The organism is Pseudoalteromonas sp. SG45-5, from assembly GCF_014164085.1.
Taxonomy (GTDB): Bacteria; Pseudomonadota; Gammaproteobacteria; order Enterobacterales; family Alteromonadaceae; genus Pseudoalteromonas; species Pseudoalteromonas aliena.
This window is the reverse complement of sequence record NZ_JACJEM010000023.1, coordinates 1-57,671: the sequence shown is the minus strand read 5'-3', so window position 1 is coordinate 57,671 and position 57,671 is coordinate 1. Positions and strand designations below refer to the sequence as shown.

The 57,671-nt window shown below is 38.5% G+C and carries 58 protein-coding genes (1 of these 58 running past the window's edge); 39 read left to right on the top strand and 19 right to left on the bottom strand.

Annotated elements, in window-relative coordinates; genetic code table 11:
- From H5119_RS09515 to erpA, 3 genes are all read left to right on the top strand, one after another.
- On the top strand, positions 1–977 hold the 3' portion of the coding sequence (locus tag H5119_RS09515; RefSeq protein WP_182702052.1) for a porin. It extends 211 nt beyond the left edge of the window; the window shows 977 of its 1,188 coding nt (coding positions 212–1,188); its start codon lies beyond the left edge, outside the window; the stop codon is at positions 975–977.
- Positions 978–987: 10 nt separating this feature from the next.
- Positions 988–1,764 carry an ABC transporter substrate-binding protein gene (locus H5119_RS09510; RefSeq protein WP_182702051.1) on the top strand — a complete coding sequence of 259 codons (777 nt, stop codon included), beginning with the start codon at positions 988–990 and terminating at the stop codon, positions 1,762–1,764.
- Positions 1,765–2,178: 414 nt separating this feature from the next.
- Complete coding sequence (erpA, locus tag H5119_RS09505) at positions 2,179–2,517, top strand: iron-sulfur cluster insertion protein ErpA (protein ID WP_077535723.1); 339 nt, start codon at positions 2,179–2,181, stop codon at positions 2,515–2,517.
- Positions 2,518–2,566: 49 nt separating this feature from the next.
- Here erpA and H5119_RS09500 read toward each other — a convergent pair whose 3' ends face one another.
- A complete protein-coding gene (locus tag H5119_RS09500) occupies positions 2,567–2,755 on the bottom strand; it encodes a hypothetical protein (RefSeq protein ID WP_077535722.1) in 189 nt (62 codons plus the stop codon).
- A 450-nt stretch (positions 2,756–3,205) separates the two neighbouring features.
- On the opposite strand from H5119_RS09500, the gene H5119_RS09495 reads away from it, so the two are divergent.
- Positions 3,206–3,445, top strand: coding sequence for a helix-turn-helix transcriptional regulator (locus H5119_RS09495; protein WP_077535721.1), 240 nt, complete (start codon positions 3,206–3,208; stop codon positions 3,443–3,445).
- Positions 3,446–3,524: 79 nt separating this feature from the next.
- Here the strand turns inward: H5119_RS09495 and H5119_RS09490 are convergent, their stop codons facing one another.
- The 4 genes from H5119_RS09490 to H5119_RS09475 are packed head-to-tail and all read right to left on the bottom strand — an operon-like array spanning position 3,525 to position 7,273.
- Entirely contained in the window at positions 3,525–4,904 is a 1,380-nt protein-coding gene (locus tag H5119_RS09490; RefSeq protein ID WP_182702050.1) for an AmpG family muropeptide MFS transporter, read from the bottom strand.
- A gap of 50 nt (positions 4,905–4,954) precedes the next feature.
- On the bottom strand, positions 4,955–5,575 hold the full coding sequence (locus H5119_RS09485) for a peptidylprolyl isomerase (RefSeq protein WP_077535719.1): 621 nt from the start codon (positions 5,573–5,575) through the stop codon (positions 4,955–4,957).
- A gap of 2 nt (positions 5,576–5,577) precedes the next feature.
- The gene (locus H5119_RS09480; protein ID WP_077535718.1) at positions 5,578–6,132 is read right to left on the bottom strand and encodes a YajG family lipoprotein; all 555 of its coding nucleotides are present in this window, start codon (positions 6,130–6,132) and stop codon (positions 5,578–5,580) included.
- 7 nt (positions 6,133–6,139) lie between these two features.
- Positions 6,140–7,273, bottom strand: a complete 1,134-nt coding sequence (locus H5119_RS09475) for a methyltransferase (RefSeq protein WP_182702049.1) — start codon at positions 7,271–7,273, stop codon at positions 6,140–6,142.
- Positions 7,274–7,314: 41 nt separating this feature from the next.
- On the opposite strand from H5119_RS09475, the gene H5119_RS09470 reads away from it, so the two are divergent.
- The 11 genes from H5119_RS09470 (at position 7,315) to nqrM (ending at position 17,225) form a co-directional block, all read left to right on the top strand.
- Positions 7,315–7,923, top strand: a complete 609-nt coding sequence (locus H5119_RS09470) for an alpha-ketoglutarate-dependent dioxygenase AlkB (RefSeq protein ID WP_182702048.1) — start codon at positions 7,315–7,317, stop codon at positions 7,921–7,923.
- A 63-nt stretch (positions 7,924–7,986) separates the two neighbouring features.
- Positions 7,987–8,298, top strand: a complete 312-nt coding sequence (locus tag H5119_RS09465) for a BolA family transcriptional regulator (RefSeq protein WP_182702047.1) — start codon at positions 7,987–7,989, stop codon at positions 8,296–8,298.
- Positions 8,299–8,408: 110 nt separating this feature from the next.
- Positions 8,409–9,602 (top strand): enoyl-ACP reductase FabV, encoded by a 1,194-nt coding sequence (gene fabV / locus H5119_RS09460; RefSeq protein ID WP_182702046.1) that lies wholly within the window; start codon positions 8,409–8,411, stop codon positions 9,600–9,602.
- A gap of 374 nt (positions 9,603–9,976) precedes the next feature.
- Positions 9,977–11,320 (top strand): Na(+)-translocating NADH-quinone reductase subunit A, encoded by a 1,344-nt coding sequence (locus H5119_RS09455; RefSeq protein WP_182702045.1) that lies wholly within the window; start codon positions 9,977–9,979, stop codon positions 11,318–11,320.
- A gap of 4 nt (positions 11,321–11,324) precedes the next feature.
- Positions 11,325–12,527, top strand: coding sequence for an NADH:ubiquinone reductase (Na(+)-transporting) subunit B (locus H5119_RS09450; RefSeq protein WP_007376131.1), 1,203 nt, complete (start codon positions 11,325–11,327; stop codon positions 12,525–12,527).
- Positions 12,520–13,272 carry a Na(+)-translocating NADH-quinone reductase subunit C gene (locus tag H5119_RS09445; RefSeq protein WP_077535712.1) on the top strand — a complete coding sequence of 251 codons (753 nt, stop codon included), beginning with the start codon at positions 12,520–12,522 and terminating at the stop codon, positions 13,270–13,272. Before H5119_RS09450 ends, H5119_RS09445 begins: the two co-directional genes overlap by 8 nt.
- Positions 13,272–13,904, top strand: a complete 633-nt coding sequence (locus tag H5119_RS09440) for an NADH:ubiquinone reductase (Na(+)-transporting) subunit D (protein WP_077535711.1) — start codon at positions 13,272–13,274, stop codon at positions 13,902–13,904. Before H5119_RS09445 ends, H5119_RS09440 begins: the two co-directional genes overlap by 1 nt.
- 10 nt (positions 13,905–13,914) lie before the next feature.
- Positions 13,915–14,523 (top strand): NADH:ubiquinone reductase (Na(+)-transporting) subunit E, encoded by a 609-nt coding sequence (gene nqrE, locus H5119_RS09435; RefSeq protein WP_007376134.1) that lies wholly within the window; start codon positions 13,915–13,917, stop codon positions 14,521–14,523.
- 18 nt (positions 14,524–14,541) lie between these two features.
- Positions 14,542–15,771: an NADH:ubiquinone reductase (Na(+)-transporting) subunit F gene (gene nqrF, locus H5119_RS09430; protein WP_096793557.1), complete on the top strand. Its 1,230-nt coding sequence runs from the start codon at positions 14,542–14,544 to the stop codon at positions 15,769–15,771.
- A 107-nt stretch (positions 15,772–15,878) separates the two neighbouring features.
- A complete protein-coding gene (locus H5119_RS09425) occupies positions 15,879–16,910 on the top strand; it encodes an FAD:protein FMN transferase (RefSeq protein ID WP_182702044.1) in 1,032 nt (343 codons plus the stop codon).
- Between the two features lie 102 nt (positions 16,911–17,012).
- Positions 17,013–17,225 (top strand): (Na+)-NQR maturation NqrM, encoded by a 213-nt coding sequence (gene nqrM / locus H5119_RS09420; RefSeq protein ID WP_007376137.1) that lies wholly within the window; start codon positions 17,013–17,015, stop codon positions 17,223–17,225.
- A gap of 406 nt (positions 17,226–17,631) precedes the next feature.
- Here nqrM and H5119_RS09415 read toward each other — a convergent pair whose 3' ends face one another.
- The 4 genes from H5119_RS09415 to H5119_RS09400 form a co-directional block, all read right to left on the bottom strand.
- Entirely contained in the window at positions 17,632–18,294 is a 663-nt protein-coding gene (locus H5119_RS09415) for a hypothetical protein (protein ID WP_182702043.1), read from the bottom strand.
- A 131-nt stretch (positions 18,295–18,425) separates the two neighbouring features.
- Entirely contained in the window at positions 18,426–20,405 is a 1,980-nt protein-coding gene (locus H5119_RS09410; protein WP_182702042.1) for a phytase, read from the bottom strand.
- Between the two features lie 11 nt (positions 20,406–20,416).
- On the bottom strand, positions 20,417–21,391 hold the full coding sequence (locus H5119_RS09405) for a tartrate-resistant acid phosphatase type 5 family protein (protein ID WP_182702041.1): 975 nt from the start codon (positions 21,389–21,391) through the stop codon (positions 20,417–20,419).
- Positions 21,392–21,447: 56 nt separating this feature from the next.
- Complete coding sequence (locus H5119_RS09400) at positions 21,448–23,751, bottom strand: TonB-dependent siderophore receptor (protein ID WP_182702040.1); 2,304 nt, start codon at positions 23,749–23,751, stop codon at positions 21,448–21,450.
- 299 nt (positions 23,752–24,050) lie between these two features.
- Here H5119_RS09400 and H5119_RS09395 point away from each other — a divergent pair, with 299 nt between their 5' ends.
- Both H5119_RS09395 and H5119_RS09390 read left to right on the top strand, forming a co-directional pair.
- Complete coding sequence (locus H5119_RS09395; protein WP_182702039.1) at positions 24,051–24,971, top strand: GGDEF domain-containing protein; 921 nt, start codon at positions 24,051–24,053, stop codon at positions 24,969–24,971.
- Positions 24,955–25,956, top strand: a complete 1,002-nt coding sequence (locus H5119_RS09390) for an AraC family transcriptional regulator ligand-binding domain-containing protein (protein WP_138584257.1) — start codon at positions 24,955–24,957, stop codon at positions 25,954–25,956. Before H5119_RS09395 ends, H5119_RS09390 begins: the two co-directional genes overlap by 17 nt.
- 1 nt (position 25,957) lies before the next feature.
- Here H5119_RS09390 and H5119_RS09385 read toward each other — a convergent pair whose 3' ends face one another.
- From H5119_RS09385 to ettA, 4 genes are all read right to left on the bottom strand, one after another.
- Positions 25,958–26,461: a TlpA disulfide reductase family protein gene (locus tag H5119_RS09385; protein ID WP_182702038.1), complete on the bottom strand. Its 504-nt coding sequence runs from the start codon at positions 26,459–26,461 to the stop codon at positions 25,958–25,960.
- Positions 26,462–26,523: 62 nt separating this feature from the next.
- A complete protein-coding gene (locus H5119_RS09380) occupies positions 26,524–27,432 on the bottom strand; it encodes a histone deacetylase (protein WP_138584255.1) in 909 nt (302 codons plus the stop codon).
- Positions 27,433–27,485: 53 nt separating this feature from the next.
- On the bottom strand, positions 27,486–27,854 hold the full coding sequence (locus H5119_RS09375) for a PilZ domain-containing protein (RefSeq protein WP_182702037.1): 369 nt from the start codon (positions 27,852–27,854) through the stop codon (positions 27,486–27,488).
- A gap of 155 nt (positions 27,855–28,009) precedes the next feature.
- Positions 28,010–29,683 (bottom strand): energy-dependent translational throttle protein EttA, encoded by a 1,674-nt coding sequence (gene ettA, locus H5119_RS09370; protein WP_182702036.1) that lies wholly within the window; start codon positions 29,681–29,683, stop codon positions 28,010–28,012.
- Positions 29,684–29,904: 221 nt separating this feature from the next.
- Here ettA and metA point away from each other — a divergent pair, with 221 nt between their 5' ends.
- Genes metA through metH form a run of 3 tightly spaced genes read left to right on the top strand, consistent with a single transcriptional unit; the run spans position 29,905 to position 34,555 of the window.
- The gene (gene metA / locus H5119_RS09365) at positions 29,905–30,852 is read left to right on the top strand and encodes a homoserine O-succinyltransferase (RefSeq protein ID WP_182702035.1); all 948 of its coding nucleotides are present in this window, start codon (positions 29,905–29,907) and stop codon (positions 30,850–30,852) included.
- Complete coding sequence (locus H5119_RS09360) at positions 30,842–31,915, top strand: homocysteine S-methyltransferase family protein (RefSeq protein ID WP_182702034.1); 1,074 nt, start codon at positions 30,842–30,844, stop codon at positions 31,913–31,915. The genes metA and H5119_RS09360 overlap by 11 nt, the downstream gene beginning before the upstream one ends.
- Before the next feature lie 9 nt (positions 31,916–31,924).
- Positions 31,925–34,555 carry a methionine synthase gene (gene metH / locus H5119_RS09355; protein WP_182702033.1) on the top strand — a complete coding sequence of 877 codons (2,631 nt, stop codon included), beginning with the start codon at positions 31,925–31,927 and terminating at the stop codon, positions 34,553–34,555.
- A 91-nt stretch (positions 34,556–34,646) separates the two neighbouring features.
- Here metH and H5119_RS09350 read toward each other — a convergent pair whose 3' ends face one another.
- Together H5119_RS09350 and H5119_RS09345 are read right to left on the bottom strand one after the other, a co-directional pair.
- Positions 34,647–35,195, bottom strand: a complete 549-nt coding sequence (locus H5119_RS09350; protein ID WP_182702032.1) for a hypothetical protein — start codon at positions 35,193–35,195, stop codon at positions 34,647–34,649.
- Between the two features lie 10 nt (positions 35,196–35,205).
- A complete protein-coding gene (locus H5119_RS09345; protein WP_182702031.1) occupies positions 35,206–35,571 on the bottom strand; it encodes a hypothetical protein in 366 nt (121 codons plus the stop codon).
- A gap of 416 nt (positions 35,572–35,987) precedes the next feature.
- On the opposite strand from H5119_RS09345, the gene H5119_RS09340 reads away from it, so the two are divergent.
- The 3 genes from H5119_RS09340 to H5119_RS09330 all read left to right on the top strand — a co-directional run bounded on the left by H5119_RS09340 (position 35,988) and on the right by H5119_RS09330 (position 39,661).
- Positions 35,988–38,147, top strand: a complete 2,160-nt coding sequence (locus tag H5119_RS09340) for a DKNYY domain-containing protein (protein ID WP_182702030.1) — start codon at positions 35,988–35,990, stop codon at positions 38,145–38,147.
- Positions 38,148–38,332: 185 nt separating this feature from the next.
- Complete coding sequence (locus tag H5119_RS09335) at positions 38,333–38,692, top strand: hypothetical protein (protein WP_182702029.1); 360 nt, start codon at positions 38,333–38,335, stop codon at positions 38,690–38,692.
- Positions 38,693–39,217: 525 nt separating this feature from the next.
- Entirely contained in the window at positions 39,218–39,661 is a 444-nt protein-coding gene (locus H5119_RS09330) for a hypothetical protein (RefSeq protein ID WP_138584246.1), read from the top strand.
- Positions 39,662–39,934: 273 nt separating this feature from the next.
- Here the strand turns inward: H5119_RS09330 and H5119_RS09325 are convergent, their stop codons facing one another.
- The 4 genes from H5119_RS09325 to flgA form a co-directional block, all read right to left on the bottom strand.
- Entirely contained in the window at positions 39,935–41,158 is a 1,224-nt protein-coding gene (locus tag H5119_RS09325) for a hypothetical protein (RefSeq protein ID WP_138584245.1), read from the bottom strand.
- A gap of 259 nt (positions 41,159–41,417) precedes the next feature.
- On the bottom strand, positions 41,418–41,846 hold the full coding sequence (gene flgN / locus H5119_RS09320; protein ID WP_220492819.1) for a flagellar export chaperone FlgN: 429 nt from the start codon (positions 41,844–41,846) through the stop codon (positions 41,418–41,420).
- Positions 41,846–42,133: a flagellar biosynthesis anti-sigma factor FlgM gene (flgM, locus tag H5119_RS09315; RefSeq protein WP_138584244.1), complete on the bottom strand. Its 288-nt coding sequence runs from the start codon at positions 42,131–42,133 to the stop codon at positions 41,846–41,848. Before flgM ends, flgN begins: the two co-directional genes overlap by 1 nt.
- 95 nt (positions 42,134–42,228) lie before the next feature.
- The gene (gene flgA / locus H5119_RS09310) at positions 42,229–42,993 is read right to left on the bottom strand and encodes a flagellar basal body P-ring formation chaperone FlgA (RefSeq protein ID WP_182702028.1); all 765 of its coding nucleotides are present in this window, start codon (positions 42,991–42,993) and stop codon (positions 42,229–42,231) included.
- Positions 42,994–43,099: 106 nt separating this feature from the next.
- On the opposite strand from flgA, the gene flgB reads away from it, so the two are divergent.
- The 16 genes from flgB to fliS all read left to right on the top strand — a co-directional run bounded on the left by flgB (position 43,100) and on the right by fliS (position 57,463).
- A complete protein-coding gene (gene flgB / locus H5119_RS09305) occupies positions 43,100–43,474 on the top strand; it encodes a flagellar basal body rod protein FlgB (RefSeq protein ID WP_077535689.1) in 375 nt (124 codons plus the stop codon).
- Positions 43,474–43,890 (top strand): flagellar basal body rod protein FlgC, encoded by a 417-nt coding sequence (flgC, locus tag H5119_RS09300; protein ID WP_077535688.1) that lies wholly within the window; start codon positions 43,474–43,476, stop codon positions 43,888–43,890. The genes flgB and flgC overlap by 1 nt, the downstream gene beginning before the upstream one ends.
- 4 nt (positions 43,891–43,894) lie before the next feature.
- Positions 43,895–44,548: a flagellar hook assembly protein FlgD gene (locus tag H5119_RS09295; protein ID WP_182702027.1), complete on the top strand. Its 654-nt coding sequence runs from the start codon at positions 43,895–43,897 to the stop codon at positions 44,546–44,548.
- A 26-nt stretch (positions 44,549–44,574) separates the two neighbouring features.
- Positions 44,575–45,921, top strand: a complete 1,347-nt coding sequence (locus H5119_RS09290) for a flagellar hook protein FlgE (protein ID WP_182702026.1) — start codon at positions 44,575–44,577, stop codon at positions 45,919–45,921.
- Positions 45,922–45,932: 11 nt separating this feature from the next.
- Positions 45,933–46,664 (top strand): flagellar basal body rod protein FlgF, encoded by a 732-nt coding sequence (locus H5119_RS09285; RefSeq protein ID WP_182702025.1) that lies wholly within the window; start codon positions 45,933–45,935, stop codon positions 46,662–46,664.
- Between the two features lie 20 nt (positions 46,665–46,684).
- Positions 46,685–47,470 carry a flagellar basal-body rod protein FlgG gene (flgG, locus tag H5119_RS09280; RefSeq protein ID WP_077535684.1) on the top strand — a complete coding sequence of 262 codons (786 nt, stop codon included), beginning with the start codon at positions 46,685–46,687 and terminating at the stop codon, positions 47,468–47,470.
- Positions 47,471–47,472: 2 nt separating this feature from the next.
- Positions 47,473–48,192 (top strand): flagellar basal body L-ring protein FlgH, encoded by a 720-nt coding sequence (locus H5119_RS09275; RefSeq protein WP_182702024.1) that lies wholly within the window; start codon positions 47,473–47,475, stop codon positions 48,190–48,192.
- 17 nt (positions 48,193–48,209) lie between these two features.
- Complete coding sequence (locus tag H5119_RS09270; protein ID WP_182702023.1) at positions 48,210–49,319, top strand: flagellar basal body P-ring protein FlgI; 1,110 nt, start codon at positions 48,210–48,212, stop codon at positions 49,317–49,319.
- Positions 49,320–49,331: 12 nt separating this feature from the next.
- Positions 49,332–49,799: a rod-binding protein gene (locus H5119_RS09265; protein ID WP_077535681.1), complete on the top strand. Its 468-nt coding sequence runs from the start codon at positions 49,332–49,334 to the stop codon at positions 49,797–49,799.
- Positions 49,800–49,806: 7 nt separating this feature from the next.
- On the top strand, positions 49,807–51,114 hold the full coding sequence (flgK, locus tag H5119_RS09260) for a flagellar hook-associated protein FlgK (RefSeq protein WP_182702022.1): 1,308 nt from the start codon (positions 49,807–49,809) through the stop codon (positions 51,112–51,114).
- Between the two features lie 11 nt (positions 51,115–51,125).
- Positions 51,126–52,022 (top strand): flagellar hook-associated protein FlgL, encoded by an 897-nt coding sequence (flgL, locus tag H5119_RS09255; RefSeq protein WP_182702021.1) that lies wholly within the window; start codon positions 51,126–51,128, stop codon positions 52,020–52,022.
- A 21-nt stretch (positions 52,023–52,043) separates the two neighbouring features.
- Positions 52,044–53,069 carry a flagellin gene (locus tag H5119_RS09250; protein ID WP_182702020.1) on the top strand — a complete coding sequence of 342 codons (1,026 nt, stop codon included), beginning with the start codon at positions 52,044–52,046 and terminating at the stop codon, positions 53,067–53,069.
- A 396-nt stretch (positions 53,070–53,465) separates the two neighbouring features.
- Positions 53,466–54,431, top strand: a complete 966-nt coding sequence (locus H5119_RS09245) for a flagellin (protein WP_182702019.1) — start codon at positions 53,466–53,468, stop codon at positions 54,429–54,431.
- A 254-nt stretch (positions 54,432–54,685) separates the two neighbouring features.
- Complete coding sequence (locus H5119_RS09240) at positions 54,686–55,633, top strand: flagellin (RefSeq protein ID WP_182702018.1); 948 nt, start codon at positions 54,686–54,688, stop codon at positions 55,631–55,633.
- A gap of 126 nt (positions 55,634–55,759) precedes the next feature.
- Positions 55,760–57,061, top strand: a complete 1,302-nt coding sequence (gene fliD, locus H5119_RS09235; RefSeq protein ID WP_182702017.1) for a flagellar filament capping protein FliD — start codon at positions 55,760–55,762, stop codon at positions 57,059–57,061.
- Positions 57,062–57,070: 9 nt separating this feature from the next.
- Positions 57,071–57,463, top strand: a complete 393-nt coding sequence (gene fliS, locus H5119_RS09230; protein WP_182702016.1) for a flagellar export chaperone FliS — start codon at positions 57,071–57,073, stop codon at positions 57,461–57,463.
- The last annotated feature ends 208 nt before the right edge of the window (positions 57,464–57,671 follow it).

Genomic DNA, 57,671 nt, shown 5'->3' with positions numbered 1-57,671 from the left:
ATAAATGGCCTCAAAAGCAGATATCTATTTCTACAGATCAAAACATTAAAAATATTCCTTCCAAAAAAGATATAAAAGTATACGCGACAGTTAGGCCAACGTTTGGCTACATCGATGAGGGAAATGATGCGTCATGGGACGTAAAAGATGCACTTTCTCATGCTGGAATTAAGTCGACTGTGGAATTTAATCAGCAATGGCAAGGCATCTTACACGGTGAATGGGGCATTGATTTATCAAATAACGGCAATTTTGGTAATGCACGACAGGTATATGCTGCAATAGACAGCCCATACGGCAAAGTTGGACTAGGAAAGCAGCGACCAGCTCAATATTTGTTTATTGCTGAATATGTCGATATTTTTAATCACGGCAACAGTCCTTTTGCATATGATCCGGAAAGTATTTTTTTTGTTGATAACCTTCTTACTTATCAGATTAAACAAGGCGATTTTACATGGATGTTAGTTAGTCAGTTTAATGGCACACAAGGCGATAATAAAAGTGACCTTATTAATGGCGGGGTAAGTTACGACAAAGATAACTTGCATGTTGCTTTAACGTATACCAACAAAGGTATATATGAGAATGAACAAGAATTGGGTGACAATAATATTGTTGGCGGATCTTTAGCTTATTCTTTTGATAGCGGTTTTTACTTTGCCCTAGGCTACCAGGCTAAAAAATATAATAGAGATTTAAGTATAGATAGAAATGGACATACGCTTGATGTGTCAATGGCTTACCCGCTTAGCAAAAATTATAAAGTAAAAATGGGTTATTTTGACTTTGATGATGGCCACCAAGCAGCTCAAACGCAAAATTATAATGGCGCAAACCTTACTCTTGAATGGCTGCCAGCAGAAAATTTACGTTTACATGTTGAATACCTTTACCGAGACTTTGATTATTTAGCTGATTTTAGTTCATTCTCTGTAGGGGTTCGCTACGACTACTCACAAGCGTGGAACTATTAATAATAAAAACATGCATATACTAAAAGAACCTTTAACACTGACAATGAGTTTACTGCTGTTTGTATGTACATTTACAAGCAACAGCAAAGTCGATGTTACTATATTAGCTGACGATGATTATCCACCATATAGCTATTTAGAAAGAGGTGAATTAAAAGGGGTTTATATTAATTTATTGAGACGTGCTGGCGATCAACTAAAGCTAGATTACGACGTTAAAATAATACCGATGCCTTGGAAAAGAGCACTGCTTACCGTAAAAAATGGTGATGTTATAGCGGTAGTTCCCCCGTATTTACATTACGATTCAAGGCCTTTTATTTCATCATATTCGGTCGCATTAGGCACTGAGTTTGTGGTGACTTATTGTCGTAAAAATATTGATTTAAAAGCTACGTTAAATTTAAATTCGGCTACTAATAAACGTGTTCATTTAGGAATGAATGCAGGTTATTTGCTGCTGGATGAACGTTATAAAAAGGCAATAGCACAAGGGCGTATTCAATTATGGGAAAATAAAAGCACAGAAGCTAATGTCATAAAATTACTTACTAATAAAATAGACTGCTATGTTAACGATAGAAAAGCCACACAGTATGAACTAGAAAGCGTAAAAAAAACCTACCCACAATATGCAGCGATTACGGTTATAGAGAAAGATGAAATTAATCACAGAACTGCACACATAGGCTTTAGCCGTGAATTTACCTCTCCATATAAAGACGATTTTATAAAAAGAATGAATAGGGCTTTGCTTGATCTGATAGATGAATCAGTAACTGAGTAAATCAAATAGTTTATCGTTTGTTATTTCAACATTTTATGTTCTTATCAATTTCAGCTAGGCAATTTTCTTACATAATTTCACACTCTATTATTGACTGAGCTTTACTCTAAGCGACTTTTAGTTATTAATTATGTTTCACTACCAATAGTTATACCGGAGTGCTTACGTTGCTGAATAATCCCCATATTTATTGTATCTATAGGCTTCTCTGGTGCTTTTAAGTAAAGTCTTAGTACGTTAATATAAATTTCTTCAGTTGTATTTATAACACCGGATGTATTTGTGGCAATGAGGGGGATATTTTTTACAGTTACCTACTTTAAGGATAAGAAGTGCTTAGCAAGTAAAGGCTATACTTGATTAAAATACTCGGGTATTGGATAATCATGCCATTGCGATATTGAGGGGTTTAAAATGTCTGACGAATTACCAATTAAGTTCAGCGATGCGGCTGCAGTTCGTGTTAAGCAGTTAATCGATGAAGAAGAAAACCCTGAACTTAAACTACGTGTTTATGTAACCGGTGGAGGTTGCTCAGGTTTTCAATATGGTTTTACTTTTGATGAAAAAGCAAATCCAGGCGATTTAGAAATAGTAAAAAATGGTGTCACCTTAGTGGTTGATCCTATGAGCATTCAATATTTAGTTGATGGCGAGGTTGATTATACTGAGGGCCTTGAAGGTGCTCGTTTTTTCGTATCTAATCCAAATGCAACAACAACCTGTGGTTGTGGTGCAAGCTTTAGCGTTTAATCATGAGCTAAGGTCGAAATAAAAGCCGCTTTTGCGGCTTTTTTAATGCCTAAAAATCGCTTGGGGCGTACTCAGTTATTTGCATTATTAATATAAAAAAACCAAGTACAAATACAGAAAAAGCTAAAATATACATAAAGCCTTTTTTACCTTGCTTAATAGGCACACCGTTATGGCGCAAAAAAAAGTACCAACCTAAACATAATATGATAGGTAATAAAAAAAGTAATCTGAACATTATTTAACCTTTGTCGCGCTGATTATGTCTTAATAATAAACCTGTACCAGTAAAATGAAATAAATTTATCATAAATATTTATAAAAAATGTTTAGCCGAAAAATATAATTTTTTAATGTTTTCTGATAACTTAGGATGAATATTCAGCTTTTATAAATATTAGAGCATGCTCAAACTTGTACCGAGTATGTAATTAATTATTCAACGAAAGTATTAATAGTATATAATGTATCCAAGAGTGAGACGGGCAAAATTTCATTCTTTTAAAAACAAACCTATACCACATTATTAGCGTAGTTTTAGCTGTGTGGGTAAAAGTAAGTAGCAACACGTGCTTAATTAGCTCTATTGCTATTGAAGTAACATTGAGTATCGCTGCTTGCTTACCTACAGCTATTGATAGACTACCGCTTTTATGGGTATGTCAAATCATCGAGTAGGAGATGTAAAATGATGGGCAAGACCGTTTCTTCAGAAGAAAACGCAAAGCTAACAAAATGGCTTAAAAGCAAACGCCAAGAAAAAGGCCATACAATGCGTAGCCTAGCACAAGTGCTTGGTACACCTCATTCATTTATCGGTAAAATTGAAAATCAAGAACGCCGTTTAGATGTAATTGAATTTGTTCGTTATTGTACTGCACTAGAAGCAGATCCGCATGAAGCATTAAGTCTACTTAAAGCTGATTAACGATAAAGTTGCTTAGTTTGTTTTAAGGGGCGTTTAAATGTTCTAAGCAATAAATTAATGCAGGGATGCATTAAATACCTCAATTATTCTCATGGTAATTCTTTTCAAGCTCATATAGCTTATGCCTAATTAAATACAAAAATATCAGCGATGGTAAAACCATTAACGCTGTAAGAATAAAGAACAGTGACCAATTACCCGCTAACCAATCATCAATTACCACACCGCTGTAGCTAGAAAGTAATGTCCTTCCTAAGTTTCCTAATGATGCTAATAACGCATAATGTGTTGCACTAAATGCTCTATCACATAGCATTGAAATAAACGCTACCATAGCCACTAGCGACCATGCTTGTGTAAAACCATCAATAACTATAGCAAAGGCATACAATCTTAAATCGGGACCAACTAACGCAATCCACGAAAATGCTAAATTTGATGCCGCCATCGCAATACCACTTATAAATAAACCTTTAACAATGCCATATTTTTGATTAAATAAGCTGCCAACAAAGGTAAATATAATAGTCAGTACGGCTGTGCCTACTTTTGAAAATGTAGCAATATCGCTATTACTAAAGCCAATTTCTTTATAAAACACAATAGACATGCGGCCCAAAAATGCCTCACCTATTTTAAATAAGAAAATAAAGGCCAATAGTGCGAGTGCTGTTTTAACGCCATTTTTAGTAAAAAACGCTCTAAACGGATCTATAACTGTGACAGCAAGCCAAGCGATGGTTCTTGTAAAAGGAGTTTGTTTTGTTGATGATAGTTTTTCAAGGTATACGCGCTCAAGCTCAGCGTGTACTGCTTCTCTGTTTGATTTTGGCTCTTTTGCGAACAGTACACCACTCATTAACAGTAACATTACAGCGGCTAGAAAATAGTAAATTTGTGGCCAATCAAGAGAAGGAATATCCGCCATATAAAACGGAATTGCACCTAAAAGCGCATAGCCAGTCCACCAACCTGATGTGGCCATTGCGGCTGCTGCGGTGGCTTTATGAGATTCGTTTTCACTGAGTGTGTCTATTCTAAATGCATCAATTGCAATATCTTGCGTTGCAGAGGCAATTGCGATCAACAAACAAATTGCAGCAACCATTGCTAAATTTGCTTTAAGATCGAGTCCAGCTAATAGCAGTGTACCTATTAAAATAAAACTTTGGCACAATAGTATCCAGCTGCGGCGTTGGCCTAACCATTTATACAAAATAGGGAGTTTGGTTCGGTCAATGAGTGGCGACCATAAAAAGTTTATACTGTAAGCGCCAAATACAATGCCAAATAGGCCAATCATACTGCGACTTAGGCCTTCATCCTTTAACCATGCCGACAGCACTGAGCCAATTAACACCCAAGGAAAACCACTACTCATACCAAATATAAAAATATTGATTAAGCGTTTATCTTTAAAATAAGAGAAGTATTCGCTGATTGAGAGAGTTTTGCTCATAGGGCCTTCATTGGCTTAGATGCAGAGCAGCTAGGCTGCTCTTAAAAAATTTATAATGGTGTTTGCTCAAGTAATTTAATATTTAAAATAACAACCGGTGTTTTTGGTACAAAGTCATAACCAATTTTTTCGTTGAATCCTGTTTCTACAGTCATAATTTTATCAAGTGTGTCGTAGCCATCCATTACGTTACCAAAAACAGCGAAACCCCAATCTTTGTTTGGATTTAGATGATCGTTATTATCCATATTGAAAAAGAATTGGCGGGTTCCCGAGTGTGGTTCTCTGTCTTGGTATGCCATAGCAATGCTGTACATATCGTTTTTTAAGCCATTGCCACTTTCGTTAAAAATAGGATCGTTTTCATGTAAGCCATCGTAATCTTTGTCGTAGCCACCACCTTGAATAACAAAATCGCGCTCATTCTCTATATCGCGCTCAATTCGATGAAAAACACTTCCTTGGTAGCTTTTATCCGACACATAGGTTAAAAAATTATTAACTGTAATGGGCGCTCTTGAGCGATCAAGCTCGACAATTATACTGCCCATTGAGGTTACGATTTCGACGCGCGGAAAAATATTATCTTTTTGCACAAAGCGGCCTTCTTGTGCCGCTAAGCTGTTAATACTAAAAAATAGGCTTAAGCCGACTAGAAAAAATCGTTTCATAATTAACCTTCTAAAAATTCTATTAATTCAGGATCAGACACAATGCGAGTAATCATTTGCTCAGTCAACTTATTAAGTTGACCTTCTATTTTTGCTCGATCGTGACTAAATGGGCCTTCTAAATTAGCACTCCCTCGGTACACCTTACTAAAATTGCTTGAAGCGCGAATAACACGAACACCAAGCTCTATCTGAGCTTCACTGGTATGGCTGACTAGTTTTTCGGTTACCACAGCTTGCAGTGCATGAATATCTACTTCAAAACGTACAGTCGCTAGGTTTGAAATACTTGCACCATTTCGGCTAAGCGCGCTATCTAAAATACTTTTAACTGACTGTGTAATCCCTTGGCTGGCAAACGTTTTTGTTTTATCAGATTCAATAAGCTTAAGCGTTGAAGTATCACCTCGTAAATCAATTACGCTAGTACTTAAGCTACTATTTATTGTACTTACTTGCCCGCTTTTATAAATAGGGTTAAGGATCACTTGATTGGGCTGATTAGCACAACCAGCTAATATAAGTAGCGCACATAGGCTAAAAATAGTTTTAATCATTACGTTCCTAATAGTTTTTAGTTGCGCTAAGCACTACAAACTTCTTATTCGAGCCTAGTAGTTTACAGTTACCAAACATACGATTTAGTTTATCGTGGTAGTCTAAATGACGATTACCGATAATACGTAATTCACCGCCTTGCTTTAGAGTCTCTTTAGCCTGTTTAAACATTTGCCATGCAATATGATCTGTTACCGCTTGTGCTTGATGAAATGGAGGGTTACAAAGCACCATATCTACGCTGTCTTGAGTGAAGTCAGTTAAACAATCGTTTTCAATAAATTGGCAGTTATCAAATTGTTCAGGCATGTTTTGTTCTACATTTAAACGTGCAGACTCAACCGCCATGTATGACTCATCAACAAAGGTAACAGATGCTTTAGGGCAACGAGCAAGCGCCATAACACCTACAACGCCATTGCCACAGCCTAAATCGATTATGCTGGTTTCTTTTTTAGTTTCTGGTAAATAATTAAAAAAGAATCGAGCACCTATATCTAATGAGTCGCGTGAAAATACATTTGCATGATTCGTTATATTAAATTCAGTGCCTTCAAGTGGCCAAGTAATAGGGAAATCAGCTGCTTTATACCCACCTTTTGCCGTGCTTAGTATAAGGCGTGATTTTTTAACCGCTAAACTTGTTTTTGTTTCACCAATAAATTGCTCAAACGATTTTATTGTTGAATTATGAATTTCTTTTGTTTTACCTGCTGCAATTACCGGTGTACCAGGTGCAAGTATTTCGCTTAGTTCACTTAGTTGAAATTGCAAAAATCCTACGTTACGCGGTATTTTTATTAGCACTAAATCTATGTTGTCAGGCAATGCAGACAGACTATCTATTTGGCTAAACTGCGCCGTAGATAGTTTGTTTATTTGTAAGTTATACGCTACAGCTTGATGGCTAATATAAGAATCGTTAACTGAACAAACCGTTAATTGATTAAAACTACAAGCAAGTGCGCCAAAGCTATCGTTTAAAATAAGCAGTGAGCGACAATCTGGGTGATGTTCGTTAACATAATTGATAAGGTACTCATCGGCTGAATCCCACGCTTGTAAACTGCGGTTTTTTTGATCCAAAGGAAAGCGTTCAAGAGTAAATGTTTTATCGCCTAGCTGGGCTTGTGTCGTCATAATGGTATTTGATCAGTAAACTAATGTAGGTAAATTCTAACATGCAACGGCAAAACGCCAACCCCCAACAGTTACCAAATGGCTTTTCTTATCAAAGTAGGGCACTTAGCGCGCAAAAAAGCCTCGATTTATTTTATTATTTGCAAAAAAATCTAACTTGGCAGCAACCCGACGTCACTGTCTATTCAAAAACAGGCCCAATTCCTCGGCTGCAATGCTTTATTAGCGAGCATAATTTTGAATATGGGTATTCCCATAGCAAATTAATAGTAGAGCCTTGGCCTGATATTTTATTCGCAATGCGTAAGCGCTTAGAAAAACATTTAAATCAGCCATTGAATTCTTTATTGGTTAATTATTATCGAGATGGTAACGATACTATGGGCTGGCACAGTGACGACGAAATAGAACTGGGCCATCAACCTACTATCGTGTGTATATCGCTTGGGGCAGAGCGTGTTTTAAAGCTTAAACAAAAATCGACAAACAAAGTAACCGACTTAAAGTTACAAAGTGGCAGCTGTTTAGTCATGAATGGCGACAGTCAACGCGATTATCAACATGCAATCCCAAAGCAAACTACATTAGCTCACCCACGAATTAGCTTAACGTTCAGATACATAAAGCAAATCAAACAAGCTCAATTTTAGTTAGCCAATAGGCTTGGCTAGTTGTTATGATAACAATATAACTTAACTACAAAAATGGTTTTTATGTCAATGCAGCAACAAATTCAAGAAAAAATCAGCAGCGCAATTGCCTGTAAGCATTTAAATGTAATTAATGAAAGCCACATGCACGGCAAAGGCACTGAGTCACATTTTAAAGTTATTGTGGTAAGTGAAGAATTTGCCGGCAAACGCCTGTTACAACGCCATCGTGAAATTAATGAAATATTAAAAGATGAGTTAGCAAATCATATTCACGCACTCGCTATCCATACTTATACACCGGATGAGTATACCGAACAGGGCGGCGAAGCGCCTGATTCGCCTAATTGTATGGGCGGTTCTAAATCTAGCTAAGTAATCGTTTTATAAGACATTTGATTAGTGATTAACTGATCAGATCAGTGTTTTTAGTATTAGCCTTTAAACTAGCGCTAATTTTTATTGTAAAAGATATAGGATCATCAATGGTCATTAAGCCTAAAATTCGTGGATTTATCTGTACCAACGCACACCCAACGGGATGTAGCGAGCATGTTCAAGAGCAGATTAACTATGTAAAACAACAAGGGGCGTTAAAAAACGCACCAAAAAATGTATTAGTTATTGGCGCATCTACAGGCTACGGCTTGGCATCGCGTATCACAGCTGCATTTGGTGGCGGTGCTAAAACACTCGGTATTTTCTTTGAAAAAGAAGGTACTGAACGTAAAACAGGTTCTGCTGGTTGGTACAATACGGCAGCATTTCAAGAAGCAGCAGACGAAGCGGGTCTTTGGTCTAAAAATATTAATGGTGACGCGTTTTCAAACGAAATCAAGCAAAAAGCAATCGACACCATTAAAGCAGATTTGGGTAAAGTAGATTGTATTATTTACAGCCTAGCGTCTCCTCGTCGTACAGATCCAAATACGGGCGAAGTGTTCTCATCTACACTTAAGCCAATAGGTAATGCAGTAACCACTAAAAACTTGAATACGTCAAAACGCGAAATTGACGAAATTACCGTTGAAGCAGCAAATCAAGACGATATCGATAACACCATTAAAGTAATGGGCGGTGAAGATTGGGAAATGTGGATTGACGCATTAAAAGCCGCTGATGTGTTAGCTGATAATTTTAAAACCACAGCGTACACTTATATCGGTAAAGAGCTAACATGGCCAATATACGGACACGCTACTATTGGTAAGGCTAAAGAAGATTTAGACCGTGCAACGGCTGCTATTAAAGAGTCAACAAAGGATTTAAATGGCGAAGCCTATGTATCATCACTTAATGCTGTGGTAACACAAGCAAGCTCGGCTATTCCTATTATGCCTTTATACATTTCAGCATTATTTAAAGTAATGAAGGCAGATGGTACTTACGAAGGTACAATTGAGCAGATCCAAGCACTATTTAGTGAAAACTTATATGGTGATAACCCACGCTTTGATGACGGCGGCCACTTATTTCAAAACTACAAAGAATTAGAAGATGATGTGCAAGCACGTATTCAAGCTGTTTGGGATAAAGTAGATACGAGCAGCATTGATGAGTTAACCGATTATGTCGGTTACCATAGCGAATTTTTACGTTTATTTGGCTTTGGTATTGAGGGTGTTGATTACGAACAAGATGTGGATTCGGTCAAACCAATTGCAAATATGATTGATTAACCATATTTTCAAATATGTAATTAAAAAGTCGCTTAGTGCGACTTTTTTGTTTTGCGGGCTTTTTTGAACAATTGTGATTAAAAAATGTCATTCTTTGCTTAAGCTACCACTTTGGTCTAACTTAAATTTTATTAAATACACATAACAAAACTAAATAAGTGTTTCTGTCGTATAATTTTCATAATTAGACTCGCATAGTCGCCCACAATGATGTTAAAATTAAGGCAATATGTGAAGAGTTTTTTACCGCGTTGCTTGTTTAGTATTCATAGCGAGTTGTTCTTTTATACATTGAAATAACTTGGGATAGCTCAAATGGCGACGTGGTTGGTACGATTTTTCAGTTTCTTTCCGTTAATGTAGTGCAAGTGCGTATGATCAACATAAAAAAAGGTCTGGATTTACCCATAGAGGGCGCACCTCAGCAAGTTATTCACGACGGTTCTCCCGTCAAACGTGTAGCTGTGCTAGGTGAAGAGTTTATTGGTATGCGTCCAACCATGCATATCCGTATGGATGACCAAGTTAAAAAAGGCCAGGTACTTTTTGAAGATAAAAAGAACCCCGGCGTCCTATTTACCGCACCAGCTTCTGGTGTTGTAAAAGAAATAAATCGTGGTGCTAAACGTGTGCTGCAATCTGTTGTTATTGAAGTAGACGGCAGTGAGCAAATCACCTTTGACTCTTTCTCTGACACTGAGCTTACGAGCTTAGATCGTGAAAAAGCTAAAGAAGTACTTATCCAGTCTGGTCAGTGGACGGCACTTCGTGCTCGCCCATTCAGCAAAGTTGCGGCTGTGGATGCAAATCCTAGCTCTATTTTTGTGACCGCTATCGACACTAATCCTCTTGCTGCAGATCCTGCGGTAGTTATTGCTGATAATGTGCAAGCATTTGAAGCGGGTTTAGCCGTTGTATCGCGTTTGACTGATGGAAAAGTATTTGTTTGTAAACAAGTTGGCAGTCAAGTTCCTAGCTCATCTATAGCTCAAGTAGAAGTACATGAGTTTGGTGGTGTGCATCCGGCTGGCCTTGTAGGCACTCATATCCACAATCTTGACCCTGTATCTGCTAGTAAACAAGTTTGGCATATTGGTTACCAAGACGTTATTGCGTATGGTCACTTATTCCTTACGGGTGAAATTTACACAAGTCGTGTTGTTTCGCTTGCAGGTCCTCGTGTTAAAAACCCACGTTTAGTGAAAACACAATTAGGTGCTTCATTGGATGATTTAGTTGCTGGAGAATTAGAAGACGGTGATAACCGTGTTATTTCTGGTTCTGTTTTATCTGGTGCTACTTCAAACGGTGTTAATGCGTTCTTAGGTCGTTACCACGTCCAAGTATCTGTATTACTTGAAGGTCGCGAAAAAGAACTATTTGGCTGGATTGCACCAGGTAGTGATAAATTCTCTGTAACGCGTACATTCCTTTCTCACCTCACACCGAGTCGTTTATTTAAAATGACAACGTCTACAGGTGGTTCAAAACGTGCCATGGTACCAATTGGTAGCTACGAGCGCGTAATGCCGTTAGATATTTTGCCTACGCTATTATTACGTGACTTAATTGCACGTGACTTAGACAGTGCAATTTCATTAGGCGCGCTTGAACTTGATGAAGAAGATTTAGCGTTATGTACCTTCGTTTGTCCTGGCAAATACGAGTATGGTTCTATCCTGCGCGATTGCTTAACTACGATCGAGAAGGAAGGCTAGAGAGATGGGTTTAAAAAAATATCTAGAAGATATCGAGCCGAATTTTGAAGCCGGTGGAAAATATGAAAAGTTTTATGCACTGTATGAAGCAGCTGCAACTATTTTTTATACACCAGGCTATGTAAATAAAGGCAAGACACACGTACGCGATAATATCGACCTAAAACGCATGATGATTTTAGTGTGGATGGCGACGTTCCCAGCTATGTTTTTTGGTATGTTCAACATCGGTCACCAGGCCGCAGGTGCTTTAGCACAAGGTTTTGAACTAGCAAACTCGTGGCAGGTTGGTCTGTTTCAGTTCTTTGGTGGTGAATTAACCGCTAATGCAGGCTGGGGCGCTAAAATGTTCTACGGAGCATGTTTCTTCCTACCAATTTACGCTGTCACATTTGCTGTAGGTGGTTTTTGGGAAGTGATTTTTGCTTCTGTGCGTAAGCATGAAATTAATGAAGGTTTCTTCGTTACTTCTGTATTATTTGCACTTATTTTACCTGCAACAATTCCTTTATGGCAAGTTGCACTAGGTATCACGTTCGGTGTAGTAATCGCTAAAGAAATTTTTGGTGGTACTGGTCGTAACTTCTTAAACCCTGCTTTGGCTGGTCGTGCGTTCTTATTCTTCGCATACCCTGCGCAAATTTCGGGTGACACAGTATGGACTGCAGTAGATTCTTTCTCTGGTGCGACTATGCTAGGCCAAGCTTTTGTTGGCACACTTGATTTTTCAAACATGGAATTATGGTGGAATGCATTTTACGGTTTCATTCAAGGTTCTGTTGGTGAGACATCGACACTTGCATTACTTGTAGGTGGTTTATTCTTAATTTACGTTCGCATCGCTTCTTGGCGTATCGTACTAGGTGTATTCCTAGGTATGGTAGCAACGGCATTCTTATTAAATGCTGTTGGCTCAGAGACTAACCCTGTATTTGCAATGCCTTGGTATTGGCATTTAGTGCTTGGTGGTTTTGCGTTTGGTATGTTCTTTATGGCTACTGACCCTGTATCGGCTGCATTTACTAACAAAGGTAAATTTGCATACGGTTTACTAATTGGTCTTATGGTGGTTCTTATCCGTGTTGTGAATCCTGCTTTCCCAGAAGGTATGATGCTAGCAATTTTATTTGCTAACTTATTCGCTCCACTGTTCGATCACTTTGTAGTGCAAGCTAATATCAAACGGAGGTTGGCACGTAATGTCTAGTAATAACGAATCAATCGGTAAAACGTTAGCAGTTGTTGTAGCACTATGTTTAGTGTGTGCAATCATTGTATCGTTTGCTTCTGTACAGCTTCGTCCTTTACAGCAAGCTAATAAAAATAAAGATATTCAAAGCAATATCTTAGCAGCTGCGGGCATAGATAAAGTTGAGAATGTATCTGATACATTTAATGCTAAAATCGAAGCGCGCGTTGTAAATATGACCACAGGTGAGTTTGTAGACACAGACCCAACAATCTTTGATTTTGAAAAAAGCAAATACGATGCAGCGCTAAGTGTTTCTCTAAAAGAGAAAGGCGTTAAAGACATTGCTGGTATTCAACGTGTGACTAAAGAGTCACCGGTGTATATCTCGAAAAAAGAAGATGGCTCTATTGATGCAATCATTCTTCCTATTCAGGGCTATGGCTTATGGGGCTTAATGTACGGTTTTATCTCGCTTGAGAGCGATGGCGAAACAGTTAAAAACATTATCTTCTACAAACATAATGAAACGCCTGGCTTAGGTGGTGAAATCCAAAATCCACAGTGGACTGCTACGTGGCAAGGCAAAGAGCTACCAATTCAAATTGTTAAAGGTACTGCTAACGGCAATGAGCATAAGATCGATGGTCTTTCAGGTGCTACATTAACGTCTAACGGTGTTGAACATGCAGTTGACTTTTGGACTGGCGAAAATGGCTTTGGCCCTTTCCTTGCGAAAGTACGTAAAGGAGCATTGAAATAATGGCTGATACTAAAGAAATGAAGGCGGTCCTATTTGGTCCGGTTTTAGCTAACAACCCAATCGCACTACAAGTACTGGGTATTTGTTCTGCGCTAGCGGTAACGTCTAGCTTAAAAAATGCGTTAATTATGTCAATCGCATTGACGTTAGTAACTGCATTTTCTAGCTTCTTTATCTCGATTATTCGTAACCAGATCCCATCGTCAGTACGTATCATTGTACAAATGACGATTATTGCATCATTAGTAATTGTTGTTGACCAAGTATTGCAAGCGTTTTCTTATGCTACAGCTAAAGAGCTTTCAGTATTTGTTGGTCTAATTATTACTAACTGTATCGTAATGGGTCGTGCTGAAGCATATGCGATGAAGTCACCACCACTTATGTCATTCCTTGATGGTATTGGTAATGGTTTAGGCTACTCTGTTGTTTTACTTACTGTTGGTTTCATTCGTGAGCTATTCGGTAAAGGAACACTATTCGGTGTTGATATTATCCCATTAGTACAAGATGGCGGTTGGTATCAACCTATGGGTCTATTAATATTACCACCGAGTGCATTCTTCATCATTGGTTTATTCATATGGGTACTTCGTACTTATAAGAAAGACCAAGTAGAAGCTAAAGCGTAAGGGGCACACAGTGGAACATTATATTAGTTTATTTGTAAAAGCCGTTTTTATTGAAAACTTAGCGTTATCATTTTTCTTAGGCATGTGTACTTTTTTAGCAGTATCTAAAAAAGTGACTACTTCAATTGGCCTAGGTGTAGCGGTTATCGTTGTTTTAGGTATTTCTGTACCTGTTAACAACTTGGTTTACCATGCTGTGTTAGCACCAGGCTCACTTACGTGGCTTGGTTATCCTGATGCAGACCTTAGCTTTTTACGTTTCTTAACTTTCATTGGCGTTATTGCAGCGCTAGTGCAAATTCTTGAAATGGTATTAGATAAGTTCTTCCCAGTACTTTACAACGCGTTAGGTATCTTTTTACCATTGATCACAGTTAACTGTGCAATCTTTGGTGCGGTATCTTTCATGGTTGAGCGTAACTATAACTTCGGTGAGTCTGTTGTTTATGGTATTGGCGCTGGTGTTGGTTGGGCACTTGCAATTACATTACTTGCAGGTATCCGTGAGAAAATGAAGTATTCAGACGTGCCAGACGGCTTACGTGGTTTAGGTATTACCTTCATCACTGTTGGTTTAATGGGACTTGGCTTTATGTCATTCTCTGGTATTTCACTGTAAAGGTAGCGAGGATAAATCATGGATTATCAGATTTTCTTAGGCGTTGGTGTTTTTATCGCTATCGTTGTACTACTGGTTTTAGTCATCATTGGTGCTAAATCTCAGTTAGTTGCAAGCGGTGATATCATCATCGGTATTAATGGTGATAAAGATAAAGCCATTACTACATCAGCAGGTAATAAGCTTTTAAGTGCATTATCTGAGTCAGGTATATTTGTATCATCTGCATGTGGTGGCGGTGGCTCTTGTGGCCAGTGTCGTGTACACATTAAAGAAGGTGGTGGCGATATCCTGCCAACTGAGCTTGATCACATATCTAAAGGCGAAGCCCGTGAAGGCTGTCGTTTAGCGTGTCAGGTAAATGTTAAAAACGACATGGAAATTGAGCTTGAAGAGTCAATTTTCGGTGTTAAGAAGTGGGATTGTGAAGTTATCTCTAACGATAACAAAGCAACGTTCATTAAAGAACTTAAGCTTCAAATTCCAGATGGTGAGTCAGTACCGTTCCGTGCGGGTGGTTACATCCAAATCGAAGCGCCACCTCATCACGTTAAATATGCAGATTTCGATGTTCCTGAAGAATATCGTGGTGATTGGAACCACTTTGGTTTCTTCGATCTGGAGTCAAAAGTAGACGAAGAAACTATTCGTGCTTACTCAATGGCTAACTACCCAGAAGAAGAAGGCATCATTATGCTTAACGTGCGTATTGCTGCTCCGCCGCCAAGAAATCTTAGCTTGCCGTGTGGTAAAATGTCTTCGTACATTTGGTCACTTACAGCTGGCGATAAAGTAACTATTTCAGGTCCATTTGGTGAGTTTTTCGCTAAAGACACCGATGCAGAAATGGTATTTGTTGGTGGTGGTGCTGGTATGGCGCCAATGCGTTCTCATATCTTTGACCAACTTAAACGTTTGAACTCTAAACGTAAGATGAGCTTTTGGTATGGTGCACGTTCTGAACGTGAAATGTTCTACGTAGAAGATTTTGACGGCTTAGCCGCTGAGAATCCTAACTTCGTATGGCATACAGCGCTTTCAGATCCACAACCTGAAGATAACTGGGAAGGCTATACTGGCTTTATCCATAACGTGTTATTTGAGAACTATCTTAAAGATCATGAAGCGCCGGAAGATTGTGAGTACTACATGTGTGGTCCTCCAATGATGAACGCGGCAGTTATTACTATGCTTAAAGATTTAGGTGTTGAAGACGAAAATATCTTACTAGATGACTTCGGTGGCTAACACTCATACCAAAACAGTTTAGTTTTGGTTAAAATACCAGCCTCGTAGCACTTGTGTTACGAGGCTTTTTTATTCTTTAATTTTTTAATCCATTAAGTAGAGCAGCTATGAATCGAGTACGTACTTCACAAGGCATAATGGCCTTTTTGCTAATTACACTGACTTTATTATTGTCTGGTTGTGGTGAAAAGCCAGAGTCAAAAGAGACCTTTTTAGAAGGTAAAACTATGGGGACCACTTATCATATTAAATACTATGACGAGCAAGCTCAGCTGTCGGCCTCACAATTACAGTCGCAAATAGACGCTGTTTTAAAAGATGTTAATCAATCTATGTCTACTTACATAGAAGACTCTGAGATAAATACATTCAACAGATTACCAGCAAATCAGGTTATGCCGATTAGTGAAGATTTTAGAGCTGTTATATCTGAGTCTATTCGGTTAGGTGAGTCAACCAAAACACTTGATGTCACGATGGGACCATTAATCGATTTATGGGGGTTTGGCCCAGATAAAAAGCCAACTAATCGTCCTAGCGATGAAGAGTTAGTAAGTATGATTAAAAATATAGGCGTTGATAAGCTTACGCTAACAGCTCAAGGTTTAGCTAAAAAAGTGGCTGGCTTAGAGCTATCGTTTTCGGCAACGGCTAAAGGCTACGGTATTGATAAGGTGGCGCAATTATTAGAAAGCCACAATATTACCAACTATATGGTTGAAATTGGCGGTGAGCTTCGAATTGCAGGCGAAAAGCCAAATAATAAAGATTGGGTAATAGCTATAGAGCAACCAGATGCACAACCTGGAGAGCGTAAAGTACACCGTATTTTAACGCCGGGTACTAATGGTATTGCAACGTCAGGTGATTACCGGATTTTTTATGAGATGAATGGTGAAATTTATACTCATTTAATTGACCCAACAACAGGAATGCCAACTAAGCATGACCTAGTATCGGTAACCGTGCTTCATCCAAGTGCTATGACAGCTGATGGTTTAGCGACAGCATTAACCGTTATGGGCATGGATAAAGCGCAAGCTTATGCTCAGGGGCATGACTTACCTGTATATTTAATCGCTAAATCGAAAGACGGTTTAATAACATACTCAAGCCCTGCATTTAAACCTTATTTATAGTAAGGCGCGGGCTTGTTTATTTCCACGTTATTTGGGTATATAATTGCAGTCGCTCAGAAATGTTTTGAGCTTAATTTATTGCTGATCAATAGGGGCTAAGCAATGTCACTTTTTCTTCTTACTTTTGGCTTACTAATTTTGATAGTGTCGGCTATGGCCGTTGGTATGATCGTGCAAAAAAAATCTATGGCAAGCAGCTGTGGTGGTTTGGGCTCGGTTGGTATTGATAAAGCTTGTGATTGCGATGATCCATGTGATAAGCGTAAAAACCGTTTAGCAAAAGAGCAAGCTTGGAAAGAAAATCAAATTATTTAAGTCTGCCTTAAATATTAAAAAGCGCTTTATAGCGCTTTTTTTGTGTCTGTAAAACTGCTTGACTCGATAGCTTTTAAAGTAATCCAATCTTAATGTATTAGACAAACGTCTATAGTTTAGTTTTTTTCACCTATTAGGTTTATTTTTCTCGTTTGTAAAATTGGAGCTAACACTCTAAAGTTTAACCATAGACACAGAGCAAGGCTCTTGTCATAAGTTTGAGGCAAAGTTAGCCTCGCTTAAAAGAATCTTTATATTGTGTGTGAAGATGTTGTCAGTGTGAAAAACAGCTCAATTTCGGTGGTGACTGAATTTGGGCTGTTTTTATTTGTGTTCCGTTATTCCTCCAGATTATTCTTCAAAGTTATATTGTTATCCTTAACTAACCAGAGTTCAGGTTAAATAACTATTTTTTAAAATCATCCGCATTGTAATAAAGGGGCTTAAAGGTGCCACAGTTTACAAATTTATAGTTTAGTTCGCTATCAGGTGGGACGAGCTTTGAAGTGCGAAACTTCTGCAAACAGGCATTTTTTAAATCTACAAAAATTAGATGATTGAAACTCGGTGCTTTTGTTATTTTATGAATGTATATACGAGCATCATTATTTAGCGTGATCATATCGTATTCTTGCCATTGTGATGGTTCACTTAAATCGGTTAACTCTCTCGCGTAAAGCTGTTTACTCAGTACTATCGATTTATTTGTGTAGAGCTTATTACCACCTTGCCGATAATCACCATCATAAACATCTGCAATAATTGTGACTTCTTCGCCTCGTATTAAACGTTGAATATTAAATGGTTGTGGCTTAATTGTAATTAGCTCTGCATCTCTGACTAAGTCCAAAAAAGGAACATCGGAAACATCCACTTTATAAACGACTTGCACATCATGAGGGAGCTCATAGCCTGGTAAATTAACGGCAAAAACACTCGAACTTTGATTTATTAATACCATCGCGTGCTCAGCATTATATGCGGGGTTGACCGGCGGGAGTTCTACTTCTTCTTCGGCTATAGTAAAGCTACTTATCGTTATTAGTAACAAAGTAAATAATAGGCGCATAATTATCTCAATCAATTTATAAGCTTAAATTATAGTATAAAAAAGGCTCATACGAGCCTTTTAAATATCTGAATAAATAACCTGAACTACAGGATATAAATATCTTAACGAGAGTTCAGGTTAAATAAGCACTACTTAATTGCTTTTTTAACCTCTCGCCAATCTACTATTTTAAAGTTTTGCGGTTGTTGTGGTAGTCGATTATAGCCATCTTGTACAACTAAAATGCCCTCAGGATAACCCGGTAAGGGTTTAGCCGTAACGGTTAATCCATCGGTTTCTGATACGCCATCAATACCGCGAGACAAATCACTTATAACGCTAAATTTTCCCGCAAACTCTAAACTTAGTGCTGTAACGCCCTGATCATCACCATTTATTTTATAAAGCACATAACTGTCATCACCTTGGCTCGAAACAACTAGATAGCGGGCTTTGTCGCCATAATAAATCTCCATGCCTTCAACATCATCAATGAGCTGCTCGTTTACTGTTTGCAGTAAAGTGGGAGTTATTCCTGCCGTTGGCTCTGCACCAATAAACCAAATGCCAACATCCTCCTCGCCTACGAATAATTGCCCTAGTTTATCATCGGCACTACAGCCTTCAGGTTGGCTGGGTAAGTTAAACTCACGAACTAGTTTACCAGTAATGTTATCGCCATTCTCATTAAGTTTATATTGCTGATAAAGCCCTGATTTATCATTTACAAATACATAATTACCCGTGCCTGATGAATACATACATAAACCATAAATTTCATTAAGATTAGTTGGAATATCAGTGATATGTTTTACATTGTTACTGGCTTGTACGGTAAATACACTAATACTATTAAGGCTACGGTTACTGGCCGTTATTAATGTATTTGTGTTGTTTTTAATGGTGTTATTTTGGCGCAGATCAACGTTATTTAAACGGCCCACTTCAAGTGACTGTTCAAGCTTGCCATTAAGGTTATACACCATTAATCCACGGCGTTTATCTGTGCCTAAAATCAAGCTGTTTGCTGTGTTTTTAGGGTTTATCCAAATTGCTGGATCGTCTGCTGCATCACCAAAAGCTTGCACGGGAGTGGTTTGTGCGCTGGCTTTAATTTTAGTGATCGATTGTACGTTTGTTTTTAATGAGTTATTAATAGGCGTTACAGGTAACGAGCTTTGCATATAAACACCCGTTTCGTCGTTATATAATATGGCAGTTGCAGTGCTATTGCTTGTGTAATTTATTGCTACCGACTCCAAGCTTAAGCCTCCGCTTAGCGTCCAGTTTTTAAAAGCCTTGCTGATTGGATCATACGCATAGACTTGATTGTTTTCGGTGCTGGTAAACCAAATCATCCCATCAGATGACGTTGATAGGGTACCCAACTCGGCGTTTAGTGCACCAAAAGGCGCCACTAAAGCGATAGGTTTTTTATTTGCTTTCGATTCAGCATTGGCATTTATTGCCCATATACCTATTTCGCCTTCGCTTACAAATAAAGTATTAGTCGCCGTACTTACCGCACAGCCAGACGCTTCATTTACGCCTGAAAATTCACGTACATTTATATTAAGCGCTTTATTATTCATGGTATTAAAAATAATGGTTTCTGTAATTAATCCGCGTACATCTGGTACAAATGCTGATATTGCCCCAGTTTCTTTATTTGCAAATAAGCATACTGTATCTGGTCGCGCTTGTGGCGGTGCGATACGTGTAATCTCAGTGATTTTCCAGCTAGTTTTATGTTGTTCTAGTTTGAATATAATTACGTTATCTTGGTTGTTATCGATTGTAGCGACTAAAAACGAGCTCGCGGTTAATTGACTAACAGAAAGCGCTTCAAAGTTACCTTTTTTAATAATATTACTTTGTTGCGTTGTGCTATCAGCAATCACCAAACCTTTGCTTTTACTTGTTAGTAACCAGTTATTATTACTTAACCATGCAGCTTGTGATCCTTGCATATTATTTGTTGGACCAAACTCAGTATTATCAATGACAGCTTGGGACGCTGTATTTTGTACCGCTGAATGCGTAGTAACGCTATTATTACAAGCACTTAATGCGCTAAATACTAAGCCACTTACAATTAGGCTAAGAGGTGTTTTTAATTTAAAATTCATGATATTACCCTTTATTGGTCAAAGCGCTTTTGGGTGCTATAACGCACTTCGCCTTTATAACTTATAGCGGTTACTTTTAGTACTTTATCGTTTATTGAAAAGCTCAAAAATCCTGGTGTGGCTTCTGCAAAACGCGTAAATTTGCGTTGTTTTACATTACGTACTTTGCCACCTGCGCCGGATATAAAATGCGCGAGTTTACTGTTTTTTGTCTGGTTATGTTGAAGATCATGCTCATGCCCAGCTATGTATGCTTGAACACCATTTTGCTCAAGTATAGGCTCAAGTAAATTACGCAATTTTTCATTTAGTCCATAACGTTTACCGCTGCTATAAAGCGGGTGGTGGCCTATAACTATTTTCCAACGTGCTTTGCTGGTAGCCAGTTGGTTATTCAGCCATGTTAATTGTGCTTGGCCGTCTTGCGCTTGTGTTACTTTATATTTTTCGCGTGTTTTGTATTCTGGATTTAATGGATTAGTGTCTAAAAATACCATTAATACTTGCTCGCCATCTTTTAAAGTAAAGGTTTTGCTGTAATAGCGTGCAGGTAAATTCCAGCGCTGACTTTTATTACTGTAATCAAGTTGTGCTTGTGCGTTACCTAAATAGTCGTGATTGCCCAGTACCACATACCAAGGCTCAAATGTGTGAGGGCCGTGATAAATATCTTCGTATGCACTTTGCCAAAGTGGGTCGTTAATACTTGCAACGCCATTGGGGTAAAAGTTATCACCGGTTGAAATAATAAAATCTCCATCCGTTTGATACATCGCTATTTCTAGCTGGTGGGCGACCTCTTTTTGATCAAAATGGCCATTATGACCCCAATCACCTATTACCGTAAAATTCAAACTTTTAGGTAGTGCGCTCAAATCAGCTATCTTTTGTTGCTCGTATACCGTGTTGGTATAGGTTACGTTTGCTAATACACATTGAATGGGGCATAGACTAAGTGCGATTAGCAATAATGTTTTTTTAATCATGGTTACTCTCCCATGTTAAGTGATGCTATTTGATGAGCACCACTTAACAAATTTACTTAAAACGCGTAACGCAGCATTATTTGATAAACAGGACCCGCTTCTTCAGATTCAATTTCGTACTCATCAAAGCGTCTACTAAGCTGATCATCAACGGTATCAAACTTATTAAAGGTTTCGTCTTTACTTGCATCAAGTAGATTTGAGCCTACTAAGCGCAGCGTTATGTCTTCCCAGCGTTTTTCTATAAAAATTTCAAAATCGGCACTGTAAGACGTTGTTACTTCCTCACCTACAATGCGTCCATAAGCATCACCTTGCTTACGATAAGTTGCGCCAAAAGCCGCTCTAAGCTTCGGTAAATCTTGAATAAACCCAACGTTATACACGTAGTCTGATTGGTCATTAAATTTGCGTTCCCCAAAAAAGTCAGTGACTTCACTATCAAGCCACGAATAGTTTAAAAACACGCCAGTGTTAGGCATATTAAATGCGCCAAGTGGTGTCGATAAATCAAGTTCAATCCCTTTTACATTACCGTCCCCCGTATTGCGTGGTTGCAGTACAAACGTGCCTTCGCCTTCAGAGCCTTGTTGCTCTGTGTTTGCTATTTCTATTAGGTCGTTTACTTTGCGATAAAATAAATTAATACCCACAACGCCACTTTTTCCTAAACGATATTCGTAGCCTAAATCCATACCCCAAGCTGATTCGGGTTTTAATTCAGGGTTACCTAGTTGGTCGTTATCGCCAAGTTCTTTTTCGATAAGTGCGGGTGTCAAAAAATCAAATTCAGGGCGGCGTAAACTACGTGCAACTGATGCGCTAATACGGCCATTTTCAGTGACGTTATAACGAAAGTGTGCAGAAGGAAGAATAAAGTCATAATTGTTATCTTCGGTTACAGCAACAGTTTTGTCATTGATTTTTGAGTCGGTAGATTCCCAGCGTGCGCCCAGCTCCCAAGCAAACAAATCATCTTGGTGTTTAACAAGTGCAAACACGTCAAAGCGATCTTCTTCTAAGGTACTTACGCCTCCAGTAACAGCTTCATATTCACTGTCAAAGGTAGCGAGTGTTAGTGGGGTTGCCGCATATTGATCCCAGCGGGTAAGGCCTAACGCTCGCTCGTTTTGCGATTCAAAAATTTCACTGTCACGCTTTTTACTTTGTAAAAATGCACCAAATTGAATTTCTTTATTTTCGCCCCAAGGCTGGCTATGTTGCCATTGCAGTGTCCATTCTTTGTCGTCTATTGCGCTTTTAGTTTGCTCTTCTTCAAATACCATAGGGAGCTCTGAGGTATCTAGCTCTACTTCTTGCTCATAGACGGATTCTTCAAATTTGGCGAACCCAAACTTAAATTTACTGGTGCCGTTTAGAAGTGGGAACTCATAAGCGGTATTGATATTGTAATTAGTCTGATCGATATACTTAACATTGGCGTTATCGGTTTCTAAGTTTCCACCATTTACAATATCGCTATTGGTGGCAGTGGGGTCATTGTATTCAAATGAGCGCTCATCTTCAGTTCGCTCTGTATCAACCCACATTGCGCTAATATTAAACTGACTGTCGTCATTAAAAATAATTTCGTAGCTGGCGTTAAGTGATGTGTCGTCGCCATCGCGCGTATCAGATTGATCTTCTCGATTATCAAATTCTTCTGTTTTATAGTTTTTATTATTTTCTGGGCTATCGCCATAGCGCTGGCTGGTTTTTTGTTTTGGGTTATATCGTCCTTGTAAATTTGCACCAAGCAGTAATCGCCCTCCGGCTAATTCGGTACCGTATACGCCCGCTAAACTTTCTTTAAACTCACCATTGTCATAACGTAAGCCACCAACACGTAAGTAACCGCCGTCGAGGCTATAACCATCGCGCAATACAATATTTAATGTGCCCGCTATCGCATCGGCTGAACGATTCGCGCTTGATGAGCGAATTATTTCAACGCGTTCGATTAACTCAGCCGGAATTCGGTCAACAAAAAATGAACGGTCGGCACCCGCGCCAGGCACTTCCTCACCGTTTATAAGCACTTTAGTATAGGCAGGGCTTAAGCCTCGCATCCGCGCACCATCCGATTCAAGCACATCCGATAAGAATGTAACGCTAGGTACGCGTTTTAAAGCATCACCGGCTGTAAGCGGTTCAAAGCGTTGAAAGTACTCTTGTGAATACTCTAAAGTGGGTGCAAGTTCGTCTGAGCGATTTCTGTAACCAATTTCGCCATATACAACAATTTTTTCAGAAACCTCAATGTCTTTCTTTTTAGTTTCTTTTGCATCATCTTCTGCATACGCCGTTAAATTACATAATGCTAATGCGGCTACCAGTGCTTTTATTTTAAAGTGTTTCATTGTATTTGCTCTTGGTTATTACAGGGTTGTTTCTTGGTATGGCGAGCAAACTAAGGTTGTTTGATGACGTAAATGTGACAAGGTATGTATTAAACACGCGTATTTAGTGACGTTTGAGCAACACGCAGAGCTTATTGAGCTTCTCGCACTCCTGGTAAAGCAATGCGTTATGCACTGTGCAGCGCTGTTGTTAAAGTCCCTATCATTTTGTTGTCATATAGCTGAGCTAATATGACCCTGCTAACACAAACTGATATGAACTAACTTTAAAACTCATTTATAAACAAAAGATACAACACATGCGATTTAATCCCTTTACCAGTCACCGACTATTAACAAACGCCATCATTAGCCTATTTTTAAGTGCTGTGTTTTTAAGTGCTTATTTAGGTGAACTTAAAACGTATGCTGATATTCAATGGCTCGATATTATGGGGGAGGGCGGCATTGTATTAATGACTCTTGTTTGGATCTCCGTGTTATTAATATCTAGGCCCCCCAGTAAAGTAACAACTTACTTGGTGATTGGTGTCGGGCTATTTATGTTTTCAGCCACGCTCGATTTACTTGATGAGTGGTTAATGCATCCTGCGCATCAATGGCTAAGTTGGATTGAATCACTGCCCGCGCCGCTAGGCATGCTATTAACGAGTGTAGGTTTGTATTACTGGCACCAAGAGCAATATGTATTAAATAGTCAGTTACGCCGTCGCGAAGTGCATTTACGTGAGCACGACAAAGTATGCTCAGTCACAGGCCTTTATAAAGCGCAGTATTTAGATTCAGTAATTAACGAGCAATTAATTAGCACGCAGCCGTTTTGGTTAGGAGCTATTGATATACGTGATTTCTCGCACTTTAATAATGAATTTGGTTTTAGTGAGGGTGACAGGTTACTGCGTGAAATAAGTGAGTTATTACTTATGAATTGCCGATTAAGTGATGTGGTGTGCCGTTATGCGGGAGATTGTTTTATGGTGCTAATGCCAGCCACTACAGAGCAGCAAGCTAAAGAGTTGATGGCGCAAATTAAAGGGGCTTTAAGGCACTGCGCATTTAAAGTTGAGGCGTCAAAAAAAGCAAGGTTTCAGCATGTAACGACAGCTTTAATACAAGGAAATGTACGCAATAACACGCGGACATTAACAAGCCAGTTGCACAGCCAATTACAGCAAAAAAAGCATCAACAAAAAGTAGCGCAACGTGCACACCTTTGTTAATCAAAATGATAAGTACCTAAGCGCACAAGGGCTTATCACAACAATTGTAGAACTGGCACAGAACCGAGGGATTGATTTACATAAACTGTTGCGGGGGACTGGTATTTTTGAGCAAGATTTACTTAATTTTCAGCATGCGTTTAGTATCTCTCAGCAGGTGCGTTTATTAGCACAATTTAAGTCATTGATGAAAAGTACCGACAGTGGCTTTTTACTCGGTAGCCAGCTAATTAACGATACACGAGCTGAAGCACAAACCCTTATGTACAGCGCTAATTTAGCTCAAGTATTAAAGCAGTTATCGCTTTTAAGAATGCAGCTAGCGCCTTTGTTATTTAGCCAAACGTATATTAAAAACAATAATTTATATATTTATATTCAGCCCGCGCACGGGCTCGACGAAGATTTATACCATTATGTTTTAGAGATATACAGCACCGCATTTTATAGTTTACTTAAACGAGTAAGCGCAAGTTATCCCCATTGTCAGTTTGACTTTGCGTTTAAGCGCCCTCGCCATATTCAAGAATACGAACATAATTTGGGACTCAAGGTTAGTTTTGATAAGCCATGTACATGCTGGGTATTAAATAAAACCATGTTACGGGCCAAAAATCCGCATGCTAGTCAATTACGCTTTATGCAAGCTCAGTCGCAGTTACATAACCAAAATGTAGTCAGCATGACTTTTATTGAAGCGGTCTGTCGGTACTTATATGCCTATCCAAGTGTCAATTTAGAGTTTACTGCCAAACATTTTGCAATGAGCCCAGCAACATTTAAGCGCAAACTTAAACTCAATGGTGTACGCTTTTCAACGTTAATTGATGCTCAAAATAAGCATAAAGCGATTTATTTACTTACCTTATGTGCTAAACGAAATGAACAAGTCGCTGAGCAGTTGGCTTTTTATGATATACCTAACTTTCGGCGTGCATTTAAACGTTGGACAGGTTTAACTCCGAGCCAGTTAAAAACGCAGTAAGCTACTTTGTTTTTACATTAATAGAATGCAGTAAGGTGCGTGCATTTAAATGCAGGTTTGCATCTTCTGGGTTTGAAGTGTTAGTAAGCCAAACAACGCGGCCTTTTTTATCAATAAATAAGGTAGTCGGTGTACCTCGTATACTTAATTGCGCTGCAATTACGTCCGCTTTTACTGCTGTTTTAAAAGTATACCCTCTGTCTGAAAGTGCTTTAGCGGGAGTGGCATCGTCATCTTCTTTAAAACTCACGGCAATAACTTTTAAGCCCATGTCGTTTATTTTTTGAAGCGCGGGTTGCAGCTTTTTACAGTATGGGCACCAAGTCGCCCAAAAATGCAAAACATAAGGCTGGCCCACTAAGTCATGAGTATTAATGATAGAGCCATCTGCCATTTGTAAATTTAATGTAGGCAATTGAGGATGCGCTTCATCTGTGTTTTGATCTTGCGCATATAGAGTAAAACTTAATAAAAAGAGTGTGATAGCAGTAAGTAGTTGTGTCATAGTGTTTTCGTTTTTATTATCTGTATTAAATAAGAACGAGAATTTAACATTTTTATTTCACATTAAAAACGAGCGGCTTGCTCAACTATAATTGCGTGGCGTTTAGCAAGACGAAGGTGATCTCTATCATAACCGCCGCCAATCACAGTGGCTACTGGCGTGTTGTGCTCAAGGCAGCGTTTAAGCACTAAGTGGTCGCGTTTGACTATTCCATCCCAACTGATATCTAATTTACCTAGCCCATCGTCTTGCCATATATCAACGCCTGCGTCGTAAAGCACTAAGCTTGGGTTTAGTTCTTTAAGTAAATAACTTAAGGTGTCGTCTACTATGGCGAGGTATTCGTCGTCTTTCATATTGTCGGCCAAGCCAATATCCAAATCACTAGGGGACTTTCTAAAGGGGAAGTTTTTTTCACAATGAATAGAGCAAGTATAAGCATAGGGTTGATGCTGTAACATTGCAGCTGTGCCGTCGCCTTGGTGCACATCTAAATCAAAAATAAGCACATTAGTCACTTCGCCACTTTTTATTAACGTCTCGGCAGTAAAGGCTAAATCATTAACCATGCAAAAACCTGAACCAAAGTCATGATGTGCGTGATGTGTGCCACCAGCTAAGTGACACGCTATGCCGTGTTGAAGTGCTAAGCGAGCCGTTTGCAGCGTACCTTGCGGGGCTGTAAACGTACGATTCATTAACTCTTGGGACCAAGGTAAGCCAATGCGACGCATGGTTTTTTCATTTAAGCGGTTGTGCCATAGATCTTGAATGTAGTTATCGCAATGCACAAGTTCAAGTGGCCCTGGCTTGCCTAATATTGGCTCAACTAGATTATTGCCAATTAAGCCAAGCTCTGCAACATGCTCATATAAATGTGCAAACTTACTCATTGCAAAGCGGTGTTTTGGATCAAAACTAAACGAGTAATTGGGGTGATACACTAAAGGTAAATGTGGATTTAAGATCATGTTTGCACAAGTTAAAAAATTTGCTCTATGGTAATCAACTAATCTAAATGAGTCTATTGTTGTGTGTCGTGGATCAACATAGCGAGCTCGCGATGTAATAGTTCGTCATCGGCTAAATTTAACTCAATTAAGCGCTTTAAATGCGTAATACTGTCTATATCAATATAATGGCATTTTAGGCCTATGTGGTTTGCTTTTATATGAGAAACCATAACTTCCATTTTTATTTCTATTTCGCTTTGCGGGAGTGTAAAGCACAGTATTGCATTGGTATTAGTGCTGCTAGAAAAGGCGTCACATCTAGTAATTAACGCGCCATGTAAAGATATATCGAGTAATTTACATGGGTATTGATGATCATTAAAAATTACTTGTGCATCGGTTGAAAATAAAACACGAGAAAACTGACGACGATTTTGCATAACCTAACTTGGCCTTATTGTTTTTATAATAAATTAATCATAGCGGGTAATTCTCTACATGCTAGAAAATAAGTGTTTAGAATACTGGTGGCATAAAAAAGCCCCGCATAAATGCAGGGCTTAGTGTTACTGTAATAAATTAGCTTCAGTCAGGATTAGCCAATTTTTTTGTACTTAATACGTTTAGGTTGAGCTGCTGCTGCACCTAATGTCTTTTTAAGCCACTCTTCGTATTCAGTGTAGTTACCATCAAAGAAGTTAATTTGACCTTCATCGCGGTAATCTAAAATATGTGTAGCAATACGGTCAAGGAACCAACGGTCATGCGATATACACATTACACAGCCTGGGAACTCTAAAATAGCGTTCTCAAGTGCACGTAGTGTTTCAACGTCCAAGTCATTGGTTGGCTCATCCAGTAATAACACATTGCCGCCCGCTTTTAATAACTTAGCAAGGTGTAAACGGTTACGCTCACCACCTGATAGGTCTTTAACAAACTTTTGCTGATCGTTACCTTTAAAGTTAAAGCGACTTACATACGCACGGCTTGGGAACTCAAAGTTACCAATTTTTAATACGTCTTGACCGTCTGATATTTCTTGGAAAACAGTTTTGCTTTCGTCCATCCCGTCGCGGAACTGATCAACAGTCGCAAGGTGTACAGTTTCACCAACGCTGATGCTACCGCTGTCTTGCTCTTGCTCACCGCTTATCATTTTAAATAACGTTGATTTACCCGCGCCATTCGCGCCAATAATGCCCACAATGGCACCTTTTGGCATGCTAAAGCTTAAATCGTCAATTAAAACGCGATCGCCAAAGCTCTTACGAAGATTAGTTACTTCAAGTACTTGGTCGCCTAAACGCGGGCCAGGTGGAATAAACATTTCGTTAGTTTCGTTACGCTTTTGGTAATCAGATTGCTGCATTTCAGTAAACTGAGCCATACGTGCTTTTGACTTAGCTTGGCGACCTTTAGGGTTTGAACGAACCCATTCAAGTTCTTGCGCAATTGATTTTTGACGTGCTTTTTCTGATTTTTGTTCTTGCTGCAGGCGCGCATCTTTTTGTTCAAGCCAAGAAGAGTAGTTACCTTCCCATGGAATACCTTCGCCACGGTCAAGCTCTAATATCCAACCAGCTACATTATCAAGGAAGTAACGGTCATGCGTTACTGCCACAACGGTGCCTTCGTAATCGTGTAAGAAACGCTCTAACCATGCAACCGACTCAGCATCCAAGTGGTTAGTTGGCTCATCGAGAATAAGCATGTCTGGTTTTTCAAGTAATAATCGGCATATAGCAACACGACGACGCTCACCACCTGAAAGGTGCTCAATTTTAGCATCCCATTCTGGCAGACGAAGTGCATCAGCAGCACGCTCTAAAACGTTGTCGATGTTATGACCATCGTGCGCTTGAATAACCGCTTCAAGCTCGCCTTGCTCTTTTGCAAGTGCATCAAAGTCAGCACCTTCCATTGCGTACTCGTTGTATACTTCGTCAAGACGGTTAAGTGCGTGTTTAACTTCGCCAACAGCTTCTTCGACAATTTCGCGCACTGTTTTGCTTTCGTCCAGTACTGGCTCTTGCGGTAAATAACCAATCTTTGTACCAGGCTGAGGATGTGCTTCACCTTCAAAATCTTGGTCAACACCGGCCATAATGCGTAGTAAAGTAGATTTACCAGAACCGTTTAAACCAAGCACACCAATTTTTGCGCCAGGGAAAAAGTGCAACGAAATATCTTTTAAGATAGTGCGCTTAGGTGGCACAACCTTAGATACTCGACTCATCGAGAATATAAATTTATCAGGTAAAACCATGAAAGGAGCCTTTAAATAATAATAAAAATTTCAATGTTGTATTGTAGTGGCTCTCAGGTGAAACAGTCAACGAATGGCATAGTTTTAAAGCACTAAAGCATGCTTGTAAGCAAAGTATAAAATCATGAATAAATTTCATTTGGACATCTATACATCTAGAGGTTGATATTTTTTACTTTCAGTTCATAATTAGCACAGGTTTTTATGAACAGGAGTGAAGTATGCCAATTACAGTAAAAGACGAGTTGCCGGCTATTGCGCGTTTACGTCAAGAAGACGTATTTGTAATGCCAAAAAGTCGTGCAAAAACGCAAGAAATACGCCCAATGCGTTTGGCTATTTTAAACTTAATGCCTAATAAAGTAGAAACCGAAGTTCAGTTTATTCGCTTACTTGCCAACTCGCCTTTGCAAGTAAACGTAGAACTACTACGCCTTGACACTCACCGCAGTAGTAGCAACTCAGAAGAGCACCTTGATACCTTTTATCGTTATTTTTCTGAAGTTAAAGACAACAATTACGATGCATTAATAGTAACAGGTGCGCCACTTGCCCATTTAGAATACGACGATGTAGCATATTGGGATGAGCTAAAGGTCATTATTGATTGGGCCGAGCAACACGTTACCTCTACGTTATTTTCGTGCTGGGCAGCACATGCCGCGTTATATCACCATTACAATTTAAAGCGCGATTTAAAAGACGACAAACTGTGTGGCGTATTTACTCACCAATGTTATTTTGAGCACGGTGCACTGACTCGCGGATTCGACGACACTTTTTTAGTACCGCACTCACGCTATGGCCACATTGATATAAATAAAATAAACGCCTGTGATGAGCTGTTGGTATTGGCTGGCTCTGAGCGAGTAGGGGCTTACTTACTTAAAAACAAATCGGGTAGCCAAGTGTTTATAACCGGTCACCCAGAGTACGACGCCGACTCGCTAAAAGCAGAATATGAGCGCGATTGTAAAAAAAGCCCCAATGCACCAAAACCCGAAAATTACTTTGTGGACGATGATGCAACCAAACAACCTTCAAAAACGTGGCAAAGCCATGCTTTTTTACTTTTTTCGAACTGGTTAAATTACTACGTGTACCAAACCACACCGTATGATATTAATTTAGTTAGCCAAGATGTGAGGACTAACAACTATGCCGAATAACGCGCCTACAAATAATAAGCAAGCCGAAATAAGTACAGCATTAAAAGAGCGCATTTTAATTTTAGATGGTGCTATGGGCACCATGATCCAAGATCATAAGCTAGAAGAAGAAGGCTATCGCGGCGAGCGTTTTAAAGACTGGCATGTATTAATTAAAGGCAATAACGATTTATTAAGCCTAACCAAGCCCGATTTAATCACCGATATTCATCGTGGTTTTTTATCAGCGGGCGCCGATATTATCGAAACCAATACGTTTAACTCGACCACTATTTCGATGGAAGATTACGATATGGCAAGCCTAAGTCGTGAAATAAATCTAGAGTCGGCCAAATTAGCACGCGCCATTTGCGACGAATTTACAGCTAAAACGCCAGAAAAACCGCGCTACGTAGCCGGTGTTTTAGGGCCGACATCTAAAACGTGTTCAATTTCGCCAGACGTAAACGATCCGGGTTATCGTAACGTTACCTTTGATAAACTCGTTACTGCGTATGTTGAGTCTACCCTTGCATTAATGGAAGGCGGCGCTGATTTAATACTAATCGAAACTATATTCGATACGCTTAATGCAAAAGCAGCCTCATTCGCAGTAGAAGAAGCCTTTGAGCAAGCTGGGCGTACATTACCAGTTATGATCTCGGGCACTATTACCGACGCCTCTGGTCGTACGCTTTCGGGGCAAACAACCGAAGCATTTTATAACTCTATTCGTCACATTAAGCCTATATCAATCGGCCTAAACTGCGCGCTTGGTCCAGATTTACTGCGCCAGTATGTAGAAGAGTTATCGCGCGTGTGCGAAACCTTTACGTCGGTACACCCTAATGCGGGCTTACCAAATGAGTTTGGTGAATACGATTTAGAAGCGCCTGAAATGGCAGCCGAAATTATCGATTGGGGTAAATCGGGCTTTATTAATATAGTAGGCGGGTGCTGCGGTACAACGCCTGCGCATATTCGCGCGTTTGCAAAAGGGCTTGAAGGTGTTAAACCTCGTCCTTTACCTGAGCTTGAAGTACGTATGCGTTTATCAGGCCTTGAAGCCTGTAACTTAAATTAAGGAGCCAGCATGACACAGCAAATAGCAGTATTTACTAATGTTGGTGAGCGTACCAATGTAACCGGTTCGGCCATGTTTAAACGCCTAATCATGGAAGAAGACTTTGAAGCCGCGCTAACCGTTGCCCGCGAACAAGTTGAAAACGGCGCACAGGTTATTGATATAAACATGGACGAAGCCATGTTGGATTCAAAAGCCGCCATGGTTAAGTTTTTAAACTTAATAGCCTCAGAGCCTGATATTTCTAAAGTGCCCATTATGGTCGACTCCTCAAAGTGGGAAGTAATAGAAGCAGGCTTAAAGTGTATTCAAGGCAAGGCCATTGTTAACTCAATATCACTAAAAGAAGGTGAAGAGCCGTTTATTCGCCAAGCTAAAATAATAAAACGTTTTGGTGCAGCTGCCGTTGTAATGGCGTTTGATACCGAGGGACAAGCCGATACTGCCGACCGTAAGTTCGCAATATGTGCACGCAGTTACAAAATATTGGTAGAAGACATTGGCTTTGCGCCAGAAGATATTATATTCGACCCTAATATATTTGCCGTAGCCACCGGTATTGAAGAGCACGACAACTACGCCGTAGAATTTATTGAAGGCACGCGCCGCATAAAACAAAACTTACCGCACTGTAAAGTGTCGGGCGGGGTGTCAAACGTATCGTTTTCGTTTAGGGGTAATAACCCCGTACGTGAAGCTATTCACTCGGTGTTTTTATATCACGCTATTCAAGCTGGTATGGACATGGGTATTGTAAATGCGGGGCAACTAGCCGTTTACGATGATATACCAGAAGAACTACGCAAAGCCGTTACAGACGTAATACTTAACACCGACTCAGGCGCAGGCGAGCGTTTAGTAGAGCTTGCACCAAAATACTCGGGTATGGCGCAAGCCGAGCGAGTAGAAGATTTAGAGTGGCGCACATGGCCTGTTGCAAAACGCCTTGAGCACGCACTTGTTAAAGGTATTACTACCTTTATAGATGAAGATACCGAAGAATGCCGCGCCGCAGCAGCTAAACCTATTCACGTAATTGAAGGGCCGTTAATGGACGGCATGAACGTAGTAGGGGATTTATTTGGCGCAGGTAAAATGTTTTTACCACAAGTGGTTAAATCGGCGCGCGTAATGAAGCGAGCCGTGGCCTACCTAGACCCATACATTGAGCTTGAAAAAGAAGAAGGTTCAACCAATGGTAAAATAGTGATGGCGACCGTAAAAGGCGACGTGCACGACATAGGTAAAAACATTGTAGGCGTGGTATTGCAATGTAATAACTACGAAGTTATTGATTTAGGCGTAATGGTACCTGCCGATAAAATACTACAAACCGCCATCGACGAAAAAGCCGATATTATTGGGTTATCGGGCTTAATTACCCCATCGCTTGACGAAATGGTACACGTAGCAAAAGAAATGAAACGCCGTGGTTTTGAACTGCCGTTACTCATTGGTGGTGCTACTACTTCTAAAGCGCACACCGCAGTAAAAATTGAGCCGCAATATGATAAAGGCGTAGTGTATGTAAGTAATGCCAGCCGTGCGGTAGGTGTAGTATCTAATTTATTATCGAAAGACATTAAGCCTGATTTTTTAGCTAAAACCCAAGCTGAATATGTAAAAGTGCGCGAGCAACAAGCGCGCAAAAAGCCACGCTCTAAGCCTGTTACAATCCAGCGCGCACGCGATAACGCAGCAAAGCTTGATTGGGATAACTACACACCACCAGTACCTAAAAAGCTTGGCGTGATCGAGTTTAAAAACGTATCAATTGCCACTTTGCGTAAATACATAGATTGGACGCCATACTTTATGACGTGGTCAATCGCCGGTAAATACCCGCGCATAATGGACGATGAAGTAGTAGGCGAGCAAGCGCAAAGCTTATTTAAAGACGCTAACGATATGTTAGACGACCTTGAAAAAGCAGGCAGTTTGCAACCACTTGGTGTAATTGGTTTATTCCCGGCTAACCGTGTTGGGGACGATATAGAAATATACACCGACGAAACACGCAAAGAAGTATTAACTACTTCGTGCCATTTACGCCAGCAAACCGAAAAAACCGACTTTGCTAACTACTGCCTAGCCGACTATATAGCACCCAAAGGTACACCAGATTATTTTGGCGCGTTTGCAGTAACGGGCGGTTTAGAAGAAGACGACTTAGCAAATGCGTTTGACGCACAGCAAGACGATTACAATAAAATAATGATTAAAGCCGTAGCCGACAGGCTCGCCGAAGCGTTTGCAGAATACCTACACGAAAAAGTACGTAAAGAGTATTGGGGTTTTGCACCAGACGAAAACCTAGCAAACGATGAGCTAATACGCGAAAACTACCAAGGTATTCGCCCTGCGCCAGGTTACCCAGCGTGCCCAGAGCACACCGAGAAAAAGAAAATTTGGCAGTTGCTCGATACCGAAAAACGCATTGGCATGCAGCTCACCAGCTCATACGCCATGTGGCCAGGCGCTGCTGTTTCAGGTTGGTACTTCTCGCACCCTGAGGCTAAATACTACGCAGTAGCCGCAGTGCAAAAGGATCAGGTAGAAGACTACGCTAAGCGAACTAATATGACGCTCGCAGAAGCTGAAAGGTGGTTATCGCCTAATTTGGGGTATGAGCCAGAATAAAAGAGCAGCGGTCAGTTTTTAGCTGTCAGCTATCAGTAAAACAAAAACGAGCCGATTTAGGCTCGTTTTTTAAATTACACATAAAAAATCTTTAAGGGTTATTAGCGAGTAGCTCATCTACTTTTTTTATAACATCTTCTGGTGTTGGCTCAGTCGTTTGTTGTTTTAACCAATCTGTTATTTCTTCGCTGACTCTATAACCTTTTTCAATGCAGTAGTGTTGAGAGGTAACCCAAATATCTGCCCCCCTAGAGGTGCTATAGGAATTACAAGTAGTGTAGCCTTCACTTTTAATTTTACTTTCAATAAAGTAAGTATAAGTAGGAACTGAAATTAATAGTAAAATTAAAGTAATCCCACAGAGCTTATACCATCTAATTAGAAGCTCTGGTTTTATTTCAATATTTCTTACTTTTAAGAATATCAGTCGAGTGAGCATTGCAAGCACTGGCGTGCCTAAAATTAAACTCGCACCAAAACTCTTCTCTTCAAAAATTAGCTGATGTTGATTCAAAGCTGCAAAAACGAGTGTCACCTCACTGTATGAGATCATAGGTAGAGTAATGGTGAGCACAAAGAAGAAAGCAAATAAAACAATACCCTTTATATTTTTACTTAACGTTAATTTTTCAGATTTCATTAAATTACCATTAATCATTTTTTAAATAAGGTATTGCAAAGAGGTTATGCATAAATTTTATAGGATTTTCCTCATACATATTACTAGCATCTCGTAAGTTATTGTGTATTTTTTGTAAATTATTTTTCGCATTACTTTCAGCAATCCTTAAACTAGTTGCTAATTTCTTAGTTAAGGTCTTTGTGTCAATAAAATTATATGCTAGTGAGGCTATAGCTGAACTTACAATAATTACTGCCAAAATTGGACCAACTGCAGCTGTGCCAGCTAAAGAAGAGACACCTGCCCAAGCAATACCTGATGATGCGGCAGCAATTGCTAAATCAACAGAGACCCCGCCTATAAAATCGTGCCAGAGTTTTTTATCATCGAGCATTTGGTCAACAGCATGAAACCCAACAGATATCAGGATGCTTAAAACAAAGCCCGATTTAACTGCTTTTAATTAGCAAATAAAGCTGTTAACGCCCTCCAAAAAAATTAGCTAATTTACCATGCCTATTCCTTATTTATTCAATCGTGCTAAGTCAAAAATTCGGCTCTCGGAACAAACATTTAGTTCAATTTATTAAATGGAATACGGGCTATTTAGTCATTTAATTTTTTCTCAGCCTGTTTTCTTTAAGGTGTATATCTGGCATCGTTGTATGTAGGTCTGTTGTTTATATGTTTCTATTATCGTAGCTTCTGCAAGAGAAAATGCTATCACTGTATATTCAACTTACTATTTTTATTGTCAATGCAAGTTATGCACTTACTGCTTTAGTTCAAGAGTAATAAAAATGGAGTTTTATGAATTACTTTTTCTACACTGATTACTATCTCGAATTAGATTTATTCGATAATCAATTTGTTAGCATTTTATCAGGTCTTCATGTTCATCCGACGCTACCCTTAGATATAACTATAATGTCAGATGACTGTGTACTATATGAGACTGCCCAAGATTCCATTATTGATTTCTCTCCTGATACGCTTGGTTATTATTGGAACGATGGTAAAACTTGTCTTCGCACAACAGAGGGTCTTATCTTTAAATCATGTGATTCAGAAGAAGCTATACAGTCTGTCTTAATTGATGGAAAAATGTGTGGACAAAAAATAGACTGTACTTTAAGTAAAGAGCCCCAAGATCAACCTCGATACACACTCCGTTTACTTTATGGTAAAAAAGCGTTACTTAAACAGGGGGAAGGTGCTCGGTATATACTCGAAATAGATGAAAAAGAACATTCTTTATATTTTCACGAATTTCTTTTTTCGTATAGCGTTAAGCAAAAAACAGGGTTTTATAGTGACGACGGCCAACTGTTTTACTACGATAGGCCATTGCCAGGCCTTGCAATCGATACCTTTATGGTTCTACATTTTAATTATGCTAAGGATAAGCATTCAGTTGTGTGTGGAGATAAGCTTATTTCTGAAGCTGATGTCGATTCATTCGAAGTTATTTCAACTACCTTAGCTAAAGATAAAAATCATGTTTATAATTTAGCTGAAATCATTGAAGGAGCGTTACCTGATTCTTTTGAAATCATCGACGGTAAGGATTGTGATGCGTTTGAATATTATTGTAAAGACGATAGTACAATTTACTACCTAGGTGAAGTGATTTATGGTGTTGACTGCGCTTCATTTCGTTTAATTAATAGTAACTTTGCTGTAGATGATAATTGGGTATATCGTTCTGGAAAGCGAATATCTATATTAGACTCAAGTAGCTTTCAGTATATTTCTGATTTATATGTAGCTGATAGGAATGGAGTCTACCTAAACGATATTTTCTTAGAGCAAATTGCAACCAGTAAAGATGATTTTATCGCGTATGATCATTATTTTTTATCAAATGAGGTTATTTATTGGCAAAATTGTTCATATCCTTTATCTGCAGATCCTGCATCATTTATTTCTATTAATTCGATGTGGGCTAAAGATAAGATACATATTTTTTACCAAAATAAAATAGTTTATAAAGGTACCTATAACTACATTAAACCTTTTTATGATCTGTTGATTGTAGATGAAAAGATGATATCTGATAAAGGCCCAATAAGGGGAGCAAGTTCAGTCGATTGGCATAGACTCTATGGTAACTTTTATGCATCCAAAGATAACCTATATTATAAAGACCAGTTTATAGATGGGGGCACTCCAAGGTCTTTTACAATGCTTGATAGTCTACGTTTTAAAGATCAAAATAATATTTATCTGATTGAGGAGTATTCTGAAGAACTAGAAATTATAAGTGATATTGACAGTGATGAACTTGTTATCGTTAACGAGTTTATTTTAAAAACCAATAATTTAGTCTACTTTTATAACACAGTAATAAAGGACGCTAACCCCAAAACATTTAGGTTTTTGAAATATGGTTTTTCAAGTGATGATAAAGCGGCTTTTTGTAATGAAATTCGTTTAGATGGACTGGATCCCTGCACACTTCATATTTTAAATTATAATATTATTCATGATACCAAGCGACTTTACTACCAATGCACTCCACTGGAGATCGAAATTAGTCAAATGGTGCTATTAACTGATGATATTTTAAAAGATCATCAGTTTGTCTACTACAAAGGGTTGCGCATAGCTAAAGCTGATGCACCTTCTTATACAGTTGTTAACTCATTTTTTCAAAAAGATATAAAAAACATCTACCATAATGAAAAGCATCTACTTTTAAATGCTGATGAAACTATATTTCAAGATGAAGTTTATGCAATGGATTTAAAGCGAGTGTTTTTTATTGATAAAGAAATTTTATCTGCTGACGTTGCTTCCTTTAAGATACTAGGTCTCTCTATATCAAAGGATAAAAATAATGTTTATTTTAGAGAAAATATCATTGTTCAAGCTGATCCCTTTAGCTTTAAAATTCTGGGTTATAACCAATTTATTGATAAGTTTAACCTTTATCAAGTTGAAAATGGTAAAGTGTGCATCTGTAGATAAGATTTCCAAACTAAGAAACAATAGCTTTTATTATGTTAGTTAATAGAACAGCATATGAGTTTTTAAAGCGTAATTGTTGGCGCCGTATATTACTAAACACATCAATGCTAATATAAAAACATTCGTTTTTAAATTTTTAGTAATGTGTGCTGTTATAACAATAAAAGCGGCTAGGGAACAATATCGTGGTTACTTCATCCCCAACAAAAAAAGATTACCTCTGGAAGCAGGGTCTGAATTTTGCTTTGCTATTTACCCATATAATTTTATTGTTTGGAATTTCGGCAATAGCATTTGATCGCGAGCACTTTGAAGTAATAAGCAATTCAATATATGGCAATAATGTTCCTTTGATGCAATCTAACTTAGCGGATATATTCGTATCCCCTTGGTTTGCTTATTTGTGCTTAGTTTTGATTCCAATCACGTTAGTTAAAGAGCGATTATTGAAGAAATACAACGCTCGAATTTACTTAAATGTATTAGCTTCTCTTATATTTGGAGCAATAAATTTTATATTTATTGTTAATCTTTATAGCGTTTAAAACTAGCCAAAATTTACGGGCTAATAATATTATTAGGCGATTAGTTACAGTATAAGCGAGTCTAATTAGGCTCGCTTTTTAGTGTTTAAAATTGTATTAAAAGCTAATTTACTTGCCTAGATTCAAATTGTTAAGTCATTTAAAAGAAACGACAAAATGTTGGTTTAGTTTGTTAATTCAGTATTTGTTATGGCTATAGGCGTAGGTGAAATAAGCTATTTATTCCTATAAGCAGTGGGTAGTGTTTAAGAAACTTGCTATGAAGAAAAAATATATTTGCTTATTTTAGCTTCTTTTGCATCATAAGTATTAAGTGGAATAGCTGAGTTTTATTTATTAACTTCACAAGGTGGAAGCATTTTCGCACGTTCAGGTGTTTTAATAGCTGTACTTGGGACAACTGATTAACTTTGTAGATTTTGGAGTTATTAATACGAAAGAATATTTGCCAATAAAAAACCTAAATAACATGTAGGGTATTGATAAATTAGGTGTTATTAAAACATAATCAAGTTAGGAGGGAATATGAAAATAGAAGATATAAAACTTAAAATTGAAAATTCTGAATTTTATAAAAAGAATGATATTCAACAGTTAATTAAACTGGTTGTTGATTTGTATGAGAACTACAGAATTGAAAACACTGTTTTAGAAAATGACGGCGATATGCTCCTTTTTCAGTGCGGACGAGACAGCTTGAGTAAAGACTACTTTATTGTTGATATTACACGCCAAGTTATTCCTGATTTAGATGATATAGACGAAGCTACGGATGCTATGCAACAGCTTAGAATTATTTTTAAATTTTCACCAAGCGAGGCTGCGTTTGCGCTTTCAATAACTAGTGAATGGTGCTCTGCGTTAAGTGAAGTTAATTGTTTTAGATCGTTTATTGAAAATAGTGATGCCTTTCAGTGGGCTATTAAAAATGACGTAATAAAAGTAGATATGGAATTATCTTATATATAAATTTAAGGCAAAGGTAGCAACTGAATAACTACGTTCTGTGATTTGTTTAACTGCTTCAATTTTAAATTCTTGTGTATACTGTTTTCCTTTGCTCATAAACACCCCTAGTTGAAGTTACAATCTAACTCATTTGCTGTCTAGTAAAGTATGGGAGTCCACTTTGTTTGTTCAATTAGAGTAGCTCTTTAGTTTAATTTCAGTAAGATTAGAGTTGTTAAAATAAATGAGACTAACAAATTTATGCAAGCCTCACTTATTTAGTCATAAAAATATTTATGACGATGGTATGATAAATCTAGTCGGTATGGTGTCTTTATTTGCGTTTTTACCCCAACATTTAACACCCCCATCATCTACAGCGCATTTATAACCATAGCTGAGAACTATCTGGGTAGGATTTGATAGCCCACTAATATCATCAATATCAGTGATATTTTCAGCCGTACTATCCCAGCAAATTAGACCGTTATTGTCAATCGCACATGCTTCTGAATTATGGACTACAAGCGATGTTGGGTTATCTAAAAGGGGAGAGCTCACAGGCCCAGTCCCCCAACAAATAACTTGACCTTCGTCTATCATACATGAAGCACGACCACCGCTAGTAATATAAGTTGGATTAATTTGACTAGGAACATTTATATAATCCCTATAACCCCAGCATTTGACAAAATTACTTCCAGAAGCGGGCTGATTCAATGCGCAACTATGAGAATCAGAGGTCGTAATTTGAATCGGGTTGTTTAAAGACGTTGACGGTGGCGTAGCTTCTCCATCAGGGGAGTAGCCCCAGCATTCTACTTTTTTTACTGAATCAACAATGGCACAAGAATGTGCATCGCCAGATACTATATTTCTTGGGTTATTTAGGCTCGGCGCAGAAGTACGTATATCATTTTTACCCCAACAGCGAGGTCTACTTTTCCCTTTTTCTAATACGCAATTAAACCCGCCGCCGATAGATACTTCTTCAATTTCTGAAAGTACAGGGATACTGTACTGCCCCTGATCTACATATTTACCTCTATCGCCCCAACACTCTAATCCTAATGAATCCATAGCACAAGTTTGAAATACTCCATGACCAAACAGACGAATTCCGTCTGTTTGTTTACTGAATTTAAATTCTTGAAAATTTATTTTTCCTGTAGAACGGTCTTGAGTAGAAAATCTGTAGGTATAATTACCACCTGGAAACCAATTGGGTATATTCAAAATACGTTTAGATGGTTCGTACTGCTCACCAGGTGATAATGTTTGTTCTAGTGGTGCATCAATATTGTAATGTTTACTATCCGGAAATATTAAGTAGCTAAAATAATCTACATTTTTAGTTACTGAAAATTCATTAGTAATTTTCAAACTAAACATTAAATCACCACCACCGCTGACAACTTCAGTACTACCGATAGGGCTAATATTAATATTAATACTAGCATTTGCAGCCTCTATAGCTAGGATTCCGAAAAGAGGTAAGAGTAACTTTATTTTATTCATTATTTAAAGTCCATATTATATAAATGTTTTATAATTATACACTTAAATACATCCTTGTGAACATAGTGGGTACAAGCTTGATGCCGTTTATCCCTAGATTAGTGAATGAAATTAGGGTGATGTTTTTGCTATAAATGTGATGAGAGAATTTCTATCTTAATTGGGCTGGGTAAGCAAAGAGTTGCATTTAAAGTATACAGTAGGGATATATGAAACGTTTATAACATGCGTTTCGAATTAAGCCGTAACTAAACGTTTATTATAATTGCATTTCTGGATAGGCTTGTTTGTTTTCGCCACCCGTTAAGCGCTGCATCAATCGACGTTGGCTTGAGAGTAATTGCCCAGAACGTTCGTTCATCATTTTGCATGTTTTCGTTTTTATTTCTAGTTCTTGCAATAATTTGTTGGTGATTGCATTTACATCACTAGGTAGTTTACTTCTTAATTGAGTTAGTCCTTCCTTACCGCTAGGTAAGCCTAAACTCACTAAAAATGCATCACGCTTAGTATGCGAATCATTGAGACTATCTAAAAGCTTCAGCATTTTAATATTATGTTCTTCAAGCTGTATGTCGCGCTGGCTTAATAATACGTACTGAGACTCAAGAAATACAATTAATGCATCGAGCTTTTTAATGTCGTTTTTTAGGCTAACTATATATTCTTTTAACGTGCTTATGGTCATTATTTATGTAGCTCAACAAGGGCATTAACGGTTGCATCAATATCTATTTGAAATTCACCATTAGCGATTGCGGCTTTAACTTTAGCAACCATTTCCATATCTACATCAGGCTGAGACGATAGGCTTTCAAATGTAGAGTCTATAGATTTACTAAGCGCACTGACTTCACTGGTGTTTTTTTCAGGAGCGTGATTAGGTTTTTGCTCTTGCGTGCTTGGCGTTGCAGAGCGAGAAGTTAACTTCTGGCTTTGTTCAACGTGTAAAGCGGGTGCATTTGTTATATTCATACTGGGTTACTCATCATATTTAAAATTGTTCATACCTGCATAAATATAGGTAGCGACCAATAATACTTTTAACTTAACTTTTTTATTAATAATTTTTAAAAAATAGCTTCTACAACTCTCTTGTCAATTACTTTGCCTTGAACAACTTTGTTTGAAGATAGATTTTTAACATTGATGATTTCACCAAACTGCCCATCTTGTAGTGCAACAGCTTTTACATTAGCTGAAAAACTAGCGGTATTTACTTGTAATAAAATAAACTCGTCTTTATTTACTAAATACATGTTTTCTAAATGGCGGCGCGAAATAATATCATCTTTTTTTATTTCTCGCTTTACCGTCATGCCAACTAATGGTTTTATTTTTGCTTCTGTTGAATGTAAGTGTTTACTTACATCTGTGCTTTTGTAGTGTAAAAGATCAGCGGTAAGTAACTCGCCCCTGCTTAGGTTTCTTTTAGCTGCAACAAGATCAATCCATAAATTTACTTTAGCGCTTGCTCTAAACTTCCATTTTGGTGATTCACATTGGACTGTAAGGCTAATTCGCCCCGCAGGCGGGTCTTCTTTTTTTGAACGGCTAATTAGCATGTTTTCACAATTTAAATTAGTACTCCCTTTTGGAATGAAGAGCTTAATTTTTTGTTGTTGTTTATTTGAGCCGATTGATGCGAGATAAGAATCAATTTCTTTTTGTAGGTAGGTATGTATCTGCTTATCAAAATTAATGTTACTTGCCGCACTTTGTTGCGTACTAAAAAAAACAAGTATAAAAAACACACGGAAAAAAACAAACTTCCCTTGAGGAAGTTTAGCTTCCGCTTTGCATTGGCGGGTGAGGTTGTTTTTTATGTAAGTCATTGATTCCTAGTTTTTTATAAAGTTGGCATAAAGGTTGTAGTAGAAGCTGCAACAGGTAGAAGTATGCGAATGTGTGAGCATACAAGAATCAAAAAGTAGAGGCAACATGGAACTATTTGATAAGGCGTTAGGCGTTCATCCATTTTCAATGCAGCTAAGGCTAGATCGTGCCGAAATAATAGCAAGTAATTTGGCAAATGTAGACACACCGGGATTTAAGTCTCGAGATGTTGATTATCGTCAAATTATGAATGACGTTTCATCAAGTATTTCACAAAATCGAAATGTTGACTTTATGGGTGCTCAGGCAGAACAACTAAAATACCGTGTACCTTATCAACCATCAAGTGACGGTAATACGGTTGAGCTTAATATTGAACAAGCAAAGTTTGCGAATAACAGCATGGACTTTCAAACCAGCATGACTTTTTTAAATATGAAAATAAATGGTTTGTATAAAGTTATTAAAGGAGATGTGTAATGTCTTTTAACTCAATTTACGATGCAAGCGGCAGCGCAATGCGTGCTCAGGTTATTCGTCTTGATACGATTGCTTCTAACTTAGCAAATGCCGATACGGCAGCAGGCTCAGAAGCCGACGCATATAAAGCGCTTAAACCCGTATTTTCGGCTCTATATAAACAAACACAAGATGGTCAATCTATTTCAGCATCAGTAGATATTTTGGGTATTACCGAATCTAACCGAACGGTTGAACAGCGTTATGAGCCAAATAACCCTATTGCGAACGGTGATGGTTATGTTTTTTATTCTAATGTGAACGTGCTTGAAGAAATGGCCGATATGATGTCAGCAAGTCGTAGCTACCAAACGTCTGTTGAGGTAATGGGGCGCGTTAATAGTATGCAGCAAAGTATTCTAAAATTAGGACAATAATAAAATGCAAGTGAATACAACCAATCAAAATGCGCAAGATGCTGTTAATAGCAAAACTAACATTTCAGGTAATAGTTCATCAGCAGAAATGTCGACGATGTTTTTAGAACTTCTTGTTGCTCAAATTAGTAATCAAAATCCATTAGAACCAATGGATGGTACGGCTTATGTAAGCCAGCTCGCTGAGTTTTCAAATGTTGAATCACTACAAGGTATTAGACAAAACACCAGCACAGGGCTCGATTATATGAGCAGTTTAACTGTGCTTGAAGCAACGGGCATGGTTGGTCAGTCTGTTGATGTTAAAGCAAACAGTGTGGCGTTAGAGCAAGACGGTACTGTTGCAGGGTTAGTCAATTTAGATACACCAGCAGATTCGGTTACTGTTCAGTTATACAACCAAAATGGTGAGCTAATAGAAGAGAAAAACCTGCCATATTCTGGCGTGGGTGCACTTCGTTTTGCGTTTGATAACCAAGACGCAGGTGGATACGCTGTTAGGGCTTATGCAACAACATCAGGCATTCCAAAGCAGCTCGATACATGGCTAAGCGGGAATGTTGAGCGAGTATCGGTTGGTAAAACACCAGAAGATATTTTATTACAAGTTGATGGTTTGGGTAATTTTGGTCTCACTGAAATTAATCAACTGGCATAAGTAAAACTAAAAAAGGAATAAACAATATGTCTATGTTCAATATAGGTCTTAGTGGCCTTAAAAGTACACAAACCGGCTTAGAAGTAACAAGTAATAACATCGCAAACTCTGGCACTGCAGGATATAAAAATAATACGGCCGAGTTTGCTGCTGTTTACAACGGTGGTCAGCGTGGTGGTGTTAAAGTTACTAATATTAAAGAAGATTTTGTAACGGGCGGTGAAATTGTTCGTACTGGTAATGCGCTTGATATTGCAATTGATGGACAAGGCTTTTTTGCAATATCAGAAAATGGTCGCACGGCTTATACCCAAGCAGGTCAATTTACGCTAGATAATAATCTGAATATCGTCAATGCGAATGGCTCCACATTGCAAGGGTTTGGCGTATCTGAAGCCGCAGGTGGGGAGACGACAATTGTATCGGGTGTTTTAACCGATTTAAAAATTGAAGCGTCTAATATTCCAGCTCAAGCAAGTACCTCTATTGATTTTAACGGTAATTTAAGTTCAGCAAGTGATATAATTTCATACCCTGTTGCACCGGCTCTTTTCGATCCTAAAGATGGTAGCCAGTATAACTTTTCTCAATCAACCGAAGTGTTTGACTCATTAGGCAATAGCCATGTGATGACCCAGTACTTTAATCACACGGGTAGTAATGAATGGCAAGCCATGTTCTTTTTAGATGGAAAGCCTTTAACTCAAGCGCAATTAGCTGCAACGGGTGCAACAACAGGAACTCAATCGGTTGATGATGGAACAGGTACAGCTACTACAGTGGCCGCTGGTACTTTAACTATAAAATTTGATACAAACGGTCAAATGATCCCTTATTCGACAACACCGGATGTAAGAGCTGTCAACTTATCTGTTGGTGTTGCGGGCGCTACTGCAACTACAAATGCTGAAATAAGTACTGGTGCTGCCGCTTTAGCCATAAACCTTAAATTTGATGGTACAACTCAATTTGGCTCTAGCTTTAGTGTTAATGAAAATGACGCAGATGGTTATACATCCGGTGCATTTTCTGGTGTTACTGTGGGCGATGACGGTAAAGTATTTGCAACGTTTACTAACGGTGAATCTAAATTACAAGGGCAAGTTGTTTTAGCCTCATTTGCAAACGTAGATGGGTTAGAGCAAGGCAGTAATACTGTGTGGTATCAAACTGAAGAGTCGGGCAGTGCACTTTACGGTGAGCCAGATAGCGGTTCTCTAGGTAAATTACTTTCGGGTTCATTTATGGGATCGAATGTTGATATTAGTGAGCAATTAGTTGGCTTAATGTCGTTTCAGCAAAATTATCAGGCAAATGCTAAAACAATTAGCAGCGCTGATGAAATGATGCAAATTTTGTTTAGTAACACTTAAGGAAGCTGATTGTGGAAAAATTAATTTATACCGCAGTTTCTGGTGCTGAACTAAATAATACAGCCTTACGTGTTGCCGCTAATAATTTGGCTAACGTCAGTACGGCTGGGTTTAAAGCTGATATAGAACAAGCTCAATCTATGATGGTTCAAGGTGGTGGATTTAGAACCCGTTACCTTGCTCAATTGACTCCTGTTACCACTGATTTATCGGCTGGTCCTGTGATGGATACGGGGCGTAATTTAGATATTGCTTTAAGTGAAGGTGGTTACCTTGAAGTAATGGATGATAATGGGAACCCAGCCTATACCCGAGCTGGTAACTTACTTGTTGATGCCGACGGTTTTGTAACTGTCAATGGTCGTCGTTTGCAAGGTGATGGGGGCGATGTACAGCTACCTGAGTTTGGCGAAATTGAGATTGGCTCTGACGGTATAATTAACCTTACGCCAATTGGCGGTGGGGTTATTGCAGAAGATGCCCGAATTAAGCTCGCCAGTACTGACGGAAACTTAGTTAAAGGCCCTGATGGGTTACTAAGAAGTCCTGATTTACAACAACTTGAAGCCGACGATACAATTAAAGTAAGAACCGGCGCGCTCGAAGGCTCTAATGTAAACGCGGTAGCCGAAATGATAAAAACAATGAATATTAGCCGCCAATTCGAAATGAACGTAAAAATGATGAAGTCGGCAGACGAGCTCGCAACCAGCGGCAATAAACTTATTAGCGAACGTGGATAAAAAGAAAGAGGGAGTTAATCATGAATTCAGCATTATGGGTAAGTAAAACAGGTCTTGCAGCTCAAGATCTTAGAATGACCACTATTTCTAATAATTTAGCTAACGTAAGCACCGCAGGTTTTAAAAAAGACAGAGCCGTATTTGAAGATTTATTTTACCAAGTACAAAAACAACCAGGCGCTCAAGCAGATGATTTAAATCAGCTGCCTTCAGGTATCCAAGTTGGTACTGGTGTTCGAATTAACGGCACTCAAAAAGAATTTACTGAAGGAAGCTTTGAAACAACAAGTAATCAACTTGATGTTGCAATTGCAGGACAAGGTTTTTTTCAAATCGAAAGTCCAGATGGAGAGCTTTTGTTCTCTCGTAATGGCCAGTTTCAGCTTAATTCAGAATCATTACTAGTTAACAGCAATGGTTTACCTTTGGCGCAAAATATAGCGCTTCCAGAGGGAACAACAAAAGTGTCTATTGGCACGGATGGGTCAATTACAGCTATTGTTGGTAAAGAAGCGCAGCCAGTTGAGTTAGGTCAACTATTAACGGTTAATTTTGCCAATCCTGCGGGTCTGCAAAGCTTAGGTGGTAACTTATACCGTGAAACCGCAGCGTCAGGTGAGCCAGTAGAAGGAATACCTGGTGAAGAGGCGTTTGGTGCTTTACAACAGTTCACTATTGAAGGCTCTAACGTGAGTGTTGTTGATGAAATGGTCAGTATGATTGCTGTACAGCGTGCTTATGAAATGAATGCTAAAGTCGTTTCAGCTGCGGATGAAATGTTACGCTTTATAAATCAAAACGTATAATTATGAATAAGTTAGCTTTTTTAATCGTGTTTTTGTTGTTGGCAGGGTGCAGTAATGCACCCTACAACAGAGAGTTTATTCAATGCGAAGTTGTTTATGGCGAAGTTAAATGCCCTCAAAACAAAAAAAAGAAAACACGTAAAGATTACGAGATCAGCCAAGAGTCTTATCAAGAAGGTTTAAACCATCAAGATGGCAGCTTATTTCAAGATAATTACATGTTTTCGCTTTATTCCGATAAACGCGCGTACAGAGTTGGTGATATTTTAACGGTTGTTTTAAACGAGCGAACTCAATCAAGTAAAAGTTCTGATTCGAGCTTAGACAAAAAAACTGATTTTGATGTCGGTGTTCCTGTTGCTGGTAACTTAAATGTCACCGATTTAAAGTTAGGTGTTGGCTCAAGTACTAAATTTGATGGTGAAAGCAGTGCAAGTCAGCAAAACTTTCTTAGCGGTTCTATAACGGTTCGGGTTGAGCATGTTTTATCAAATAACTCATTAGTAATAAAAGGGCGTAAACAAATAAAACTAAATCAAGGCGATGAATATATCGAGATTGAAGGTTTAGTTCGCCCTGCTGATATTGATGTAAGCAATAGAGTGTCTTCTTTGCGAATAGCAGAGGCACAGATCAGTTATACAGGCAGAGGCACATTGGCTGATGCGAATAGACCAGGTTGGTTTACTACACTGTTTACTCGATTTTTAAATCCATTCTAGTGACGACTGAGGTTTTAATGAGATATTTATTACTACTATTAATTAGCCTCACAGGCTTTGTACCACAGGTTAGTTATGCAGCTAAAGCTAGACCATTATTAGATATGGTGGATGTATTAGGCGTTCGCGAAAATCAATTAGTAGGTTATGGTTTAGTGGTAGGTTTGCCGGGCTCCGGTGATAAAGCACAAGTTAAATTTGCGGGTCAGTCATTGAGCAATATGCTAAAGCAATTTGGTGTTTCGGTTGATGAAAAAAGTTTACCAAAATCAAAAAATATTGCCGCCGTTGCAGTGCATGCAACACTTCCTCCTATGGGAAGCCCAGGCCAATTAATTGATGTAACAGTTAACTCTTTAGGCGACGCTAAAAGCTTACACGGTGGCAGCTTAATGTTAACGCCATTAAAAGGTGTTGATGGCAAAATTTATGCACTGGCACAAGGTAACCTTGTTGTGGGGGGGATTAATGCCAGCGGTAAAAATGGCTCATCGGTGACAGTCAATGTTCCTACCTCAGGGCTTATTCCAAATGGCGCTATTATTGAACGCAGCGTTGTGGATATGTTTAAAACTCAGCCCGATGTTGTATTAAACTTAAAAGCGCCAAATTATCAAACTGCCCGCAATGTAGTAAAAGCAATAAATAAAGTATTTGGCCCTGACGTAGCAACAGCCGAAAACTGGGGGCGGTTAGTGGTAAGTGCGCCAAGTGATGCAAACAGCCGTAATACTTTTATGTCGATGTTACAAGATATTGTGGTTGAGGAAGGTACTGAGAGACCAAAAATTGTATTTAATAGCCGCACAGGCACTGTTGTAATGAACGATACAGTGAGAGTGCATAAAGCTGCGGTTAATCACGGTAATTTAACGATTACCATAAGTGAACAAGAAGGTGTGTCGCAACCAGGTCCATTTTCAAATGGACAAACTACGCCTACCCAAGCCAGTGATATTAGCGTTGAGCAACAGCAAAAAAATATGCTTTTATGGCCTGAAGGCACATCTTTGGACGAAATTGTTAAAGCGGTTAATGCACTTGGAGCTACGCCCGCAGAGCTAATGTCTATATTAATTGCTTTAGATAATGCCGGTGCACTTGAAGCTGAACTTTTAGTTATTTAATGGGATAACGCAATGAAAATAGAGACTCCACACACACTATCGCAATCATTGGCTATCGACCCAACTAATGTAGTTAATATAGCTAAAAATAGTACTGAGAGTGAAGGGATCAAACAAGCTGCTGAGCAATTTGAAGCCATATTTTTACAACTTGTTTTAAAAAGTATGAATAGTGCGACAGAAACAATGTCGGGTGAAAATGGCTTTTTTAATAGTAAAGAACAAGCACAGTTTAGAGATATGTACGATGCTCAAACAGCGCAGCATCTTGCATCTAAACATGAGCTCGGTTTAGCTGAAGCAATTATTAGACAATTTAACGAAAAAATAGAACCTATTGAAAATACATTTAAGAAAGACTTAATAGCGGTCGCTGATCCATTATATAAGAACAATGAAAAAGTTGAGCCTACCCAGAGTCATGATATTTATTCTGGGGCATCATTTACTCAATCATTGAATATTATTCCTATTAGGTAGTTAAATTATGTCGATGTTAAATAATGCATTAAGTGGACTTAATGCCGCGAATGTAGCGCTTACAGTTGCAGGGCAAAACGTTGCAAATGCAGCAGTGGAAGGTTATTCACGACAGTCTGTACAGTTTAAAACAACGGGTGTTCAATTAGGCGGCGTTGAGGTTTCTTCGGTAGATCGCATCGTAGATGCTTTTTTAAATGATGACATTTGGCGCACAAACTCTGACGCCTCATACTATAAAAACAAACAAACGTATTTAGGTTTTATTGAACAGGTTGTTGGTACCGACTCGCTTAATTTAAACGCCTCAATTACAACGTTAAGCAATGCATTAAATGCAGCATCAACGACACCTGACTCGCCAGCATATCGTCAACAATTTTTATCAGCTGCTGAAGGTTTAATGCAAGATTTTGCGCAAATAAATGGCGCATTAGAGGGGCAATCAAAAAAACTGAGCTCAGAAATGAGCAATGTGTCTCTTGAGGTAACGTCGCTTACCCAGCAAATAGCGCAAGTAAATGGCAGTATTGGTAAAGCAATAGCAAACAACCAACCCAGTGCTGAATTAAAAGATAACCGAGAAAGATTAATCAGCCAATTGTCTGAACATATTGGCGTGTCTATCGTCGAACGTGATTCTGGCCTTTTAGATATTAGCACGTTAAGCGGTGCCCCTTTAGTTGTGGGCACTAAAGCTGCGTCAATAAAGGTTAATAATACAGACGTTAGTAGTCATTTTTTAGGCCAAGAATTTAAACTTGATGAACATGTTGGCGGACACTTTGGCGGCTTGATCAGCGCAGAAAAAGATATTATAAAACCTACATTAGCGAGTCTAAATAGCTTAGTAAAAGACTTAGCTGATGATGTTAATACAGCGCTAACTGCCGGCTTTGACTTAAATAATAATGCAGGTATTCCTTTATTCGAATATGATCCATTAAACCCGTTAGGTAGCATAAGTATTAATCCTAATATGGGTAAAAATGAACTCGCATTTAAAAATAGCAGTACAACAGGTCCCGGTGATAACTCTAATATTGCTGATATATTGTCGGCAATGACAGGTAAAGGAGAGCGATTTACTTTACTGGTAGGGGAGCTTGCAATTACGAGTAAACAAAATAAAACCAGTATCGCTACCGCGTCGAGTTTAAACACAAATGCAATAGCTGCGCGCGATAGCCTAAGCGGCGTTAACTTGGACGAAGAAGCTGCAAGTCTGATGCATTTTCAGCAAATGTACGGCGCTAACGCCAAAGTAATCAGCACGGCAGATCAAATGTTCAATGCTTTACTGCAAATGTTTTAAAGGAAAATATAATGCGAGTTAGTAGCCATCAATATCATTTAAATTCTATTCAAAACATCCAAACTAATGCAGGGAACTTTAATGAAAAATCTGTTCAGCTTGGTACAAATCAAAGAATATTAAAGCCATCAGATGACCCACTCGGGACTGTAATGCTGATGAATTTAGGCTCAGAAATTGATTCGCTAGAGCAGTATAAAACTAATATGGATGCGGTTAATTTTTCACTTGGTCAACAAGAAGTGCAGTTAACAGGTATTGTGAATCAAATTTATTCGTTGCAGAGCTTAATTACAACCGCTGCCGATGCGTCTATGGGCGACTCTGAAATTAAAGCACTTGGACAAGATATGAGCATTGCTTTTCCGGCAATTGTTGATTTACTTAATGCGACAGATAGCGCTGGAAAATATTACTTCTCTGGGAGTAAAACAGATGATAAGCCTTTTCAAATTGATGGTTCAGGTAACTACGCTTATAGCGGGGATAGCATAGTTAGGGAAGTATCTGTGTCTGATGATTCGAGTGTGATTAATAATATTATTGGTGATGCCCTTGACCCTGGTGCCGGCTTTTTAAATGCCATGAAAGATTATCTTGTTGATGTTAATAACCCGCCTGCCAGTGGCGTTGGCGCACAATCAAGAGTGATGATAGATAAGCTTGCAGGATTTTTGAGCACCATTAGTGGTCAAGTCACTACAATTGGTGCAACAATGGCATCACTTGACTCAGTAACTACAAGTAATGAAGATATAAAAACTTTTACGGTTAATCTTCGTGACGATTTAAGCTCTTTAGACTATCCTGAAGCATTTGTATCATTAAAAGAGTCAGTGGCGGCTTACGAGTCATCAATGCAAGTTTATTCAAATGTAAGTAAACTCTCTTTGTTTTCGTATATTTAATTATAATACCAGGAACATACCATGCTCGTTAAAAGTAGCGAAAAAGTTCAATCTCTGGAGCCGGCTAATACAGCTAAATCTAGTGGCGTCGTTACATCTTCAAAAGATTCGGCTAATAATCTTTGGAAAAATAAGATTGTTGCTAAGCAAGAGCAGGTTCAGGTATTAACTAATTGGTCAATTCGAGGCGCTTTAAGTCAAGAGCTGGCAAAAGCAGAGCAAAGTGAAGCAACCATTCGTAATTTATTCATTGGCTTAGAAAGGCTTGCGCAACAACTTAATACGCAAGCCGCTAATACTAAACCTCAAGCAATGCAGCAGCGCGGTATCAGCTCGCAAATTACCATGTTACAAAATGCGGCGAGTAGAAAAGGTTCTGGGCTCGACGCTCAATTAAGAACAAATGATCCAAGTAGACCAATTACACGCCAGCTTAATGCAAATATGGATCTTATAAGTAAACGTCCACATGATGAAAATATTCAGCTACTTATGGGACGAAGTGGTAAATCATTGAATTTAAGTTTACCTGCCAATCAGGATGAGCGTGCTAACTTTAGTGCTGTTCAAAGTGCATTTTCGCAGCATCAAATCAGTGTGGAATTGAGTCGTGAAAATCGATTACTTTTTAGTGCCAAAAAAGAAAACGCAGGCCCTTTGTTAGAACCATGGGTAATTAGTGGCCAAGGTGTGCGCGTAGCCGCCGGAAATCCAATTTCATTACAATTAAATGATATTGATAACCCTTTAAATGAACTTGCAAAAATAGCAGATAAAAATGCGTCTATTCAAGAGCATAGAGATAGAATACAAAACGCACAACGCCATTTAAAAGCTAATTTAATGAAAGTTCAAGCTAAGAGGCAGCAGTTACTTGCCCAGCTACAGCAATTAGATACCGCAAGCTCACTTGATAACAGTGAAGCGCTTACAAATCTTAGTAGTAATGCTAAACAACAAATGCTCAGTGCCGGTGCTAATAGTGTAAGTGTTATAATGGCGCAAGCTAATGTAACGCGTAATATGGTGCAATACTCTCTTAATTAACCTGAACTGTTTATAATAAACCTACCTCAAGCTGATTATTCAGCGCTGACAACGTTGAATTTACTCGCAATAAACTCTCTATTGACCCATAAACCCGCTTTGCTCTCACTGAAGTCTCTCAATCAAAATTCAGATTAATAGTAATTTTTACATATAGAAATACATATCAAAGCTATAACTTAGCGATATCAATTTCCTATTTTTATAGCTATTTCCATTCAATAAGCTCAGAATTTTTCATAACTTTATTTTTTATTTACCTGCTTTGACTTAATTTTTAAAAATAATCAAAATAAAGTTTAGTTTTTTCTGGGTATGGTCGCTCTTAATGATTAGTCACTTCTATTTATGCTTTTACGTGTAAATAGTATTAAAAAAACATAAAGGAAATTAAGCATGGCTTTATCAATTCAATCGAATATGGCATCAATGTCAATTCAAAACCAACTAGGTCGTAGTAATAACGATTTATCTACTGCGCTTGAGCGTTTAGGGTCTGGTTTTAAAATCAATTCAGCAAAAGACGATGCAGCAGGTCTGCAAATAGCATCACGCTTAAATGCACAAGTACGTGGTCAAGACGCGGCACTTTATAATTCAAATAATGCAATGTCGATGATGCAAACAGCGGAAGGCGCGTTTGATGAGATGACCAATATTGCTTACCGCATGAAAGAACTTGCAACGCAAGGCGCCAACGGTACAAATGATACAAAAGAGTACACTGCAATAAATGCTGAATTTTCGGCGTTAGAAGAAGAGCTTGTTAGCATTATGCAAAATACAAGTTTCGGTGGTACAAAATTACTAGAAGCAAAAGTGGGCACTGCTGTTACTGCTGTGACTGAAGTGCGAGATGCAACTACCGGTGCAATAACAACGGCTGGTGTGCATGCTGTTGCACTATCTGATGGTGGTAAGTTTGCCGATAGTACAGCTGCAGGCGCTGTTACTTTCCAAGTAGGTTCATCAACTGCTGAAACATTATCTGTTGCTGTAGGCGCTGAAGTAGATGCAATACATACTATTCTTAAAACTAAAACGGGTGAGTATGCACGCGTAACGGATCTAACTGATCGTGCTACTTCAGGTACTGCTATTACTTCAGTTGATGGGCTTATAGAAAAAATTGGTTCAGCACGCTCTGCATTAGGTGCGTCAATGAATCGCCTAGACCATACAATGAATAACGTAACAAATATGAAAGAAAACACCCAAGCAGCGGCTTCTACGCTAATGGATGCTGATTTTGCGGCTGAAACGTCTAATATGACAAAGCAACAGTTACTAATGAACTCAGGTATTTCTGTGCTTAGTACAGCAAACAGCACAACACAAATGATTGGCTCGTTACTTCGTTAATTAACTATTTAGTAAATTAATGAATGAGTTGTAAACAGCGATGCCATTGGCATCGCTGTTTTTGTTTGTGTGACCCTCACTTAATTGAGCGTCACGACCAAACGGCAAACTAATCTTATTTCTTTTAGTTGAATTACAAAAATAGAGTAAATAAAGTTTAGTTTTTTTTAAAAGTGGTCGCTCTTAATTATTAGTCACTTCTATTTATGCTTTTACGTGTAAATAGTACTAAAAAAACATAAAGGAAATTAAGCATGGCTTTATCAATTCAATCTAATATGGCATCAATGTCAATTCAAAACCAGTTAGGTCGTAGTAATAACGATTTATCTACTGCGCTTGAGCGTTTAGGGTCTGGTTTTAAAATTAACTCAGCAAAAGACGATGCAGCAGGTCTGCAAATAGCATCACGTTTAAATGCACAAGTACGTGGTCAAGACGCGGCACTTTATAATTCAAATAATGCAATGTCGATGATGCAAACAGCGGAAGGTGCGTTTGATGAGATGACCAATATTGCTTACCGTATGAAAGAGCTTGCAACACAAGGTGCCAATGGTACAAATGATGCAAAAGAGTACACTGCAATTAATGCTGAATTTTCAGCGTTAGAAGAAGAACTTGCCAGCATTATGGAAAACACAAGTTTTGGTGGTACAAAGTTGCTTAATGCAGAAGTACTTGCTGCCGATACGGTTACTGCAGTTGCAGGTGTTACAGCCGCTGTAGGTGTACAAGATGGTGGAAAGTTTGCAGTTACAGCTGCACCAGTAACATTTCAAGTAGGTTCATCAACGGCAGAAACATTAGATGTTGGTATTAGTGCTGAGCTTAAAAGTATTCATACTGCATTGGGAACAACAACAGGTCTTGTGGATGCAGGTGACAAGCTTATCCGTGTTGCAAATCTAACAGATCAAACTGCCTCTAACACTGCTGTAGATACAGTGGATGGACTTATAGAAAAAATTGGCTCAGCACGCTCAGCATTAGGTGCGTCAATGAATCGTCTTGATCATACAATGAATAACGTAACTAATATGAAAGAAAATACCCAAGCAGCAGCGTCTACGCTAATGGATGCTGATTTTGCGGCTGAAACGTCTAATATGACAAAACAACAGTTACTTATGAACTCAGGTATTTCTGTGTTGAGTACAGCTAACAGCACAACACAAATGATTGGCTCATTACTTCGTTAATAATTCAGTTTATTAACGAATTAATTAGTTTTGTACAATTAAAATAGCTATATTTTTTATAGCTATTTTAATAAATAAAAATTCATCTGAGTTTTTATTTATTAAAATAAATACTTGGAGAATACAATGAGTTTATCGGCACTAGGTATCGACCCTTCTAATTTAGCACGCCAGTACACACAAATTGAACGCGCATCAAAAGATCAGCTTTTAAATAATAAAAATAGTGATTTTACTAATAAAATTAAAGCATTTGATGGCCTAAAAAGTAACTTAACGAGCTTTTATACAGACTTAAAAGCAGGATTAAAAACTGAAACAAGTTTATTTAGTAATAGTGCAACACTAAGCGATGAAGGGGCTTTAAGTGTAACGGCAAGCGGTAAGGCTACTAATGGCGATTATGATGTGTTTGTAGAGCAATTAGCGCAGGCGCATCAAGTTGCGTTAAGTTTTGATCCAACAAAAACGCTAAGCACAGATGGTGAATTTAATATTGATTTGGCTGGGGATTCTTTCAGTGTTGACCTTTCTACACTGGGTGTTGATGCAAAATTAAGTGATTTAGCCAGTGCTATAAATAGCCATGCAGATAATAGCGGTGTAAAAGCTACATTAATGCGCTCTGGCAGTGAAACTTTTTTAGTGATGACCAGTGAAGAGTCGGGGGCTGCTAACCAGGTCTCATTAAACTTTACTGCTGGGGCTGATGCTAATGGTGCTGATATTACCAATGCGATTGCTACTAAAACAGAGCTCACCGCAGCTCAAGATTCTATTATAAAACTAGGTGCAAGCTCTGCGCTGACAATTACTTCCGCAACAAATAAACTTGAAGATGTAATTGAAGGCGTAACATTAAACTTAACTAAGGTACAAGCGCCGGGTGATAGCCCTATTCATGTAACGGTTGCGCAAGATCAAGAAGCAAGTAAAGCGAATGTTAAAAGTTTTGTTGATGCATTCAATGGACTAGTTAATGGAATTACAAGTAATGAAAATTTAAAGCGCGACAGTATGGCCAGTGGCCTTGCTCGTGCGCTACGAAATGACTTTCAAGGTACATTTGAGGGCAAAACACTTTATTCAGTGGGTATTGAGTTTGACCGTACTGGTAATTTAACAATCAATAATGAACGATTAGAAGCCGCTATGGCAAACGACCCAGAGGCATTAACTAAAATGCTTCAGGGTGAAACCGGCTTGATGTCTAAACTTGAAAAACGAGTAGAGCCATACACAAAAAGCTATGGCTTAATGAGTGACAAAAAAGATACATTGCAATCAAGCTTAGATATTGTAGTGAGGCAGCAAAAAAGCCATAACACCTCAATGGAGCAGGTGTATCAGCGTTATTTATCGCAATTTACGCAAATGCAACAGACTATTGCGCAATTAGAATCTACAATGGGTCAATTTGGGAAGTAAAAACTAATAATGTTAGATTTAAATGATGGTTTTTCAGCTTATAAAAGTACGTCTGTTGATGCGAAAGCGGCAAGCGCAGATATACATAAATTGGTACTGATGTTATTTGATGGCTTTTTGGATGAACTAGAAAGAGCCTCAGGGCATATTACTCAAAAGCGTTATGATAAAAAAGCCGAGAGCATTGAAAAATTAATGCGCATACTCGGCGGCCTTGAAGCATCACTTGACCTTGATAAAGGAGGAGAGGTTGCATTAAACATGCAGAAGCTTTACCAGCACTGCGGGCAAGCATTATTGCAAGCTAGTTTAAAAAATGATTTAGCATTTATAGATTCAACACGTGTGGTAATGGCGAACTTGCAGGAAGGCTGGCAAGGATTGGGTACGCAAATAGCTTGATGATTTATTTTATACCTATTTTATAAAAACATGATCATTCTAGCGTATTAAATATCACCATGGTTCAATACGTTATACCAATTTGCTTATATATGGGGTCTATTTAACGTTAAGAAAATTACGCTAGAACTAGGCAAAAATTTTTGTATCTAGTTGTTCTAAATAAAAAATTTTTAACGACGTTATAGTGCAATTTAATTCGTTAAAT

Excerpts from the sequence above, each read along its gene's own strand:
- H5119_RS09510 (WP_182702051.1), top strand. The coding sequence starts at position 988 with ATGCATATACTAAAAGAACCTTTAACACTGACAATGAGTTTACTGCTG.
- erpA (WP_077535723.1), top strand. The coding sequence starts at position 2,179 with ATGTCTGACGAATTACCAATTAAGTTCAGCGATGCGGCTGCAGTTCGT.
- H5119_RS09500 (WP_077535722.1), bottom strand. The coding sequence starts at position 2,755 with ATGTTCAGATTACTTTTTTTATTACCTATCATATTATGTTTAGGTTGG.
- H5119_RS09495 (WP_077535721.1), top strand. The coding sequence starts at position 3,206 with ATGATGGGCAAGACCGTTTCTTCAGAAGAAAACGCAAAGCTAACAAAA.
- H5119_RS09490 (WP_182702050.1), bottom strand. The coding sequence starts at position 4,904 with ATGAGCAAAACTCTCTCAATCAGCGAATACTTCTCTTATTTTAAAGAT.
- H5119_RS09485 (WP_077535719.1), bottom strand. The coding sequence starts at position 5,575 with ATGAAACGATTTTTTCTAGTCGGCTTAAGCCTATTTTTTAGTATTAAC.
- H5119_RS09480 (WP_077535718.1), bottom strand. The coding sequence starts at position 6,132 with ATGATTAAAACTATTTTTAGCCTATGTGCGCTACTTATATTAGCTGGT.
- H5119_RS09475 (WP_182702049.1), bottom strand. The coding sequence starts at position 7,273 with ATGACGACACAAGCCCAGCTAGGCGATAAAACATTTACTCTTGAACGC.
- H5119_RS09470 (WP_182702048.1), top strand. The coding sequence starts at position 7,315 with ATGCAACGGCAAAACGCCAACCCCCAACAGTTACCAAATGGCTTTTCT.
- H5119_RS09465 (WP_182702047.1), top strand. The coding sequence starts at position 7,987 with ATGTCAATGCAGCAACAAATTCAAGAAAAAATCAGCAGCGCAATTGCC.
- fabV (WP_182702046.1), top strand. The coding sequence starts at position 8,409 with ATGGTCATTAAGCCTAAAATTCGTGGATTTATCTGTACCAACGCACAC.
- H5119_RS09455 (WP_182702045.1), top strand. The coding sequence starts at position 9,977 with ATGATCAACATAAAAAAAGGTCTGGATTTACCCATAGAGGGCGCACCT.
- H5119_RS09450 (WP_007376131.1), top strand. The coding sequence starts at position 11,325 with ATGGGTTTAAAAAAATATCTAGAAGATATCGAGCCGAATTTTGAAGCC.
- H5119_RS09445 (WP_077535712.1), top strand. The coding sequence starts at position 12,520 with ATGTCTAGTAATAACGAATCAATCGGTAAAACGTTAGCAGTTGTTGTA.
- H5119_RS09440 (WP_077535711.1), top strand. The coding sequence starts at position 13,272 with ATGGCTGATACTAAAGAAATGAAGGCGGTCCTATTTGGTCCGGTTTTA.
- nqrF (WP_096793557.1), top strand. The coding sequence starts at position 14,542 with ATGGATTATCAGATTTTCTTAGGCGTTGGTGTTTTTATCGCTATCGTT.
- H5119_RS09425 (WP_182702044.1), top strand. The coding sequence starts at position 15,879 with ATGAATCGAGTACGTACTTCACAAGGCATAATGGCCTTTTTGCTAATT.
- nqrM (WP_007376137.1), top strand. The coding sequence starts at position 17,013 with ATGTCACTTTTTCTTCTTACTTTTGGCTTACTAATTTTGATAGTGTCG.
- H5119_RS09415 (WP_182702043.1), bottom strand. The coding sequence starts at position 18,294 with ATGCGCCTATTATTTACTTTGTTACTAATAACGATAAGTAGCTTTACT.
- H5119_RS09410 (WP_182702042.1), bottom strand. The coding sequence starts at position 20,405 with ATGAATTTTAAATTAAAAACACCTCTTAGCCTAATTGTAAGTGGCTTA.
- H5119_RS09405 (WP_182702041.1), bottom strand. The coding sequence starts at position 21,391 with ATGATTAAAAAAACATTATTGCTAATCGCACTTAGTCTATGCCCCATT.
- H5119_RS09400 (WP_182702040.1), bottom strand. The coding sequence starts at position 23,751 with ATGAAACACTTTAAAATAAAAGCACTGGTAGCCGCATTAGCATTATGT.
- H5119_RS09395 (WP_182702039.1), top strand. The coding sequence starts at position 24,051 with ATGCGATTTAATCCCTTTACCAGTCACCGACTATTAACAAACGCCATC.
- H5119_RS09385 (WP_182702038.1), bottom strand. The coding sequence starts at position 26,461 with ATGACACAACTACTTACTGCTATCACACTCTTTTTATTAAGTTTTACT.
- H5119_RS09380 (WP_138584255.1), bottom strand. The coding sequence starts at position 27,432 with ATGATCTTAAATCCACATTTACCTTTAGTGTATCACCCCAATTACTCG.
- H5119_RS09375 (WP_182702037.1), bottom strand. The coding sequence starts at position 27,854 with ATGCAAAATCGTCGTCAGTTTTCTCGTGTTTTATTTTCAACCGATGCA.
- ettA (WP_182702036.1), bottom strand. The coding sequence starts at position 29,683 with ATGGTTTTACCTGATAAATTTATATTCTCGATGAGTCGAGTATCTAAG.
- metA (WP_182702035.1), top strand. The coding sequence starts at position 29,905 with ATGCCAATTACAGTAAAAGACGAGTTGCCGGCTATTGCGCGTTTACGT.
- H5119_RS09360 (WP_182702034.1), top strand. The coding sequence starts at position 30,842 with ATGCCGAATAACGCGCCTACAAATAATAAGCAAGCCGAAATAAGTACA.
- metH (WP_182702033.1), top strand. The coding sequence starts at position 31,925 with ATGACACAGCAAATAGCAGTATTTACTAATGTTGGTGAGCGTACCAAT.
- H5119_RS09350 (WP_182702032.1), bottom strand. The coding sequence starts at position 35,195 with ATGAAATCTGAAAAATTAACGTTAAGTAAAAATATAAAGGGTATTGTT.
- H5119_RS09345 (WP_182702031.1), bottom strand. The coding sequence starts at position 35,571 with ATGCTCGATGATAAAAAACTCTGGCACGATTTTATAGGCGGGGTCTCT.
- H5119_RS09340 (WP_182702030.1), top strand. The coding sequence starts at position 35,988 with ATGAATTACTTTTTCTACACTGATTACTATCTCGAATTAGATTTATTC.
- H5119_RS09330 (WP_138584246.1), top strand. The coding sequence starts at position 39,218 with ATGAAAATAGAAGATATAAAACTTAAAATTGAAAATTCTGAATTTTAT.
- H5119_RS09325 (WP_138584245.1), bottom strand. The coding sequence starts at position 41,158 with ATGAATAAAATAAAGTTACTCTTACCTCTTTTCGGAATCCTAGCTATA.
- flgN (WP_220492819.1), bottom strand. The coding sequence starts at position 41,846 with ATGACCATAAGCACGTTAAAAGAATATATAGTTAGCCTAAAAAACGAC.
- flgM (WP_138584244.1), bottom strand. The coding sequence starts at position 42,133 with ATGAATATAACAAATGCACCCGCTTTACACGTTGAACAAAGCCAGAAG.
- flgA (WP_182702028.1), bottom strand. The coding sequence starts at position 42,993 with ATGACTTACATAAAAAACAACCTCACCCGCCAATGCAAAGCGGAAGCT.
- flgB (WP_077535689.1), top strand. The coding sequence starts at position 43,100 with ATGGAACTATTTGATAAGGCGTTAGGCGTTCATCCATTTTCAATGCAG.
- flgC (WP_077535688.1), top strand. The coding sequence starts at position 43,474 with ATGTCTTTTAACTCAATTTACGATGCAAGCGGCAGCGCAATGCGTGCT.
- H5119_RS09295 (WP_182702027.1), top strand. The coding sequence starts at position 43,895 with ATGCAAGTGAATACAACCAATCAAAATGCGCAAGATGCTGTTAATAGC.
- H5119_RS09290 (WP_182702026.1), top strand. The coding sequence starts at position 44,575 with ATGTCTATGTTCAATATAGGTCTTAGTGGCCTTAAAAGTACACAAACC.
- flgG (WP_077535684.1), top strand. The coding sequence starts at position 46,685 with ATGAATTCAGCATTATGGGTAAGTAAAACAGGTCTTGCAGCTCAAGAT.
- H5119_RS09275 (WP_182702024.1), top strand. The coding sequence starts at position 47,473 with ATGAATAAGTTAGCTTTTTTAATCGTGTTTTTGTTGTTGGCAGGGTGC.
- H5119_RS09270 (WP_182702023.1), top strand. The coding sequence starts at position 48,210 with ATGAGATATTTATTACTACTATTAATTAGCCTCACAGGCTTTGTACCA.
- H5119_RS09265 (WP_077535681.1), top strand. The coding sequence starts at position 49,332 with ATGAAAATAGAGACTCCACACACACTATCGCAATCATTGGCTATCGAC.
- flgK (WP_182702022.1), top strand. The coding sequence starts at position 49,807 with ATGTCGATGTTAAATAATGCATTAAGTGGACTTAATGCCGCGAATGTA.
- flgL (WP_182702021.1), top strand. The coding sequence starts at position 51,126 with ATGCGAGTTAGTAGCCATCAATATCATTTAAATTCTATTCAAAACATC.
- H5119_RS09250 (WP_182702020.1), top strand. The coding sequence starts at position 52,044 with ATGCTCGTTAAAAGTAGCGAAAAAGTTCAATCTCTGGAGCCGGCTAAT.
- H5119_RS09245 (WP_182702019.1), top strand. The coding sequence starts at position 53,466 with ATGGCTTTATCAATTCAATCGAATATGGCATCAATGTCAATTCAAAAC.
- H5119_RS09240 (WP_182702018.1), top strand. The coding sequence starts at position 54,686 with ATGGCTTTATCAATTCAATCTAATATGGCATCAATGTCAATTCAAAAC.
- fliD (WP_182702017.1), top strand. The coding sequence starts at position 55,760 with ATGAGTTTATCGGCACTAGGTATCGACCCTTCTAATTTAGCACGCCAG.
- fliS (WP_182702016.1), top strand. The coding sequence starts at position 57,071 with ATGTTAGATTTAAATGATGGTTTTTCAGCTTATAAAAGTACGTCTGTT.